This is a genomic window from Sphingomonas sp. 179-I 2A4 NHS, assembly GCF_045369135.1.
Classification (GTDB): Bacteria; Pseudomonadota; Alphaproteobacteria; order Sphingomonadales; family Sphingomonadaceae; genus Sphingomonas.
Genome location: NZ_JBIQFL010000004.1, coordinates 112370 through 166806, shown reverse-complemented (window position 1 = coordinate 166806; position 54437 = coordinate 112370). Strand labels below are relative to the sequence as shown.

The window sequence follows — 54437 nt, the reverse complement described above, 5'->3', positions numbered from 1 at the left end:
CGCCACCAGCGGGCCAGCATGAACCAATTCCCCCGGTTCCCCGTGTGCGGCGCGGCTGCCGTCTCCCCGTACCACTATCACCTCGGCATGCGGGACTGCGCGTCCGATCGACTCTGGATGCGAATCGGCCAGCGCGGGCGACAAATAGGTCGAGCGGAACGCCTCGGTCAGACCGTACATCGGGTAGAGATCCGCCGCCGGAAAACGTTCGCGAAGCAAACGGACCATCCGCACCGTCAGCGCACCGCCGGAGTTGGTCAGCCGACGCAGGCGCGCAGCCGTCTCCATCGGCCAATCCGCTTCGAGAAGTTGCACCCACAAGGGCGGTACACCAGCCAATGTCGTCGCGCCCACTCGGTCTACCGCCTTCACCACGTCCCGCGCGGTGAGATAGTCGAGCGGCGCCACCGCCGCGCCGGCGGCCCAAGTGGAAAATAGCTGGTTCTGGCCATAGTCGAAGCTCAACGGGAGCACGCCGAGCACCACGTCATCCGGTGCCAGCCCCAGGTAGTGCGCGACACTGTTTGCTCCGAGCCACAGATTGGCGTGGCTCAGCATCACCCCTTTCGGACGCCCAGTAGAACCAGAGGTGTAGAGGATGGCCGCGAGACTAGCTGGATCCGCATCAGAGGGAGGCAGCGGATCACCCTCGCCTGCTACATCGTGCACAGCCGCTTGGCCGATATCGCCCGGCTCAAGCGTGGCCGACCTCGCGGCCTGGGTCAGCAGCAATCGGGCACCGCTATCGTGAAGAATATGCGCGACCTGTGCGCGCTTCAGCAGCGGGTTGATCGGCACGTGCACCAGCCCGGCGCGCGGCGCGGCCAGCGGCATCAGGCACGCCTCGCGCGTCTTCGGCAGCCACGTCGCCACACGGTCGCCCGGCGCGAAACCCTGCGCCGCGAGCCAGCCCGCGAGCCGCGCCACCCTCGCCTCCACCTCCGCATAGCTCAGCGTGCCGGCGCGGTCGATGAGCGCCGGCGCATCGGACGCGCCGGCAAGCACGCGATCGATCGGCTTTGCATTTGTGTCGAGCGGGACCATCGGACACCCATAGCGCCGGGGCGTTGCGGATTTCATCCCCCCGGCTTAACGCACTGCAACATAACCGAGGGGACGAAGGTGATTCCGGAAGGAAAAACGGAAGTCGACGCGACGGTTCGCGCGGTATTGAAGGATGTGCTCGGCCTGTCCGACGAGCGCGTAGCGGCGTTCGATGACACGACCCCGCTGTTCGGCGCGCTGCCTGAGCTCGATTCGATGGCGGTTGCCGGCGTGCTGACCGAGATCGAGGATCGGCTGGGCATCGTCGTCGATGATGACGAGGTCGATGGCGACATGCTCGAGACGTTTGGCGCGCTCACCACTTTTGCCGCCGCCAAGGCACTGGTCTGATCCCTATGGCCGGCACGACCGGCCTTCACATCGACTCCTACGACCATGCCGGCGGGCGCGAAGCGGTGCTTCGGCTCGGACCGCGGCATGGCCCGACCATCGTGGCAGCGCTTCCGATGTTCGAGGAGGCGAACCGAACCCGCGCCGCCATGGTCGACGTGCTGCGCCGGCTTGCCGCCCGCGGCATCGGGAGTGCCCTGCCCGATCTGCCCGGGACCGGCGAAAGTCTGAAGCGGACGTCAGACGTTAGCCTGGTCGACTGGCGCGAAGCCTTCGCCGCAGCCTGCGCCGCCGTGCCACAACCGGTGCACGTGGTCGCTTGGCGCAGCGGTGCGCTGGTGGACAGCGCAGCCGATGTTGCCAGCCGCTGGTATCTCGCCCCACAGTCGGGCGCCGACCTGATGCGCGAACTCGCCCGCGTGCGGGGCCTGGGTGGCGGCGAGGATTATGCCGGCAATCTGTTGTCCGACGCGATGATCGAGGGGCTGGCCGCCGCGCAACCTACTTCCAGCGGTCTATTGCGGGTCGTGCGTCTTGAAAGCGATGCGAAGGCCACGGATCGAAAACTGGCCGCTGCGCCGCTGTGGAGAGCAAGCGAGCCGGACAGTGACCCCGTTTTTCAGCAGCAGGTCGCGGAGGATATCGCAGACTGGATCGCCGCTTGTGCGGGCGGGTCGGCGCAGCAATGAGCCGCCGGCACCTGACTTTCCCCTGCGCCGGGGAAAGCCTCGTCGGCACGCTCGACGATGCACGGGGAAAAACCGGTCTGCTGATCGTCACCGGCGGCAACGAAATCCGCTGCGGCGCGCATCGCGGCATGGCGATGCTGGCGGCGCGTTTGGCCGCGAGCGGCTTTCCCGTGTTCCGCTACGACCGTCGCGGCATCGGCGATTCGAGCGGCAGCAATACCGGGTACGCAGGCGCGCGGAATGATCTTCTGGCCGCAGCGCACGCTTTTCGCTCCGCAGCGCCTAACGTCACGCACCTGGCCGGCTTCGGCAATTGTGACGCGGCCACCACCCTTGCCTGGTGGGGACGCGAGGCGGGTTGCGAGGCGGTTGTCCTTGCCAATCCATGGGTTGTCGAACCGGCATCCGACCTGCCCCCGCCGGCGGCCGTCCGCGCACATTATGCCGCACAGCTGCGCAGCCCGGCCGCTTGGGCTCGAATCGCGCGAAGGGGCGTGTCGTTGCCGAAGCTGGCGCGCGGGCTGTTGAGCATCACCAAGCCTGCGGCGGAAACGGACCTCACCAGCAAAACGCTGGACGCGATCCGTGGCTGGGGCGACGACGCGATGATCGTGCTCGCTCGCGGTGATGCGACCGCAATCGCTTACGGCGACGCGGCGCGGCGGCACGGCATCGCGCCCCGCACCGTCATGATCGACACCGATTCGCACAGCTTCGCGCGCCGCGGGGATGACGCGGCGCTTGAAGCGGTGATTCGCCAGGTGATTACCGCGCGCGAATAAACGCGCGGATATCGTTCGACAGCTTCCGCAGATCCTCGTCGCGCACGTACATCATGTGTCCCGCGTGGTACCAATGCCAGGTGATGCGACCGTCATTCGGAATACCCGTGCGGTTCAGCGAATATTCCGCCCCGAAGAACGGCGTGGCGAAATCATAATAGCCCTGGCCGACGAACACGCGCAGGCCGCTGTTCTCGCGCAGCGCGCGGCCGATGTACGGCGCAACGTTGAGATACCCCTCACCGCCGCGCGGCCCGCCGATCTTCCAGTCCCAATCGCGCACGCCACCGATGGAGGTATACGTGATGTCGGGCGAATATTTCAGCACCTCGCGCGAGTGCTGGTTCATCGCCGCGGTATAGGCGCCGTCGATGGCGTAGAAGCTCGGATCATTGTCCGGCTCCTCCCCGGCGTCATCATAGTCCTTGCCAAGATAACGCGTGTCGAGCCGGCCGATCGTCTGCCCGCGATCGCGCAGCAGCTCCTTATAGAAGCGGCCCGGCGACAGGCGCAGGTCAGCGCGAGCGAGGTAATCCTGGGAGACACCGGTATAGCGCGACAACTGCGGCAGGACCTGCTGGCGTTCTTCGGCGGTCAGCGCATTTCCCTTGAGGAGCGCAGAGGCATAGGGGCCGATCGCAAAGGCCTTCGCCTCGGCAACGAACTCCTCGACGGTCGCCGGGCGGTTGGCGACCTTGTTGTGATACCATGCGGTTGCCGCCATCGACGGCAGGTTGGTCACATAGCCAAGCTCGTTCCCCGGCGTATCGGCCGCGACACTAAAGTCGAGGATCGAGGAGATGAGGATGATCCCGTTTACCGAGACGTCGGTGAAGCCGGCGCCCTCGAGTTCATTGATCACGGCTGCCGACCGGGTGGTGCCGTAGCTTTCGCCACCGATGAACTTCGGCGCATTCCAGCGGCCATTCGCGTTCAGCCACAGCCGGATGAAGTCGGCCATGGACTTGGCATCCTTGGTGACGCCCCAATAATCCTTGAGATCGGTCTTGCCGAGCGCGCGGCTGAACCCCGTTCCGACCGGATCGATGAAGACGATGTCGGTGACGTCCAGCAGCGAATCGGGATTGTCGACGATCGGATAGGGCGGCGCGCCATCGTCCTTCGCGTCCGAAGGAATCACCACCCGGCGCGGGCCGAAGGCCCCCATGTGCAGCCACAGCGAGCCGGAACCGGGGCCGCCGTTCCACAGGAACGTCACCGGCCGCTTCGGATCAACCGGGCCTTCCTTGATGTAGCTGTAGGAGGTGATCGCCGCGAGCGGCTTGCCGTCCTTGTCCTTGAGGTAGGTTTCGCCGGCAATCGCGCGATAGTTGATCCGCGTGCCGCCGAAGGTGCCGGAATGGCGGGTGACCGAGACGACAGGCGGCGGGATTGCCGGAGCCTCGGCCTTCTCGGCCTTCGCGTCAGGCTTGTCCTGCGCAGTGAGCGGCACGGCAAACAATGCGGCGCCCATCGCGAGCGCGATACGAAACTTCATGAAACCCCCTCTTCGTCGTGCCGGGTCTTTACCCGGCACCCCCGCTTCCCCTCCTGATGGGAAGAAGCGGGGCCGTGGGTCAAGCCCACAGGACGGAGAAAGAAGGTTATTCCGCAGCTTCGGCCAGCTTTTCGAAATCGGCCTCGGCCAGGAAGCGCTCCGCATCGAGCGCGGCCATGCAGCCGGTGCCCGCCGCCGTCACTGCCTGGCGGTACGTCTTGTCCATCACGTCGCCGCAGGCGAACACGCCCGGCACGCTGGTGCGCGTCGAGCCCTTCTCGACCTTGATGTAATGGTCCTCGTCAAGCTCGAGATGTCCGCGGAAGAGCTCGGTCGCCGGGTGATGGCCGATGGCGACGAACCCACCCTCCACGTCGAGGCGGGAATGCTCGCCCGTCACCGTGTCGACGAGATCGAGCGCGACCAGGCCGGCATTGCCGCCGCCGTCCACGAACTCGCGCACTTCCTTGTTCCACAACACCTTCACGTTGGGATGCGCGAACAGCCGTTCCTGCAGGATCTTCTCGGCGCGCAGCGAATCGCGGCGGTGGATCAGCGTCACGTCGTCGGAATGGTTGGTGAGGTAAAGCGCTTCCTCCACCGCGGTGTTGCCGCCGCCGATCACCGCCACCTTCTTGCCGCGATAGAAGAAGCCGTCGCAGGTGGCGCAGGCGCTGACACCCTTGCCCTTCATCGCATCCTCGCTGGCGAGGCCGAGCCACTTGGCCTGCGCGCCGGTGGCGATCACCAGCACCTCGCCCTCGTACACGTCGCCACTGTCGCCGATCAGGCGGAACGGACGGCGGGTCAGATCGACCTCGACGATCGTGTCCCACATCAGCGTGGTGCCGACATGTTCGGCCTGCTTCTGCATCTGCTCCATCAGCCACGGGCCCTGGATAACGTCCGCGAAGCCGGGGTAGTTCTCGACATCGGTCGTCGTCATCAGTTGGCCGCCGGGCTGGATGCCCTGGACGAGGATCGGCTTCATCCCGGCACGCGCGCCATAGATGGCGGCAGAAAGCCCGGCCGGACCGGAACCGAGGATGAGCATGCGAGTCGTATGGGTGGTCATGCCCGCGATGTAGGATGCGGCACCGGCCATGGGAACCTTGCATTGCGCCACGACACAAGTCCTGCTTTGCTCCCCCCATGACCGACTTTTCACAGTTCCTCAGCCCCGATCGCGGACAGCCCGCGCGCACCATCCATGTCGTTCACCCGGATCGCTTCGAGGTGTGGCTGGCGCAGCAGCCGGCGCGCACGCGCACGGCGGTCGCGGCCAACAAGGTGGTGGGCAAGGCGGGCAATCGCGCGATCCTGCCCGGCGACGCGGCGGACGATTGGGCGATGCTGCTGGTGTGCAACGAGGACGTGACCTCGCCATGGCGCATCGCCTCGCTGGGTGACGGGCTGCCCGAAGGAACGTACCGGCTGGCCGACGGCGAGCCGGGCGCAGCGATGCTCGGCTGGTGTCTCGCCCAGCACCGCTTCACGCGCTACCGCAAGGCGGAACCGCAGGCGCCGCGCGTGCTGCTGACCGGCGAGCCGGCGCGGATCGAGGAGACGGTGCGACTGGCGGAGGCGACCGCGCTGGTGCGCGATCTCGTCGACACCGGTGCCTCCGACCTGGGGCCGGCCGAACTCGAGGCGATCGTCGACACCCTGGCCAAGAAGCATGGCGCCACGACCAGCGTGACCCGCGGCGATGCGCTGGCCGAGGGTTACCCGATGATCCACGTGGTGGGCCAGGCAGCATCCAAGGATCGCGCGCCGCGGCTGATCGAGCTGGAATGGGGCGATCCTGCGCACCCGCGCGTGGCACTGGTCGGCAAGGGCGTCTGCTTCGATTCCGGCGGCCTCGACATCAAGACCTCGGCCGGGATGCGGCTGATGAAGAAGGACATGGGCGGCGCAGCGCACATGATCGCGCTGGCCGGGCTCGTCATGGCGGCGAAACTGAAGGTGCGGCTCCACCTGCTGGTGCCGGCGGTGGAGAATGCGGTCGCGGGCCACGCCTTCCGCCCGGGCGATGTTCTGCGCAGCCGGCTGGGGCTGACAGTGGAGAACACCAATACGGACGCCGAAGGGCGGCTGATCCTGGGCGACGCGCTTGCCAGGGCAGGCGAAGACGAGCCGGCGCTGATCCTCGATTTCGCGACCCTGACCGGCGCTGCGCGCGTCGCGCTCGGCCCCGATCTGCCGCCGGTGTTCGCCAATGACGAGGCGCTGGCCGCGGACTTCCTGGCCGCGGCAGAGGGGGCGCATGATCCGCTGTGGCGGCTGCCTTTGTGGGACGGCTATGACGACATGCTGAAATCCGACGTGGCGGACATGGTCAATGCGCCCGAGGGTGGTTTCGCCGGGGCGGTGACGGCCGCGCTGTTCCTGCGCCGGTTCGTGCCCAAACAGGTGCCGTGGGCGCATGTCGACACGTTCGCCTGGCGCCCCGCTTCGAAGCCGGGCCGGCCGAAGGGCGGCGACGCGCTTGGCCTGCGCGCCGCGTGGGGCCTGCTGAAGACCCGCTTCGGCTGAGGCACGACAGCGCAAATGTTGAGGAAGTTGAGGCGCGGGCGCGTTTTTCACGCCGGCCTCAACATTCGGATTTCGCCGGTGCGTGCACCGCTCAGCGCCCACTTCGAGCGCGGCGCGGCGCCGCGAATGTTGAGGAAGTTGAGGCTCTGGCGTGTTTTTCGCGTCGGCCTCAACATTGGGATCTGACGGGCGCTCGCTCATCCGCCATGTCATGCCACGCCGGGCGGGCTGTAGGACAGCGGAGCGGCACCACCGGCCACACTGATCCGGCGTTCTAAAGGTAGGTGACGGACCAGCGATCGAGCCGGATCTTCGCCGTACCCTTGGACGGTTCCACGCCCCAGGCGACGCCATTGTAGCATTCGCGGCAACCGGCTTTCCCGTCGCGGTTGCCCGCTTCAGGCAAGGCACCCCGATCAGCTTCGCCGGTTTTTTCCCTCGCGTGTGCCGTCAATCAGCACGAAGGCGACGCGCGCCATTTCGCCGGAGCGGTTTTCCCAGCCGTGGGCGGTGCCGCGCTGGATCAGGATGTCGCCGGTGCGCATCAGCGTCTCGTCGCGGTCCATCACCGCCCAGATCTCGCCCGCCAGCACGATCGCATAATCGATCGTGTCGGTGGTGTGCATGCTGGCGCTGCGGCTCGAACCGGCGTGATGATCGGCGTCGGGGTAAAGCTCCGCGAACACGCGCGCCGTGAGCGCGGCCTGCTCCTCGCGGCTGGCGACCATCGGCGGGAAGTCGATCACGCGGAGCACGCTGCCGCCCGGCGGCGGGAGAACGCCCTTGTGCGCGGTGATGTCGTCCGGCGCCTCCACGGGGCTTGGCGCTGACCCGGTGCGCCACAGGTTCGCGTTGCGATAGGGCGAGCCGGGCAGCATCAGCGTCGCCGGGCTCTCGCCAGCCTCGGCGATATAGGATTGCCCGGCGTCGTCGATCGCCGTCACGATTCGACGCACGGGTGGTAACGGTTCGGGCATCATCCTCTCCTGTTGGGCGCGGTCGCACGGTCGCGACAGGATCGTGCCGAACCGCACGTTGGGCAAGCGCACGCCGCTTATGATGCGTCACGCCTGTGCTGGGCGCCGGCCAGGCGCCCATGCTTAGGTTCAGGCGATGGCCGCGCGGATGATAGGCACGAACTTCGCCGCCGTCAGGCTCGCGCCACCGACGAGAGCGCCGTCTACCTCGGCCGCATGGAGCAAGCCGGGCGCGTTTTCCGCCGTTACCGAACCGCCATAAAGCAGGCGAATCGCCTGGCCGGTCTCCTCGCCCAGTGCCTTCACCAGCGCCGCCCGGATCGCCGCATGCATCGCCTCGACGTCGGCGACCGTCGCCACCTGGCCGGTGCCGATCGCCCACATTGGTTCGTACGCGATCGCCAGCCAGTCACCGCCGGCGCCGTCGGGCAGCGAGGCGAGCACCTGCGCGGTGACTACCGCTTCCGCTTCGCCGGCGCTGCGCTGTTCCAGCGTTTCGCCGACGCACAGGATCGCATCGAGGCCGTGGCGGCGGCAGGCCTCGGCCTTCGCCTTCACATCGGCATCGGTTTCGCCATGGCCCTGACGGCGTTCGGAGTGGCCGACGATGGAGAAGTTGGCGCCCGCTTCCTTCACCATCGGAACGGAGACGTCTCCGGTATGCGCGCCGCTGTCCTGGCCGTGCACGTCCTCGGCGCCAATCGGAAATTTCGCGCGGGCAGCGGCGGGGTGGATCAAGGTTGCGGGGACGGCGATGGCGACATCGACGGTGGCTTCCAGGCTGGCGCCGATCGCATCAAGTTCTGCCAAAGCTGCCAGGTTGCCGTTCATCTTCCAGTTTCCGGCTACGAACTTCCGCCGCATGATCCCTCCCAGATTGTTGCGGCCGTTGCGGTAACGAAGGCGCCCCCTTAAAGCGAGCGCCGTTCAACAGATTGGCGCTTCATGCTCGGTTTCTTCCGTCGGATCATCAATTCGCGCGTCGGCGTGATCGTTTCGGGCCTTGTCCTGGGCATCATCGCGCTGGCGTTCGCGCTCGGCGACATCACTGGCCTCAGGAGCACCGGCATCACCGGCAGCTCTGTCGCGAGCGTCGGCGGCGAGAAAGTGAGCGAGCAGGAACTCACCGAGCGTTCGCAAAGCGAGCTTCGCGCCGCGCAGCAGAACAACCCGGGCGTCGACATGGCGCAGTTCGTCAACGCCGGCGGCGTCGACAGCGTCCTGAACCGGATCGTCAACGGACTGGCGCTGGCCGAATATGGCAAGCAGCAGGGCATGGTGGTGAGCCGTGCGCTGGTGGGCAGCGAGCTGCGCAACATTCCGGCGCTGCAAGGGCCGACGGGCAAGTTCGACCAGGCGATCTACGAGCAGGTGCTGGCGCGCAACCGGCTGACCGATGCGCAGGTGCAGGGCGACATCGCGCGCGAGACGATGGTGCAGTTCCTCGTCCGCCCGCAGCTTGGCGCGAGCCAGGTTCCGGCGTCACTCGCCCTCCCCTATGCCTCGCTGCTGCTGGAGCGGCGCGCCGGCGATGTCGCGATGATCCCGTCGACCGGCGTCGGATCGGGCGCTGCGCCGACCGAGAAGGAACTGCAGGAATGGTACGGCCGCAACACGGCGCGCTATTCGGTGCCCGAGCGGCGCGTGATGCGCTACGCGATCGTCACGCCCGAGGCGGTGAAGGCGCGCGCGACGCCGACCGATGCGGACATCGCCAAGGCCTATAACGGCGACAAGGCACGCTGGGCAGCGCGGCAGACCCGCACCGTCTCGCTCGTCACCGTGCTCGACCAGAATGCGGCCAATGCGCTAGCGGCCAAAGTGCGCGGCGGCGCGTCCGTGGGCGACGCAGCACGTGCGGCGGGCCTCGAGGCACGCAAGCTGGAAGGGCAGGATAAGGGCGCACTGACGCAGGCGACCTCGACCGCGGTGGCGGACGCAGCATTCGCGGCAGCCACCGGCGGCGTGATCGGGCCGGTGCGCGGGCCGATCGGCTTCGTCGTCGGCAAGGTGGACGGCGTGGCGCAGGTGCCCGGCAAGTCGCTGGCCGAAGCGCGCGGCACGCTGGTCGAGGAACTGACCAAGTCGAAGACGGCGGAAGCGCTGAACGGCATCCGCGAGGCGCTGGAAGGCGCGATCGGCGACAATGCGAACTTCTCCGAACTGGTCGCGGACCAGAAGCTGAACGCGGCGACCACGCCGCCGCTGACGGCGGCCGGCACCGACCCCGCAAACCCCGCCTACAAGCCCGATCCGGCGCTGGCGCCGATCCTGTCGGCGGGCTTCCAATCCGAGGAAGGCGACGATCCGCAGGTGGTACAGACCGGCCCCGACGGCAGCTTCGCCCTCGTCGCGCTCGACCGCGTGGTCCGCGCCGCCCCCCGCCCCTTCGCACAGGTGCGCGACCAGGTGATCGTGGACGTCGCCGACGACCGCGCGCGCCGCGCCGCCCGCGCTGCGGCCACCAAGGTGCTGGCGGCGGTGAACGGCGGCAAGACTCTGCAGCAGGCGCTGTCCGAAGCGAAGGTGGTCGGCGGCGAGGTCGACCGGGTGGTGGCCGCACGCGCGCAGATCAATGCCGATCCGCGCGGGCCGAACCCGGTGCTGGCGCTGCTGTTCAGCATGAAGGGCGGCACCGCCAAGATGCTTGAATCGCCCGACGGCAAGGGCTGGCTGATCGTGAAGCTCAACCAGATCTCGCCGGGTGACGCCGCGAAGGTGCCGCCGGTCGTCGCCTCCACGCGGCAGGACCTGGGCCGCTTCGTCGGTGCCGAATATGCGCAGCAGTTCACCGAGGCGGTGAAGGCGAAGCTGAAGGTGACGCGCAATCCGGAAGCGATCGCCAAGGTGAAGGCGGCGCTGAACGGCCAGGGTGGCTCCAATCCGTAAGCCGGCCGAAGCCCTGGCGGCGGGGCAGCCGGCGCTCGTCTGGCGGCGCCGGATCGCCGACACCGAGACGCCGGTTGCCGCTGCGCTGAAGCTGATCGAGCCGGGGCGCGGCGACTTCCTGCTCGAATCGGTCGAAGGCGGCGCGGTGCGCGGGCGGCACAGCCTGATCGGCCTTGCCCCCGACTTGGTCTTTCGTGCCGAGGGCAATCAGGCGGCGATCAATCGCCACTGGCTGACGGATCGTTCGGCGTTCGAGCCCTGCACCGCGCCGACGCTCGACGCGCTGCGCGCGCTGGTCGCCTCGTGCCGGATGGAGGTGCCCGACGAGCTGCCGCGCGCGCTCGCCTGCCTCGTCGGCTATTTCGGCTATGAGACGATCGGGCTGGTCGAGAAGCTGCCGCCGCGCGAGGTGGACGCGCTTGGTCTTCCCGACATGATGTTCGTTCGGCCGACGGTGATCCTGGTGTTCGACCGGCTGGCCGACGCGCTGTTCCTCGTCGCGCCGGTGTGGCCGGACGAAGCACGCGATACCGCGGCGATCGTCGCAGAGGCGGAGGAGCGGCTGGATGCGGCCGAGGCGAGGCTCGCGGCCGGCACGCTGCCGCCGCGGGCGCAGGGCGAGCCGGGCGAGATCGCGCTGACGCCGACCTTGCCCGAGGGCCGCTATGCCGAGATGGTGCGCCGGGCGAAGGATTATATCGTCGCGGGCGACATCTTTCAGGTGGTGCTGGCGCAGCGCTTCACCGCGCCCTTCAGGCTGCCGCCGTTCGAGCTGTACCGCGCGCTGCGGCGGATCAACCCCTCGCCCTTCCTCTATCATCTGGACCTGCCGGGCTTCGCGCTGACGGGATCGAGCCCCGAGATCCTGGTGCGGGTGCGTGACGGCGAAGTCACGATCCGCCCGATCGCCGGCACGCGGCCGCGGGGCAAGACGGCAAGCGAGGATGAGGCGAACCGGGCCAGCCTGCTCGCCGATCCCAAGGAGCGCGCCGAGCATCTGATGCTGCTCGATCTGGGGCGCAACGACGTCGGCCGCGTCTCCGAAGCGGGATCGGTGAGCGTCACCGACAGCTACACGGTCGAATTCTACAGCCACGTCATGCACATCGTGTCGAATGTGGTGGGGCGGCTGGACTCGAAGCATGACGCGATCGACGCGCTGTTCGCCGGCTTCCCGGCAGGCACCGTCAGCGGCGCGCCCAAGGTGCGCGCGTGCCAGATCATCGCCGAGCTGGAGCAGGAGAAGCGCGGCGCGTACGCTGGCGGCGTCGGCTATTTCTCCCCCGACGGTTCGATGGATTCGTGCATCGTGCTGCGCACCGCGGTGGTGAAGGACGGGCAGATCCACGTCCAGGCCGGCGCTGGCATCGTCGCCGATAGCGACCCGGCGTACGAGCAACGCGAATGCGAGGCGAAGGCGGGCGCGTTGCTGGCGGCGGCGCGCGAGGCGATCGCACAGGCAAGCGCGGGCGGATTCGGGCAGTAATCTGCCACGTCTGACGGTCAGCTTCCGTTCGACAGCAATGGATCACCGAGTGCGTCGACCACGCCGCCGATAAGGTTCGCGTCCAGCAGCGATGGTCGCGTGCGGCGCGCTGCGGCGATTCGCGAGAGCCACGCCGCGTCTCGCGCGGCGGCGGCACGGGTGAGCGCGACCGCTTCATCCGGCTCGACGATCGCGAAGCGTAGCGGCGCGCCCGGCGGCAATTGGGCGATACGATCGATGTCCGGTTCGATTACCACCGCGATCCGGGGATAGCCGCCGGTCGTCTGGTGATCGGCCGTCAGCAGGCTGACCCGGCCTGCCCCGTCCACCTGTAGCGCGCCGCGCACCGCCGGTTCGCTCGGCATGTCGATCCGCGTCGGCGGCAACAGCGGACCATCCAGCACCATGCCCATGCGATCGAACCGCGCGCTCGCCGCAAAGGGCTGCGCCGCCAGTGTGGCCAGCACAGCGTCGTCGAAATAGCGCTGCTGCGGGCCGAGCAGGACACGTGCAATGGTGATAGGCTGGGCCTCCGGCGACGGAATCGCGGCGGCGGTAAGGTCGGCCGCCGCGTCGGCGATGGCCAGCACGTCGCCCTCAGCAATCCGGCCACCGCCGAGACCGGCGATCAGGTGCGTGGCGGCACTGCCGAGCCAGCGCGGCCGACCGATCCGGCCGGCGACGGCGAGATAACCCCAATTGCCCCCGTGCTGGCGGATCCGGCAGCGCATCCCAGGCTTGAGGGTCGCGACGCACCAGTCGCCGATCTCCGCTCCGTCGATCGCTGCCGATGCAGCGCCCGTCAGCGCGATCGAGACCGGCGCTTCCTCGCACACCATTGTGAGGCCGCCGAGCGACAGTTCGATAGCAGCTCCATCCGCCTCCGCCCCGATCGCGGCAAGCGCGCCAGCGAAGGCGCGGCGATCGACAGGGCCGGACGGCGGCACACCGAAGCGCCGCCAACCGGGGCGGCCGCGATCCTGCACGCTCGTGAGCGGCCCCGCCGCCTCCACGCGCAGCCGCCCAGCCGTCATGTCGCCGCGCTCCGGGTGAAGCGAACGCGGTCTCCAGGCTCGAAGCGGAACGGCTTGTCGGCCGTCGCATCGAGCACGCGTAGCGGCGTGCGGCCGATCACCCACCAGCCGGTGGGCATCGGCAAGGTGGTGATGAGGCATTGCGGCCCGGCGATCATGACGCTGCCGACCGGATGCCCGCGCACCGCCGCTTCCTTGCGCGGCAGGTGTAGCGGCCCCGGCACGCCGCCGAGATAAGCGTAGCCGGGCGCGAAGCCGTACATGAAGACGCGGTAGTCGCCGGCCAGATGCGCCGCGACTACGGCCTCTGGCGACATCCCCAGGCGATCGGCCACTTCGGCGAGATCCGGCCCGTCATCGCCGCCGTAGCGGACCGGCACCTCATGTGTCGCGGCATCGGCGAAGCCGGCGGGGGCGTCAGCCGCAAGCGGCGCGACATGGCGCTCGATGGCGGCGTGATCGGTCACCAGCGGATCGAACACGAGCAGCAGGCTGGTATAGGCCGGCACCGTCTCCGTCAGCCCGCGCGGCGGCGCTGCTGTAAGAGCGTGATCCAGCGCGACCACGCGGGCGAAGATCGCCTCGTCGATGCCGCCGCCGAAATCCACCAGCAGCGCCCCCGCGCCCGCGGGACGGAACACCGGACCCGTCATGCCGGATCTGGTACCGCTTGCGTAACCATCTGCTTGCCTCCACACCCGCAGCAGAACACTCCCCGGGAGAGAGACATAATGCGCACCATCGCCTTTGCGACCCTTCTGCTTGCCAGTGCAACCGCGATCGCCGCGACGCCTGCCGCCACCCCATCCGCCGAAATCAAGGCGGCGATTGCCGACGGGCAGCGCAGCGCCGCCAACCGCGCGCGTGACCAATATCGCCATCCCGCCGAAACGCTTGCCTTCTTCGGCGTGAAGCCGACCGACACGGTGGTGGAATTCAGCCCAGGCGGCGGCTGGTACACCGAGATCCTCGCGCCGCTGGTGAACGGCAAGGGCAGCTATGTCGCGCTGGTTCCGGCGCGCGGCGTCGAGGGCGCGCAGAAGATGCTGGCAGCGAAGCAGGCATGGTTCGGCACCACGAGTGTGGCGACGCTGGATCCCGCCGCTGGCACCAGCACGGTGCCCGCCGGCAGCGCCGACGTGGTGCTGACGTTCCGCAACGTCCACAACCTGCTGATGAACGACGATCCGAAGGCGGCGGCCGGCGCCTTTGCCGCCTTCTTCACCGCGCTGAAGCCGGGCGGCACGTTGGGCGTCGTCGATCACCGCCTGCCGGAGGACATGGACACCGCGCTCGAGAAGAAGAGCGGCTATATCAAGCGCTCGACGGTCGTCCGGCTGGCCGAGGCGGCGGGGTTCAAGCTGGCCGGGGAGAGCCAGGTGAATGCGAACCCGAAGGACACGCATGATCATCCGGGCGGCGTGTGGACGCTGCCGCCGACGCTGACGCTGAAGGATCAGGACCGCGCCAAGTACACCGCGATCGGCGAAAGCGATCGCTTCACCCTGAAGTTCGTGAAGCCGAACTGAGTCGATCGGCTCGCTGCGCGTCATCCGCCCAGGGCGGCCGGGTGACGCCGCGGCGGCGTCAGCCGAGCTTGTCGACCTTTTCCTGAAGCTTCGCGAGTTCCGCCTTCAGCGCGGCGATCTCGTCATCCTTGCTGGCGGCAGGAGCCGGCGACGCGGGCTGGTTCTGCGGCTTGAACGCGCTGGTCGCCGCCTCGAACATCGCCATGTTGCGCTTCGCCATCTCGGCGAACGGCGAGCCCGCGAAGGCACCTTCCACGGCGGATTTGAACTGCGCCTGATTGCGGCGGAAGCTCTCCATCGATTCCTCGAGGTACCCCGGCACCATCGCCTGCATCGAATCGCCGTACATCGCGATCAGCTGGCGGAGGAAATTCACCGGCAGCATCGGCGTTGCGCCGCGACCTTCCTCTTCCATGATGATCTGCGTCAGAACATTGTGCGTAATATCCTCATCGGTCTTCGCATCGACGACCTTGAACTCGCGGCCCTGGCGCGTCATCGCGGCAAGGTGATCGAGCGTGATGTAGGACGAGCTTTCAGTGTTGTAGAGCCGGCGATTCGCGTATTTCTTGATGACGACCAAGCCATCGGCGTCGTGCTGCTTCTTCATCGCGGGCCCCCGCTTTTATGATGGTTTCGAGGGCTACATCATCTCTTGCGGCGCCGCAACATGGCCCGCGCCCGCTGCCGCTCTTCTTGGAGATGCTGCGCAGCGAAACCGCAACATCAGCGGAGCGGCAGGCAAGGGCGCTGGCGGGGCTGCGCCGCTATCAGGAGGCGCCGCGGGTGCGCCGCACCATGGCGCCCGTGAAGCGGCGACAGGGCCGCGCGCGGCTGCGTGATTATGGCGGCAGCGGGCGGCCGGTGCTGATCGTGCCGTCGCTGATCAACCCGCCCTTCATCCTCGATCTGATGCCGGAACGCTCGCTGGTGCGCTGGCTCGCGACACAGGGATTTCGCGTGTGGCTGCTCGACTGGGGGGAGCCAGCGCCCGCCGATCGGGCGCAGAGCGTCACCGGTCATATCGAGCAATTGCTGCTGCCGTTGCTGCGGCGCTTCCACGTGCCGCCGATCCTCGTCGGCTACTGCCTGGGCGGGACGATGAGCCTTGCCGCGGCTGCGAGCGGCCTCACGGCCGGCGTCGCGACGATTGCTGCGCCGTGGCATTTCGATGGTTACGGCGACGCGGCCCGCGCACACATGGCGGCGTTATGGTCCGCCGCCGAGCCCGGCTGCGCGCAGCTGGGCCTCGTGCCCATCGAAGTGCTGCAGGCCGGGTTCTGGAAGCTGGATCCCGCGCGCACGATCGCCAAGTACGAAGCGTTTGCCGACATGTCCGGCGATGCCGCCGCGATGTTCGTCGCGATGGAGGACTGGGCCAACGCCGGGGCACCGCTCACCTATGCTGCGGGGGCGGAATTGTTCGAGCGGATGCTGGTTGCGGACCTGCCCGGGCGCGGCGCGTGGAAGGTGGCGGGTGTGACGGTCGACCCGCTTGCCCTGCCCTGTCCGGCGACCGAGTTCGTGTCGCTGGGCGACCGGATCGTGCCGGCCGCGACCGCCATCGGCCTGCCCGACCGGCGCGACCTCGGCGCGGGGCACGTCGGCATGGTGGTCGGCAGCCGCGCCCGCGCGCAGCTGTGGGAGCCGCTGCGCGACTGGCTAGGCGGGATCTAGACCCAGACCCGGGCGAACCGCCGGCCGAGGCCGGTGAGAAGCTCGTATTGCGATTCGCCCGATGCCGAGGCGGCGCTTGGCAGATCGGGATCGAACGCGAGCCAATCCCCTTCCGCGACATCCACGCCGGTCACGTCCACCGCGGTCAGATCCATCGACACGCGGCCGACCACCGGGAGCGCCCGATCGCCGACAAAGGCGGTGCCGCGGCTGGAGAAGGCCCGGCGATAGCCGTCGGCGTAGCCAAGATTGACGACTGCCACCTCCCGATCCTCGGGCGCGGTCCAGGTGGCATTGTACCCGACCTTGCTGCCAGCCGGCACGCGGCGGCGTTGCAGTACCTCGGCTTCGATCGTCACCACCGGGCGGATCACGCCGGCCAGCTCTGCCCGCGGCACGCCGCCGTAAAGCGCGAGGCCCGGGCGGGTCAGGTCGAAGGCATAGTCCGTGCCCAGCGCCACGCCGGCGGAGTTAGCGAGACTGAGCCGGCGGGCGTTCGCGCGGTCAGCGATGCCGGTGAAGACCGCGCGCTGCTCGGCGTTCATCGCCGAATCCTCGTCGGCGCACGCAAGGTGGCTGATCAGCGTCTCCACCGTCAGGCCGTCCAGCAGGCCGGCGGCAATGTCAGCCGGCGCCACGCCCAGCCGGTTCATCCCCGTATCCACCATCACGTCGCAGTCGCCGCCGCCTGCCTCTCGCCAGCGCTGCACCTGCTCGGGCGAGTTGAGCACCGGGCGCGCGACACCGGCCAGCGGCAGATCCGCGGCGCGCACGCCGTGGAGGACAGACAGCGAAACGCCGAGATCCCCCAGCGCCACTGCCTCGGCCCAACTGGCGACGAAGAAGTCGCGGCACCCTGCCCCTGCCAGCCGCTGCACCACCTCGCGCGCGCCGAGGCCGTACCCGTCCGCCTTCACCGCCGCGCCGCAGGCGGCGCTGCCGCTCAGCCGTGCCAGGGCGCGCCAGTTATCGGCAAGGGCGGAACCATCGAGACGCAAACGACTGGGAGCATTCATGCGCGCGGCGTTAGCGCCGCCAGCGCGATCATGCCACCGTGGCGCGCCCATCCGCATCGTCGCGCAGCCAGATCACGCACACGATCAGCGCGACGAGCGTGATGCCCCAAGTGTACCACAGGCCGGCGAACGGATTACCGGTGCGCGCCACGATATACTGGCTGATGAAGGGCAGGAATCCGCCGAAGTAACCGGTGCCGAGGTGATACGGGATCGAGAGCGAGGAATAGCGGATCTCGGGCGGGAACATCTCCGCCAGCGCCGCCGCCACCGGGCCATAGGTGATGCCGGATAGGCCAGTGATCGCCAGGATCGCGAGCAGGATCAGCGCGACGTTGCCCGCCCCCGGCACGACCTTCGTCAAGTCATAGCCGGCAGCGGTGAGCGCCCGGTCGATCGCTTCGGGCGAGCGATCCGCGATCGGCTGCGCGCCGATCGTCAGGCTCGTCTCGGGCGCCTGCGCTGTGGTGTACGGCACGCCCTTCTTGGACAGCACGTCGAGCAGCTGGCCGCACTCCGTCTTCTGTTTGGCGGCGAAGGGGCTGTAGGTGCAATCCGGCCCGGCGACGACCACCGGCGATACCTCGCCGGCTCGGGCCAGCCCCGGGTTGGCAGCTGCTGCGATCAGCCAGAAGATCGGGAACAGCAGGACGAGCGTCAGGGCGTAGCCGATCACGATCGGCTTCTTGCGCCCGATCCGATCCGACAGGCGGCCGAAATAGACGAACCAGAACAGCCCCATCAGCGCGCCCGCGCCGGACAGAAGCTGCGCCGTCGTCTCCTCCACCTGCATCGTCGTCTGCAGGAAGGAGAGGACGCTGAACATCGAGGTGTACCAGATCACCGTCAGACCGGCGGCGATGCCGATCATCGCTACGAACATGCGCTTCAGATTGCCGGGATAGGTGAAGCTGCGCTTGACCGGGTTCGCCACCGTCTCGCCTGCCGCGCGCATCTGCTTAAACACCGGGCTTTCGGACAGCTTCACGCGCATCCACAGCGAGATGACGAGCAGCACGATCGAGAACAGGAACGGCGTGCGCCAGCCCCAAGCGCCCCAGGCATCGGCGGGGATGATCGCCTTGAAGCCGAGCACCACCGCAAGGCTGAGGACGAAGCCGCCAGCGACGCCCGCCTGGATGAAGCTGGTGTAGAAGCCGCTTTTGCCCGGCGGCGAGTGCTCCGCCACATAGACCGCGGCGCCGCCATATTCGCCGCCCAGCGCCAGCCCCTGCGCGATGCGAAGCAGGATGACGATGATCGGCGCGGCCATGCCGATCGCCTCGTAAGAGGGAACGAGGCCGACGCCGGCAGTCGCCACGCCCATCAGCGCGATCGTGACGAGGAAGGTGTATTTGCGCCCCAGCCGATCGCCGAGGTAGCCGAACACGACGGCGCCGAGCGGGCGGAAGCCGAACCCGACCGCGAACCCCGCCCAGGCGAGCAACGCCTGCACCATCTCGTTCCCGGCGGGGAAGAAGGTGCGCCCGATCACGCCCGACGCAGCAAGCGTGCCGTAGATGAAGAAATCATACCATTCGAAGACAGTGCCGAGCGCCGAGGCGGAAATGACCAGCCGTACGTCGCTGGGCGCGGGTTCCTGCGAATCGTGTGTCGGCGCAATCGTCGCCATGTCGGCCCCTCCCCTTATGTTGCTCGTCTAGCGCAACGGGAGGGGCCGGCAAGCATCAGTCCTTGAGGCTGGCGGGGACGAGGCCGCCGTTCTTCTCCAGCTCTCGCATCACGGCCTTGTGCAGCCAGATGTTCATTTCCGCCGAACCGTCCTTGGCGCCGGTATAACCAAGCTCGGTCGCCAGCTCCTTGCGGTTGTCGAGGCTGGAATCGATGCCGAGCAGCTTCATCAGGTCGACGATCGAGGTGCGCCAGTTAAGCGCAGGGCCGCTATGCTTGGCGGCAAGATCGCTCAGCACCTTTTCGACGTCGACCGGCCCGGCGGCGGGTGCAGGCGTTGCCGCGGGCGGCGGCGTGGCGGGGGCTGAGGGCTGAGGTGTCGGCGTCGCTTGCGGGGCCGCTTGCGGCGCGGGAGCGGGCTTGCCGGAGAACTGGCCACCAAGGGGGCCGCGATCGCCGAAGATCGCCTTCTTGATCGAGCCGAAGATACTCATGTGCTCACTCCTGTCGTTTCACTGCGACAGGAACGCGGCGGGCGGGGGATGGTGCCTCGCCCGCAGCGCAGGATCACCCGATGGCAAGGATCTCGATCGCATCCTCGCGGCCGTTGAAGGCGACGAGGTCACCTTCGCAGGCGCCGATCATGGCGCGGGCGAGCGGCGCGGAGAATGCGATGAGCCCCGCCGCAGGATCAGCCTCGTCGTCGCCGACGATCCTCAGTTCCTGCTCCTTGCCGTTCAGGCGGAACCGCACACGGCTGCCGAAGGCGATCTCGTCCGCCGGCGGCGCAGGCGCGAGGATCGCGGTGGCCCGCCGCGTTTTCCAGTAGCGCAGCTGGCGCGCGATATCCTCGCGGCCAAGCTCGTCGGCGGCGGGAAGCGCCGCCTCCAGCGCCGCAATCCGCTCGTCGATCAGCGCGCGGCCCCGCTCGGTGACGAGATTGGGCCCAGACGGCAGTGGCAGCTCGAAGCGCGGTTCCTTGTGTTCTTCATCGCTCTCGCGGCGGAAGGCGACGCTCATGACTGGCCTTGGGACGTCTTGATGATCGCGGAGAAATCGAGGTTGCCGTGCTCGGCGGCGAATGCCTCGTACAACTCGGTCGCGCGGGCGCCGAGCGGCAGGTTCGCGCCCGCCTCGGCGGCAGCGGCCATGGCGAGGCGCAGGTCCTTCAGCATCAGCGCGGCAGCGAACCCGCCCTGATAATCGCGGTCGGCGGGGCTTTCCGGCCCGACGCCGGGCAGCGGGCAATAGCTGGTCATCGACCAGCTCTGGCCGGTCGCCTTGCTGGAGATGTCGTAGAACACCTGCGGATCGAGCCCGAGCTTCTCGGCAAGCGCGAAGCCTTCGCAGGTCGCGATCATCGTGCCGGCGAGGATCAGGTTGTTGCACATCTTCACCGCCTGGCCCGCGCCGCTGGCACCAGCGTGGATCACGGCCTTGCCCATGTCCTCGAGGAACGGCTGCGCCGCGGCGAAGCCGGCCTCCGAGCCGCCGACCATGAAGGTGAGCGTCCCGCCATTGGCGGCGGCAATCCCGCCCGATACCGGCGCGTCGACCGCTTCCAGACCGCGGCCCTGCGCATCACTGGCAAGCTGCCGCGCGGTGGCGACGTCGATCGTCGAGCAATCGATCAGGATCGCGCCGGGCGCGGCCTTGCCGAAGACGGCGTCGGCGTAAACCTGTGCGACATGCTTGCCGGCGGGAAGCATGGTGATGATCGCTTCCGCGCCCTCCACCGCTTCCGCCGCGCCCGCGACGGGCAGGCAGCCGGCCTTCTTCGCGCGATCGAGCGCCTCGGCGTTCAGGTCGAAGGCGCGTACGTCATGCCCCGCCTTGGCGAGGTTCGCGGCCATGCCCCCGCCCATGTTGCCCAGACCGATGAAAGCGACGCGTGCCATGCCAAACTCTCCTAATCTTCAACTTTCCCTCCCGTCCGCGGGAGGGATCGGGGGAGGCCGTGCCGGTCCGCGACAATGCCGCGGACGGGCTCTCCCCTAACTCCTCCCGCCAGCGGGAGGGGAACGTGACTCACCGGCCCTTCCAGACGCCTGGGCGCTTCTCGATGAAGGCGGCCATGCCCTCGGCCTTGTCCTCGGTCGCGGTCAGGATCTGGAACAGGCGACGCTCGGTCAGGATGCCCTGCGCGAGGTTCGTCTCGAACGCGGTGTTGACCATTTCCTTGTTCACCATCGCGGCCATCGGCGGCATCGAGGCAATGAGCGCGGCGGTCTTCAACGTTTCTTCAAGCAGCGAGGCGAGCGGCACGACCTTGGCGACGAGGCCCGAGTGCTCCGCTTCGGCCGCATCCATCATCCGGCCGGTGAGGCACATTTCCATCGCCTTGGCCTTGCCGATCGCGCGGGTCAGCCGCTGCGAGCCGCCCATGCCGGGTGCCACGCCAAGCTTGATCTCCGGCTGGCCGAACTTCGCGGTGTCGGCGGCGTAGATGAAGTCAGCCATCATCGCGAGCTCGCAGCCACCGCCCAGCGCGAAGCCGTTGACTGCCGCGATCCACGGCTTGCGCGTGGCGACGACGCCGGTCTGCCAGCCGGCAAAGAAGTCCTGCAGGAAGAAATCGGCCGCCGCCATGTCGGCCATCTGCTTGATGTCCGCGCCGGCAGCGAACGCCTTTTCGCCGGACCCGGTGAGGACGAGGCAACGCTGGCTTTCGTCCTTGTCATAGGCACCGAACGCCGCCGACAGGTCGGCGAGGACGTCGCTGTTCAGCGCATTCAGCGACTGCGGGCGATTGAGCGTGACGAGCGTGACGGCACCGCGCTGCTCAACGAGGATATTGGCATATTCGGTCATCGTTCTCTCCCCATCCCTCGCCGCGGCACTGCCGGCGGCGAGAGGTTCATTGGTCAGTCGTGCGGCGTCCATGCCTCGGCGTCGGGCAGCGGCGCGAAGATCTGGTCGATCACGTGATCGCTGACGCCCTCGGGCGTCGCCGGTTCCCATTTGGGCGCATTGTCCTTGTCGACGATCACCGCGCGGACGCCTTCGAGAAAGTCGTGGCGCTGCACAACGCGCGCGCCGACGGCATATTCCTGGCGCATCTCGTCCGCAAAGCTCGCCATCCCCTTACCATCCTTCAGCAGCTTGAGGCTGACCTTCATCGTCTGCGGCGACTTGGTCTTGAGCGTCGCGAGCGTTGCCGCCGCGAACTCACCGCCATCCGCCTCAAGCGCGGCGTAGATTTCCTCGAGCTTGTCAGAGGCGAACAGCCGGTCGATCTCCGCGCGGTTGCCGAGCAGCGCCGCCTGCCCCGGCTCAGTGGACAGCGTATCCAGCGTCGCGGCGATCGCAGTGGGATCGGCAGCGATGCGGCGCTTCGCCTCCTCGACCTGCTCGGCCGGCAGGTAATGCGTGGCGAGGCCGAGCGCGAACGTCTCGGCACCGTCAAGGCGGTGGCCGGTCAGCGCGAGATATTGCCCCATCCGCCCCGGCAGGCGGGAGAGGTACCAGCCGCCACCAACATCCGGGAACAGGCCGATCCCGGTTTCGGGCATGGCGAACTTCGTGTTCTCGGTCGCCACGCGATAGCGGCACGGCTGCGAGATGCCGACGCCGCCGCCCATGGTGATGCCGTCCATGAAGGCGACCGTGTCCTTGGCGTAGGTGAACAGCCGGTGGTTCATGCGGTATTCGGTGTGGAAGAACTGGCGCGCCTCCGCGCCGTCCTTGGCGCCGCTGTCGGCCAGCATGCGAATATCACCGCCGGCGCAGAAGCCACGCCCCTCGGCATGATCGATGATGATCGCCCGGACCGCATCGTCAGCGCGCCAAGCCTCCAGCGCGTCGAGCACGGCGACGCACATCGCAGTGGTCAGCGCGTGGATCGCCTTCGGGCGGTTCAGCCGGATGCGGCTGATCGGGCCGTCGACAAGGGTCAGAACGTCACTGGTCATCCGCAAAATTCCCGAAACTTGTGCGCGTGAGAGAGAAGATAAGGACGTTCGTTTCGTTCGCGTTCCTATCTTCTCTCACACGAACCGCATGTTGGACAGTTACTGGCGCGTCAGTTCGCGGCCGACGATCATCCGCATCACCTGGTTGGTGCCTTCGAGGATCGAATGGACGCGCAGGTCGCGCCAGAAGCGCTCGATCGGGTAATCCATGAGGTAACCGTAGCCGCCGTGCAGCTGCAGCGCGCGATCGACCACCGAGGATCCGGTGTCGGTCGCCAGCCGCTTCGCCATCGCGGCGAAGCGCGTCTTGTCCGGTGCATTCGCGGTCACCTTGGCCGCGGCAACATAGAGCAGGTAGCGCGCGGCCTGAAGCTCGGTGTCCATGTCGGCGAGCGTGAACTGGGTGTTCTGGAAATCGGCGATGCGCTGGCCGAACTGCTGGCGATCCCTGGTGTAGGCGATCGCCTCGTCGAGGCAGCGCTGTGCCCCGCCGAGCGAGCAGGCGCCGATGTTCAGGCGGCCGCCGTCGAGGCCCATCATGGCGAAGCGGAAGCCCTCGCCTTCCTGCCCGACGCGGTTGGCCACCGGCACCTTCACGTTATCGAAAAGCACCTGCCGCGTGGGCTGCGCATGCCAACCCAGCTTTCGCTCGTTCGCGCCGAAGGAGACGCCCGGCATGTCCTTGTCGATGACGAGGCAGGAGATGCCCTTGGGCCCCTCCGCGCCCGTGCGCACCATGGTGACATAGACTTCATTCTCGCCCGCGCCGGAGATGAACTGCTTCGATCCGTTGACGATATAATGATCGCCCTCGAGCCGCGCGCTGGTCTTCAGCGCTGCCGCGTCGGACCCGGAGCCCGGCTCCGTCAGGCAATAGCTGGCCATCTTGTCCATGGTGACGAGGCTGGGGAGATAGCGGCCCTTCAGATCGTCCGAGCCGAAGCGGTCGATCATCCACGACGCCATGTTGTGGATCGAGATGAAGGCGCTGGTGGCGGGGCAGCCATAGGCCATCGCCTCCATGATCAGCGCTGCTTCCAGCCGGCCGAGATTGATCCCGCCGCTTTCCTCACTGACGTAGATCGCGGCGAAGCCTAGTTCCGCCGCAGCCTTGATCGTCTCGCGGGGGAAGATGTGCTTCTCGTCCCACTCTGCCGCGAACGGCGTGATCCGGTCCGCCGTGAAGCGCCGGGCGAGCTCCTGGATCTCGCGCTGGTCATCAGTGAGGTCGAATTGGTCAGTCATTCTATGGGCCCTAACGGAAGACGACGGTGCGCGCACCATTGGCCAGAACGCGCCGCTCGGCGATCCAGCGCACGGCGCGGGCAAGAACCTGCGCCTCGATATCGCGGCCGATCGCGATCAGCTCGTTCACCGTCGCGCGATGGTCGACGCGCTCGGCGGCCTGTTCGATGATCGGCCCCTCATCGAGGTCGGTGGTGACGAAATGGGCGGTGGCGCCGATCAGCTTCACGCCGCGAGCATGCGCCTGGTGATAGGGTTTCGCGCCCTTGAAGCTCGGCAGGAAGCTGTGATGGATGTTGACGCAGCGGCCCTCGACCGCGGCGACCAGCTCGGGCGAGAGAACCTGCATGTAGCGGGCGAGAACCAGCAGGTCCGCGCCGCTATCCTCCATCACGCGCAGCAGCGCCGCTTCCTGCTCGGCGCGATTGGCGGCCGATACCGGCAGATGATGGAACGGCACGTTATGCCATTCGGCAAGGCCGCGCAGCACCTCGTGATTGGAGACGACGGCGACCGGATCGATCGGCAGCGCGCCGATCGACCAGCGGTGGAGCAGATCGTTCAGGCAATGCGACGTGGTGGAACAGGCGATCACCACCTTGGGGCGATGATCCGCGGGCACCAACGTCCAGTCGAAGCCGAACTGATCGGCGACGTCGCTGAGGCGATCGCGCATGTCGGGCCCGGTGAACACCAGCCGCATGAAGAAGCGGTCAGTGTCGAGATCGGCATATTGCTGGCTGTCGAGGATGAAGCCGCCGGCCTCCGCCAGACGCCCGGTCACCGCGGCGACGATGCCGCGGCGGTCGTGGCAGGAGAAGGTGAGAATCCAGCTCGGCTCGGCGGCGGCCGTTTCGGGAAGGGCGGATGGGATCATGGAAGTGTCAGGCATTGCAGCGCGTGTAGCGAAGCCTTTCGCCATCGACCACGCGGACGAGCACGCGGCCGCCCTCCTCCAGCACCAGGCCGGTTTCCTCGCGCCACTCCTGCCCCTCGCCGGTGAAGGCCAGGGTGGCGCGAAACTCGGCCGGAGACACGCCCTCCAGCCGCGCGATTGTGGCGCGCGATTCGTAGAAGGTCAGGCGATCGGGGGCGACCGTCATCAGGCCCTTGTTGTCGCCCTTTCTTGAGGTGCAGTCCGCTGGCACGAGGCCCCAGCGCCCGACGAAGGCTGGCGGCAGGCGCACTTCTGCGATCGCCGCCGGTGCCGGCGCCGCAAGGGGCTGCCCCCCTGCGCCGCCCATCACTGCTGCGGTGCTCGGGCTGCTGGGCAAGGCACGGCCGATGACCGCCACCTCCTCCGACTCCTCGGGCACGCGGCACGCCGTCACCCCGACGAGCGCGGCGACAACCGTCAGCTTTCGAACCATGCGATCGATCAGCCCATCGTCGGGATGACGAACGCGTCCTGGTTCCGGCTGGGCCCGCCATCCTCGCTGCCGCGCGGCAGATCGCCGCCCGACAAGCCGCTGCCGTCCGGCCAGCGCTGCGTGATCGTCTTCACCTTCGTCCAGAACTTCACGCCTTCCATGCCGTGCTGGTTGGTGTCGCCGAACGCCGAGCGCTTCCAGCCGCCGAAGGTGTGATAGGCGACCGGCACCGGGATCGGCACGTTGATGCCCACCATGCCGACGTTGACGCGCGCGGCGAATTCACGCGCGGCATGGCCGTTGCGGGTGAAGATCGCGACGCCATTGCCGTATTGATGCTCGCTCGGCAGGCGAAGCGCGGTCTCGAAATCGGGCGCGCGGACGATCTGCAGCACCGGGCCGAAAATCTCTTCCTTGTAGCTCTGCATGTCGGGCGTGACATGGTCGAACAGCGATGGGCCGATGAAGAAGCCCTCCTCATGCCCCTGTAGCTTGAAGCCGCGGCCATCGACAACCAGTTCCGCGCCCTCGTCGACGCCGGTCTGGATCCAGTTCTCGACGCGCTGCTTGTGCGCGGCGTTCACGACCGGGCCGTAATGCGCCTCCGCATCGGTGGAGACGCCGACGCGCAACGCCTCGATCGCCGGCAGCAGCTTCTCGCGCAGCGCCACCGCGGTCTTCTCCCCGACCGGCACGACGACGGGAAGCGCCATGCAACGCTCGCCAGCGGAACCGAAAGCGGCGCCCGACAGATCCGCCACCACCTGATCGAGATCGGCGTCCGGCATGACGATGCCGTGGTTCTTCGCACCGCCCATCGCCTGGACACGCTTTCCGGCCGCGACGCCGCGATTGTAGACGTAATGCGCGATGTCACTGCTGCCGACGAAGCTGACCGCAGCGATCGCCGGGTGATCCAGGATCGCGTCGACCATTTCCTTGTCGCCATGGACGACCTGGAAGATCCCCTCGGGCATCCCCGCCTCGCGCATCAGCTCGGCGAGGCGCACCGGCACCGACGGATCACGCTCCGACGGCTTCAGGATGAAGGCGTTGCCGCAGGCCGTCGCCACCGCGCCCATCCACAAGGGGATCATCGCGGGGAAGTTGAACGGGGTGATGCCAGCACCGATGCCAACCGGCTGGCGCATCGAATAGACGTCAATGCCGGGGCCGGCGCCCTGGGTATATTCGCCCTTCAGCACGTGCGGGATGCCGCAGGCGAATTCGACGACCTCGAGCCCGCGCTGAATATCACCCTTGGAATCGGCGATGACCTTGCCGTGTTCGGACGAGAGGAGATGCGCGAGCTCATCCATGTTCGCTTCGACCAGCGCCTTGAACGCGAACATCACGCGGGCGCGGCGCTGCGGATTGGTCGCCGCCCAGGCCGGCTGTGCCGCCTGCGCCGCTGCCACTGCGCGATCGAGATCGGCCTGGGTGCCGAGCGTGACGCGTGCCTGGACCCGCCCGGTGTTGGGATCGAACACGTCCGCGGTGCGCGCCCCGGCACCGCCAGTTCCGACGATATGATGATCGATCACGCGCATGTTCACTCTCCGGATTAGTTGCGCGGCTTGTACGCTCATGGTGTTTCTGCACACAAGGGCGCGAATTCGCAGCGTGGAGGTGCAATTTTGCACGCGCCGCGCATTCGTGCGAGGACCGCCGCATCATGCAGAACTGGGACGACCTGCGCATCTTCCTGGCCGTCGCCCATGCCGGCCGGGTGGCGGCGGCCGCGCGCGCACTCGGCATCGACACCACCACCGTCGGCCGGCGGCTGCAGCGGCTGGAAGCGGCGATCGGCCAGCCCCTGTTCGAATCCGTCGCTGGCGAGCGGCGGCTGAGCGATGCGGGGCAGAAATTGCTCGATCACGCCGAGACGATCCATGCGGCCATCCTTTCCGCCTCGGAAGGCGAGCGCGGCGGCGGGGTCGCCGGGCATGTGCGGCTCAGCGTGGCGGAGGGGCTGGCAACGCACGTGCTGGCGCCGCGGCTAAGCGACTTCCAGGCCGCCCACCCGCTGATCCGGCTGGACCTCATCACCGCCTCGGGCTTCCTCGATCCGTCGAAGCGCGAGGCTGACATTGCGGTGATGCTAGCCCGTCCGCGCAACCGGCAGCTGATCGCCACCCGCCTCACCGATTATCGCCTGCGGCTCTATGCCGCGCCTGCGCATCTGGCGCAGCACGGCACGCCGGCAACCGCGGAGGCCCTGAAGCAGCACGTGCTGATCGGCTACGTGCCGGAGCATATCCACGCGCCGGAGCTCGATTATCTGTCCGAGGTGCATGACGGGCTGGTCGCTCGGCTGCGATCGACCAGCATCAACGTGCAGCATGCGATGGTCCGCTCCGGCGCGGGGATCGGCATCCTTCCCGATTTCGTCGCGACGAAGGACCCGGCACTGGTGCCGGTGCTGCCCGAAATGGTGCTGACGCGTGCCTTCTGGCTCGTCACCCATGCCGACGGCCATGCCGCGCCGCGGGTGCAGGCGGTGACCCGCTGGCTGCGCGACGCAACGGCCTCCAATGTGTGACCGTTGCCCATGGATGGGCGCACGACCATGATGACGCGCCGAGGAAGGTGACCGATGACCGACAGGCGAGAGCCGCCGCTGGAAGACCTGCCGCCCGGGGTGCCCGATCCCGATGGTCCGCCGCAGTTCGTCGATGCGCCCGAGCGTGATCCCGGCCGCGGACACCTGATCTTCGTCGCCCTCGCGCTGGCGCTGATGGTGGTCGCCTGGTGGGGGCTATAGCGCGGATGGCTACAGGCAGGGCGCGCTAGGCCGGCACGCGATCGCGCACCACTTGCGGCAGGATCGCGTCGAGCAGCAGCATGCCCTGTTCCGTGACGCACAGCCGGTCGCCGTCACGCTGGATGAAGCCGGCAAGCCGCGCGACGGCGCCCTCGTCGATCACCTCGTCGATCCGCGCGCCGGCGAGCTTGGCAACGCGAGCAAGATCGACGCCCTCGCGCAGTCGCAGCCCCATCAGCAATGCCTCAGACGCCTGGGTTGCTGGCGCCAGCGGCTCTTCCAGCTCCAGCCCGTGGCCGTTGCGATCGACCGCGGCGAGCCAGTTCTCCGGCTTCTTGCGCCGCACCGTCGCAAGGCCGCCGCGCCGCCCGTGGGCGCCGGGGCCGACGCCGGCATATTCCCAATAGCGCCAGTAGGCGAGGTTGTGCCGGCTCTCCGCGCCGGGCCGTGCATGGTTGCTGATCTCATAGGCCGGGATGCCGGCCGCCGCGGTCATCGCGCGGGTCGCCTCGAACAGGTCGGCGGCCGCGTCTCCATCGGGGATGGTGAGGCGCCCGGCTGCGGCCTCGGTATGGAAGCGCGTGCCGGGCTCGATCGTCAGCTGGTAAAGCGAGAGATGCTCGGTGCCGAAGCCGATCGCGCGGGCAAGCTCCGCCTCCCAGGCTGGCAGCGTCTGGCCCGGGCGTGCATAGATGATGTCGAAGCTGACGCGCGGGAATACCGCCTGCGCCACGTCCAGCGCGGCCAGCCCCTCGCGCACGTCATGCGCGCGGCCGAGAAAGGCGAGCGCTTCATCCTCCAGTGCCTGGAGGCCGAGCGACACGCGATTGACGCCGGCCGCCGCAAGATCGGCGAAATTGGCGGCCTCCACCGACGAGGGGTTCGCTTCCAGCGTGATCTCGATCCCCGGCTCGAACCCCCAATGCTGTTCCGCCGCCTCGAGCAGCGCCGCGACGGTTGCGGGCGGCATCAGCGAGGGGGTGCCACCGCCGAAGAAGATCGAGCCGAGCCGCTTGCCCGGCAGCATCCGCGCCTCATGCGCCAGATCGGCCAGCAGCGAATCGCGCCAGCGTTGCTGGTCCACCCCGTCGCGCACGTGGCTGTTGAAGTCACAATAAGGGCATTTGGAGACGCAGAACGGCCAGTGGATGTACAGCGCCAGAGGATTGTCGGAGACCATGGTGGCGCCGATATGGTCGCAATGACGCTCCGACGCCACCTCGCCGCCGCGCTTGCCCTCCTGATCGCCGCTTGCACCCCCGGGACGGGCGATGCGCCCCAGCGGGTGGTGGAACGCCGCACGTCGGAGGCGCCGGCACCGCGCGGGGCGGAGCTGCTGCGCACCACCATGCTGGCCGGGCACAACAAGGCCCGCGCCGAAGCCAGTCTGCCGCCGCTGGTGTGGGATGAGCGGCTGGTCGCCTCCGCCCGCGCCTATGCGCAGGAGATGGCCCGCACCCGCCGCTTCGCCCACGCCGCCCAGCCGCATGGCCCGACGCGCGAAGGCGAGAACCTGTGGACGGGCACGCGCGACGCGTACCGCTACCGCGAGATGATCGGGCACTGGCTGGCCGAGAAGCGCGATTTCGTGAACAATGTGACGCCCACCTTCAGCCGCACCGGCCGCTGGCAGGACGTCGCGCATTACACCCAGATCATGTGGCGCGACACCCAACGCCTCGGCTGCGCCACCGCCTCCAATGCTGGCGAAGACTATCTGGTGTGCCGCTACAGCCCGGCGGGGAATGTGGTGGGCGAGCGGGCGTATTGAGGGAGTTCTCCGTCGGCGTGGAGCGGACGTTCAACTGACGCCCGGTTATCGTCGTCAGAGGGGCTGACGACCATAACGGAAAGAGCTCATTCCAAGTCGGCTGCTGCTCCACCTGTCATTGGAGCAGGCTTCGGACCAGAAGGCGCTGGCTCAGGTTCAAGGCCGCCTTCGTCACGATATCCATGCCGTCTTGGTAACGGCATACCCAGACGGTTGTGCAACTCTATTAGGAGCGCTTTCTCTTCCGCAGTAGGAGGAGGCGGGCCGACAAGATCTTTTACTGGCATCGCGGGCCTCGCTCACTAGCTAGAATGTAGCCGTAGCACACATGGCTGCCGGCGGCCCAACGTCTGCTTTTCGCAATTCGGGACCGAACGCCGCCATTCCCCTCCCCTCCCATCTCTAGACGTCGCGCGCTCACCCTCAGGGGTTTTTAGCCGGCCATGCGCTGCGATCAGAAGATAGCCGCGACCAGCTGGCGGAAAGCGTCGGCGCGGTGGCTGATGGTGTGCTTTACGGCCTGATCCATCTCGCCGAACGTCTCGTCGCGGCCGTTGGGCAGGAACATCGGATCATAGCCGAAGCCCTTGTCGCCGCGCGGCGGCCAGACGAGCGTGCCGTCGACCCGGCCCTCGAACCATTCGACATGGCCGTCCGGCCAGGCGAGCGCCAGCGCGCAGACGAAATGCGCGTCGCGCGACGCGCCCTCGATCGCGGCGACCTTCGCGTGGACGCGGCGCATCGCCTCGCCGAAATCCTTGCCCTCGCCGGCCCAGCGCGCGGAGAAGATGCCGGGATCGCCATCCAGCGCATCGACGCACAGGCCGCTGTCGTCGGCGAGCGCAGGGAAACCGGAGAGGTCCGCCGCCGCGCGCGCCTTCAGTTCGGCATTGGCAACGAAGGTGGTGCCGGTCTCTTCCGGCTCCGGCAAACCGAGGTCCTTGGCGGAGACGACATCCAGCCCGTGGCCGGCAAGCAGCTCGGCGATTTCGCGCACCTTGCCCGGATTGTGGCTGGCGATCACCAGCTTGCCGGGCAGGAGCCTGCGCAGCGCCTGGGGGGTGTCGCCCTCGCCGCTCACTGACCGACGGCCTTGGCTTGCGCCGCGAAGATTTCCGCGCAGCCGATCCGCGCCAGGCGCAGCAGGCGAAGCAGCGATTCCTCGTCATAGGTCGCGTTCTCGGCGGTCGCCTGCGCTTCGGCGATGTTGCCGTTTTCCAGCAGCACGAAATTGCCGTCCGCGTCGGCGTTCGAATCCTCGATATAGTCGAGGTCGAGCACCGGCTGGCCCTGGTAGATGCCGCAGCTGACCGCGGCGACCTTCTGGCTGATCGGATCCTTCTCGATCTTGCCGTCGGCGATGAGGCTGTTCACTGCCAGGCGAAGCGCGACCCACGCGCCCGAGATCGCAGCCGTGCGCGTGCCGCCATCGGCCTGGATCACGTCGCAATCGAGCGTGATCTGCCGCTCGCCAAGCGCGGTCATGTCCGTCACGGCGCGCAGGCTGCGGCCGATCAGGCGCTGGATCTCCTGGGTGCGGCCCGACTGCTTGCCCTTTGCCGCCTCGCGGCTGCCGCGGGTGTGCGTCGCGCGGGGCAGCATGCCGTATTCCGCCGTCACCCAGCCCTGGCCCTTGCCGCGCAGGAACGGCGGCACGCGTTCCTCGACGCTGGCGGTGACGAGCACGCGGGTGTCGCCGAAGCCGATCAGCACCGATCCTTCCGCATGGCGGGTGAAATGGGGCTCGATGGTGATGGTGCGCATCTGATCTGGCGCACGGCCGCTGGGACGCATGATTGGGCAACTCCGCAAGGCCGTTCGGGTTGCGCCCTGATCCAGCCGCCCCGATGATCGGGATGCGGCCGGGCGACAGATCGCAGGCGAACGGCGGTGATTTGCGCGGCGCGTAGCCGCTCAAAGATTGCCGCGCCAGTATCAACACCCTAGATTTTGTGCGTGACTGCCTCGCCCCCCATCACCGAGCTTTCCGACCGGGCGCGCGACATCTTCCGCCGCGTGGTCGACGGCTATCTCGCCAACGGCCAACCCGTGGGATCGAAGACGCTGGCGCAGGCCGGCCTGAACCTCTCGCCCGCCTCGATCCGCAGCGTGCTGGCGCAGCTGGAGGACGTCGGCCTCCTCGCCTCCCCGCATACCTCCGCTGGCCGCATGCCGACCGAGCTTGGCCTGCGGCTTTTCGTCGACGGCATGATGCAGGCGCTGGAGCCGTCGGCCGAGGAACGCGCGACGATCGAATCGCGCGCTGGCCGCGGCGGCCCGGTCGAGGAAGCGCTGGCGGCGACCACCGCGGCGCTATCCGGGCTTTCCGCATGCGCCGGCCTCGTCATGGTGCCAAAGCGCGAGCAGGTGCTGCGCTCGATCGGCTTCGTGCCGCTATCGCATGCCCAGGCGCTGGCGGTGCTGGTCAGCGAGGACGGCGCGGTGGAGAATCGCGTGATCGACCTGCCGCCCGGCGTCGGCGCTTCGGCGCTGATCGAGGCGGGCAATTTCATGTCCGCGACGCTTTCCGGCCTGACGCTGACGGCGGCGCGCGCGCGGATCGAGCGTGAGCTGGCGCAGGATCGCGCCGCGGTCGACGCGGCGGCGCGCGCGCTGATCGAGCGCGGCCTTGCCGTATGGAGCGAGGATGGCGACCGGCGCCCGGTGCTGATCGTGCGTGGCCAGGGGCGGTTGCTCGACGACGCCGCCACGGCCGATCTCGATCGCATCCGCGAGTTGCTCGACGACCTGGACGGCAAGCAGGAGATCGCCGCGCTGCTCGATTCGGCCCGCGCGGGAGACGCCACACGCATCTTCATTGGCGCGGAGAACAAGCTTTTCGCCCTCTCCGGCTCGTCGGTGATCGCCAAGCCCTTTCATGGCAGCGATGGCCGGGTGGTCGGCGTGGTGGGCGTGATCGGCCCCACGCGGTTGAACTACGCGCGCGTCGTGCCCATGGTGGATTTCACGGCCGCAACGCTCGCCCGGCTGATGGGTTGAGCCGCCAGTAAGACAGGGAAACGATGACTGATACCGAAGCGAACACCCCCGGAACCGACAACGGCGAGGATCTGCGCGAGGAAACCGCCGCTACCGCGCCCGAGGTTGCCGAGCATGATCGCGTGGCCGAGCTGGAAAACCAGCTTGCCGAGGCGAAGCAGCAGACCTTGTATGCGCAGGCCGAGATCCAGAACGTGCGCCGCCGCGCCGAAAAGGACGCCGCGGATGCGCGCGCTTATGCCGCCACTTCGTTCGCGCGTGACGTGCTGAGCGTGAACGACAATCTGGAGCGCGCGCTCGCCGCCATCCCCGCCGAGCTGCGCGAGGACGAGAAGCTGAAGGGCCTCGTCACCGGGCTGGAGGCGACCGGGCGCGAACTGGTCAACGTATTCCAGCGCAACGGCCTGACCCGCATCGAGGCGATGGGCCAGCCGCTCGACCCCAATCGTCACCAGGCGATGCTGGAAGTCCCGTCCGATGCGGAGCCGGGCACGATCGTGCAGGAAATGCAGTCCGGCTGGATGATCCGCGATCGCCTGCTGCGCCCAGCATTGGTGGGCGTGGCGAAGAAGCCTGACTGATCGAGATGTGCTCTCCCCACGCCTGCCGGGCTGGGGAGAGGTTTCAGCCGGCCCGCGCGAACCAGATGGTATGCGTGGGCCCCTTGCCGTTTTCCCGCGCGCGCACCTTCACTTCGTCCACCGCGAAGCCGGCGAGCTTCAGCCGCCGCGTGAAGGCCGCATCCGCCCCTGCCGACCAGACCGCGAGCACCCCGCCGGGGCGAAGCGCCGCACAGGCCCGGTCCAGACCGCGCGCCGAATAGAGGCCGTCATTCGCCTCCCGCGTTAGGCCATCGGGGCCATTGTCCACATCGAGCAGGATCGCGTCGTAGGCGCCCCGCCCTTCGGCGATCACCGCGCCGACATCCGCGATCCGCAAGTCGACACGGGGATCGTCGAGGCAGCCGGCGGCGAGTTCCTGCATCGGCCCGCGTGCCCATTCGATCACGCCCGGCACCAGCTCCGCCACCGTCACGCGCGCGTCGGGCCCAAGCTTCGCCAGCACGGCGCGGAGTGTGAACCCCATGCCATAGCCGCCGATCAGGAGATGCGGCGCGGGCGCGCGAAGCCGCTCGAGCGTCATCGTACCGAGCGCCACTTCCGAGCCGCTCATCCGGCTGCTCATCAGTTCGTTGCGATCGAGCATGATGATGAAGTCGCGGCCGTGGCGGACGAGGCGGAGCGGCGGGCCGCCCGGCACCTCGGCCACGCCCACCACTTCGCGTGGGATCACTTCTTGCGGGCCTTGCGCGCCGCATAGCGCGCATCGCGCGCGGCCTTCAGTGCCGCCGCATCGAGCAGCGGTTTCTTGGGCTTGGCCGCCTCGGCCTTCGCGGCCTCTTCCGCCGCCTTCGCCGCGGCACGGGCCGCCTTGGCTTCCTCGATCTCGCGCTGGCGCGCCGCGCGGCGTTCTGCTGCAGCGGCCTCCCGTGCTGCCTGCGCCGCCTGACGCGCGGCGATCATGGCCGGATCGGGCTCCGGCTTGTTGCGCAACTTCTCGATCGCGGCCTGCTTGGCCGCACGCGCCGCCTCGGCGCGATCATTGAACGTCGGTGTCTTGTAGCCTGCCATGAGAATCCATTTGATGACGGTGGCCGGAGTGACCACCCTGAGCCGACGTGTAGCACAAAGCGCGCCGTTGCGCTGCAACGAACCCGTGCGCGCCGAAAAGGCGCCGCCTGCACCGGTTCGCAATGTCTCAGCGTATCGTCGCGGACGTCAGTTCCAGCGCGTTCGCCATGGCCGCGCCGGACGCGGTGTTGTCGTAGATCGTCCAGCACTCGGCGCCGGCCGCGCGGCACACCGCCACCCGGCGCGCATGGGCGGCAATCGCGGCGTCGTCATAGGAGGAGCGGTAGATCACCGGCGATCCATGCAGCCGATAATAGGCGAGGCCGGCCCAGCCGCCCGGCTCGGCCGCCTCCGGCAGACGTGCGGGATCCGCGGCCACGCGCGCCACGCCTGCCGCGGCGAGCAGGCGATCCATGTCAGGCCCGAACCAGCTCGCATGGCGCGGCTCCAGCACGATCGACGGGCCGAGCAGCGCCGTGACCTCCGCGAAGAAGGCGCGCACGTCTCCTTCATCCGGTGCAGCCAGGCTCGGCGGCAGTTGAACGAGCGTCGGCCCGCGTCTGTCGCCCAGTCCCGCCACCTCGTCGGCAAAGCGCGCCAGCAGGTCTTGGCAATCGACCAGCCGGCGATCGTGCGTGATCGTCCGGGGCATCTTCACCGCGAAGCGAAAGCCCGGCGGCACGCTCGCCGCCCACCGTTCATAGGTCGATCGGCGGTGCGGGCGATGGAAGCTGCTGTTGATCTCCGCCGCGGAGAGATGCGCCGCATAGCGGTGGAGGTGCGAGCCTTCGCCTGGCAGCTGATCGGCGCAATCGCGCGGGATCGACCATCCCGCGGTCCCGATCCTGGCCAGCGGCGGAGTCACGATAGCTGGTCAGCCCCGCGCATCGCTTCCGGGATCAGCGCCTCGAGCTCGGCGATACTGCTCGCCGCATCGCGATGATGGACGAAGATCCCGCCGGCGCCGGTCCACAGATCGCGGTACTTCAGCGTGTCATCGACCAGTATGTCACCGTCGCGGGCGTGGCGGCGCTTGTCCGCGGCGAGGCAGGTGATGATGCGCGTGCTGGGGAAGTGCTCGGCGGCCCAGCGCACCTTCTGCGGGGCCGCCCAATTGCCGCGCGGCAGCCCGGTGAGGATGATCGGATCGAGGTGACGCACCGCATCGAAGAGCATCATCGCGTCGGGCATCAGCGGCAGCGAGCCGTAGAAGTCGGGATGCGCGGCCAGCCGTTTCCAGAAGGCAGGCGGGCCGTGTCGCTTCTCGAACTGGCGCGGTGGCATCCCGAGCAGCGCGGTCGCGGCGCGATCGAAATCGGCCAGCACGCCATCACAATCGAGGTAGAGCTGCATCTCCGTCAGAACCTGGCCGGCCGCAGGCGGATCGGGATCGGCACCGCCAGCGCACGCCAGCCCAGCCGGCGGATCACGTCATTACTCTCGACCGGCCGTCGCCCACCGGCGCGATCGAGCGACCAGGTGATGTGATAGGTGCTGCCGTCGCTGCGATCCGTGGTGCCGCCGATCCGCACCACCAGTGCCTCCACGCCGGCGCCGTCGTCGATCTCGCCAACCACCTCGCCCTGCGTCTCGCGCGGCAGCGGCGTCCCTTCGTCGGTGCCGGTGCGCAGCGTCACGTGATCGGCCACCACGTCGCGGAAACGCGGCACGAAGCGCGCCAGCAGCGCGGCGCGATCCTGTTCGTCGAGTTTCCAGCCCGTCACCCAGCGTCTGCCCATGGCCCTTCAACCCGTCGCCCGGCGGATCTTTCCATCCGCGGCGCTATCTGGGCTTACGCCTCGTGCACGATCGGCAGATCGTCCATCCGCCCCGCCCAGCCATGGCGGCGTTCCTCGTAGACGGAAACGCGGGGCGGCGGGAACGTGGGATCGGCGAACGCCCCTACCGCCACATAGACGAGCTCCGGCGCGCCGTCCGGCTGCCAGTACACCGTGGCGCTGCACCGCGGACAGGAATGGAAGGTGGAGCTGCTCCCGCTGTCGCCCTGCCGCGTCCAGCTGGTGGAGACGCCGGCGACCTCCACCTGCTTCGCCGCAAAGCGTGCCTGCATGCCGAAGATGCTGCCGGTACGCCGCTGGCAATCGAGGCAGTGGCAGATCGAGATCCGCCCCGGCTCGCCCTCGCACGTGACGCGAAGCTGTCCGCAGCTGCAGGAGGCGGTCCGCCGAGTCATCACTCGACTTTACGCCTCCTGCACCGCGCTGGGTAGCGGCGCGATCAGACCTGCGCCTGGCCGCCGTCGACGAAGATCTCGCTCCCTGTCATGTAGCTGCTGTCGCCCGACGCGAGGAAAGCTGCCGCCGCCGCGGTCTCGCTCGGATCGCCCAGACGGCCGAGCGGCGTGGTCTTGCCCAGCCCTTCCATGCCTTCCGCGCCAACCACTTCGAGGGCGAGTTCGGTACGCGTCGGCCCCGGCGACAGCACGTTCACGCGGATGCCGGTGCCGGCCAGATCCTGCGCCCAGCTGCGGGCGAAATTGCGCACCGCGGCCTTGCTCGCGCTGTAGATGCTGAAGCTAGCGCCGCCCTTCTCGCCGACGGTCGATCCGGTCAGGATGATCGAGCCGCCCGGCCCCATCAGCGGCAGCCCCTTCTGCACGGTGAACAGCGTGCCCTTCACGTTGATGTCGAACGTGCGATCATATTGCTCGGCCGTGATCTCGCCCAGCGGCACCAGATCGCCGGTGCCGGCATTGGCAAAGAGGATGTCGAGGCTGCCCCGCTCCTCGCGCACGGCGGTGAACAGCCGGTCGAGATCATCCGGATCGGCAACCGACCCCGCGACGGCGCGCGCATTGGGCCCGAGCTTCTCGGCCGCCGCATCCAGCAGGTCCTTGCGCCGTCCGAAGATGAAGACGAACGCGCCCTCCTCGATGAAGCGCTGCGCGCTCGCGAAGCCGATGCCCGTGCCGCCGCCGGTGATCACTGCGGTCTTGCCATTCAATCTGGTCATTTATGCCTCCTTCAACAGGTGGCGGGAAGCTGGCGCCGCACCTACCTATCGACAAGTATGCACCTTTTGGTAAGTAACCAAGAAATGAAGACGGGTGAAGTAATGACCGAGCCAACCGACTATCAGGCCTGCACCTTCAGTTGCGGCCTGGACGCGACCCTTCGGGTGATCGCGGGCAAGTGGAAGCCGCTGATCCTCTATTTTCTGCTGCAGGGCCCCAACCGCTACGGCGAGCTGAAACGCGCCGTGAAGGGCGTCAGCGACAAGGTGCTGATCCAGCAGCTGAAGGAGCTGGAGGCGGACGGCGTCCTCCTGCGCACCGATTACAAGGAAGTGCCGCCCCGCGTGGATTATGCGCTGACGCCGCTTGGCCGCAGCCTGGCGCAGGCGCTGGAGCCGCTGTGCGCCTGGGGCACGCAGAACATGGCCGAAGTCACCCGCGTGATGGCGGAGCGGGACGGGTGGCAGCGGCGCCAGTCTGCCTGACGCCCCGCCCCCACGTCACAGCAATTTGTCGAGCGTGATGGGCAGGTCGCGCACCCGCTTGCCCGTCGCGTTGAACACCGCATTGGCGACCGCCGCGGCGACGCCGGTGATGCCGATCTCCCCGATCCCGCGCGCACCCAGCGGCGATCGCGGATCGGGGATGCCGGTCCACATCACCTCGATATCGGGCACGTCGAGGTGTGCGGGCACGTGATAATCGGCGAGCGTCGGGTTCATGATCCGGCCGCTGCGCTCATCGAGCCACGTCTCCTCGGTCAGCGCCAGGCCAAGCCCCATGATCATGCCGCCGCGAAACTGGCTGGCCGCGGTGCGCGGGTTGAGGATCGTGCCGCAGTCGAACGAGCCGAGCAGGCGATCGACCCTGATCTCCCCCGTCACGTCGCTGACGCGCAACTCACAGAACATCGCCGCGGTGCTGTGCATGGCGAACTTCATCATCTCCAGCGGCGGGGTGCCCGACGCAGTGACGCTCACCTCGTCGCGATTGGCGCGGGCGAGGATCGAGCGGAAGGTTTCGTGCCGGCTGGGGTCGGCAGCGCTCGCCATCCCCTCCTGCCCAAGCCGGATCTCGCCGGGCCGAAGCCCCGCGAGCGGGCTGTCGTTGCCGGCGAGGCGCAGCAGTTCGGCGGGTAGCTTCTCCGACGCGGCCAGCAAAGCGCCGGCGATCGAGACGCTCTGGCCCGAGCCGCCCGCCATTGGCGCTGGGGGCAGGTCGGAATCGCCGGTTTCGACCACGACGGCGTCGAGGGGGATGCCCAACCGATCGGCGACCTGCTGCGCGAGCACCGTCGAGGTGCCCATGCCCATTTCCTGCGCCGAGCAGGCGAGCGTCGCGGTGCCGTCGCGCCGGATCGTCAGGCGCACCGCGGCGCCGGGCATGCGGACATAAGGGAAGCTGCCGCTGCCGCAGCCCATGCCGATGCGCCATTCCCCGTCGCGCCGGGCGCCCGGCGTGGCGGAGCGCCGTTCCCACCCGAAGCGCGCCGCGCCGTCAGCCCAGGACTTGGCGGGGGCATGTTGCGAGAAAGGTGCGCCGGTGATCGGGTGCTTGTCCGGCAGGTTGCGCAGGCGAAGCTCGATCGGGTCGATCCCCAGATCATGCGCCAGTTCGTCGACCGCGCTTTCCAGCGCAAAGGTGCCGATCGCCTCGCCCGGCGCGCGCATGAAGGTGTTGGGCACCACCGCCATGTCGAGGTGCCGCTGCAGGATCTCGAAGCTCTTGGCGCGATAGGCCGATCGCGTGCCGAGCGTATAGGCTTCCGGGCAGGCGCCATAGGGCGGCATCACCGAATAGCCGTTGTGGATCAGCGCGGTGAACCGGCCCTCTTGGTCGGCACCGATCGCCACGCGCTGCTCGGTCGCGCTTCGCCCGCCGACGATGCGATAGACGCCCTCGCGGCTGAGCTGCAGCCGCAGCGGGCGGCCGACCATGCGCGCCGCGGCCACGGCAACCACCTGATGATCCCAGAAGCCCTTGCCGCCGAAGCCGCCGCCGACGAAGGGCGAGAGCACGCGCACATCCTCGCGCTTCAGCCCGAACAGCTTGGCGAGCGTCGCGGCTTCCGCGGCGATCATCTGCGTCGTGTCGTGCACGGTCAGCGTCTCGCCCTCCCACGCGACGGTCAGCGCGTGGAGCTCGATCGCATTATGGTTCTGCCATTGCGTGCGATAGAGATTGTCGACCTTGTGCGGCGATTGGGTGAGTTCCCGCTCCGCCTTGCCGAGCGACAGGTGATTGCGCTCCATCAGTAGCGACGGGATGATGCGCGCGCCGGACTTCGCTTCCTCGAAGCGGGTCTCGGCGGGCTCGGCAGCATAGTCGATCGCGATCAGCGATGCGGCATGATCGGCCTGCTCCTGCGTCTCCGCGACGACGGCGGCGACGACCTGGCCGTTGTAATGCACGTGATCGTCCTGAAGGATCGGCAGGCTGCTGTTGCCCACCGCGGTCGGATCGGTGATCGCGATCAGCGAGGGGCCGGACATGCGCGGCATATTATGGTGGGTGAGGACCAGCAGCACGCCCCCCGCGCTTTCAGCCTTTGCCGTGTCGAGCCGCGTGATACGCCCGCGCGTGATCGTGCCGTGGACGAGCGCGGCGTAGCAGAGGTTGTCCAACGGCACTTCGGCGGAGAAGCGCGCCTGCCCCCGCACCTTCACGTCACCGTCCAGCCGCGCGGCCTGGCGGCCTACTTCGCCGCGACGACCGATCAGCGGATCGGGTGTGCCACCGGGCAGCCATTGTGCGGGCACCCAGCCGAGTGCGCTGCGCACCGTGCCTACGAGGACATTCTGTACCCTGCTCATGCCTGATCCTCGCAAAGCCCGGAAAGAACCGCGGCGAGCGTGCGCTTCGCTAGCGTCACCTTGAACATATTGCCCGGCTGCGGCTCGGCCGCGGCGAGTTCCGCTTCGGCCGCCGCAATGAACGCCGCTTCGGTTGGCGCCTCGCCCTGCAGCGCGGCCTCCGCGCGCCACGCCCGCCACGGCCGGTGCGCGACGCCGCCCAGCGCGATCCGCGCCTCCGCTATCCGCCCGTCCTCGATCACCAGCCCCGCGGCGACCGAGACCAGCGCAAAGGCGTAGGAGGCCCGATCGCGCACCTTGCGATAGTCGGATCGCGTCGCGAGGCGCGATGGCGGCAGCTCGATCGCGACGATCACTTCGTTCGACGCCAGTTCGGTCTCGATATCGGGCCGGTCACCCGGCGGGCGGTGGAAGTCGGTCAGCGGCAGCGCGCGCGCACCGTCCGCGCCGGCGACATGCGCCCGCGCGTCGAGCGCGGCGAGCGCCACCGCCATGTCCGACGGGTGCGTCGCGATGCACGCGGGCGAGGCCCCGAGGATCGCATGATAGCGGGTGAAGCCGCCGATCGCGTCGCACCCGCTGCCGGGCGCGCGCTTGTTGCAGCGCGATCCCGCCGCATCGGCAAAATAGACGCAGCGCGTCCGCTGCAACAGGTTGCCGCCCGCGGTCGCCATGTTGCGGATCTGCGCCGACGCGCCGGCCAGGATCGCGCGCGAGAGCATCGGATAGCGGCTGCGGATCAGCGGGTGGGGCGGCGATCGCGCTGTTGCGCGCGCCGGCGCCGATCACGATGCTGCCGTCGGCCGCTTCCTCGATCGCGCCGGGGAGGCCAGTCACGTCGACCAGCGTATCCGGCCGCTCGACGCCCTTGCGCATCAAATCGACCAGGTTGGTCCCACCGCCCAGCAGCCGATGCCCGGCGGTGCCCGCCAGCCGGATCGCATCGCTTGCGCTTTCGGCGCGCCGATACTGCACCGGGGTCATGCCGCCTGCTCCTCGGCCACCGCCATGATCGCGTCGATGATGCCGTTATGCGCGCCGCAACGGCACAGGTTGCCGCTCATCCGCTCGCGCACTTCCTCGCGCGTCAGCCGCGCCGGCGCGGCGAGGTCGCGCGTCACATAGCTCGGCATGCCGGCGGCAACTTCCTCCAGCATCGCGCTTGCCGCGCAGATCTGGCCCGGCGTGCAATAGCCGCACTGGAAGCCGTCATGCTCGAGGAACGCCTGCTGCAGCGGGTGGAGCCCGTCCGCGCCGAGCCCCTCGATCGTCGTGACGGCGCGGCCATCCGCCTGCACCGCCAGTGTCAGGCATGAGAGCACCCGCTGGCCGTCGATCAGCACCGTGCAGGCGCCGCATGCGCCCTGGTTGCAGCCCACCTTGGTGCCGGTGAGGTGCAACCGCTCGCGCATGAGATCGAGCAGGGAGACACGCGCATCCGCCGGCGGATCGACCGGGGTGCCGTTGATCGTGATTGCCATGAACCTCTCCTGGCGACGCGAATGGCGCGCCGTCAGAAAGGTATCACGAACTTCGTACTATTCAAGCGTCGTCGTTTGCGACCTTGGCCATCATCGCGATCATCTGCCGCCGCTCCTCCGCGTCGAGCGGCGCGAGCATGCGGCGATGAAGCTCGCCATACATCGCCTGAAGCGCGGCGACCCTGCCCTCCCCGGCGGGGGTCAGGTGAAGCGCCACCGCGCGCCGGTCCGCCTCCGGCCGCTGCCGGCGCAGAAGCTCGCGCTTCACCAGCCGGTCGGTGGCGGAGGAAACGGTGGTGTTCGCCACCCCCAGGTACCGCGCGATGTCGGTCGGCCCGCAGCCGTCGTTCTTCGCGATATAGGACAGGATCTGCTTGTCGAGTTCATTCAGCGGCTTTTCCGGCCCGAGCGCTTCCGCCAGCTTGTAGCGGCGCGCGAACAGGTCGAACGCAGCGCCAAGCGCGGCTAGTTCCTCGTCGGTCGGCATCGTCATGGCGACCGCTTAAACGCACCAGATGCGATTTTGCGAGTCGCATCGCAGCAGATCGCATCATGCCGCGCCGATCCGCTGCATTCGGCTCAGCCGCCGGGCGCTGCGACCCCCGTCTGTTGCCATCCGCCACCAAGCGCGCGGAAGACGTCGATCTGCGCGCGCGCGATCTGCGCATCCGCCAGTGCGAGCGCGGCTTCCGCATCGGCAAAGGTGCGTTCGGTATCGAGCTGCGACAGGCTGTCGATCTGCCCCTCGCGCCGCTGCGCGCGGGTGATCCGCGCCGCCCGCTCCGCCGCCTCGCGCGCTTGGCCCAGCGCCGCGCGCCGCTCGATCGCCTGCTTGTAATTGGAGAGCGCCGTCTCCGTTTCTTCCAGAGCGGTCAGCACCGTTCCGTCGAACGTGGCGAGCGCGGCCTGCGTATCCGCTTCCGCCCCGGCGATGCGGGCGCGGGCGCGGCCCTGATTGAGGTTCCAGTTCAGCAGCGGCCCGATCAGCCAGTTGAGCGGCCCGCCGCCGAACAGATTGCCAAGCCCCGTGCTGGTCTGCCCAATCGATCCGCCCAGCGTGATGCGCGGATAGAGATCGGCGGTCGCCACACCGATGCGCGCGGTGGCCGCGGCGAGCCGTCGCTCGGCCGCGCGCACATCGGGCCGGCGGGCGAGCAGCCCCGCCCCGTCGCCGACCGGGATTGGCTGGTCGAGCCGAAGCATCCGGTCGCGCTGCGCCGCGATCGGCGGCAGCTCCTGCGGCGTGCGCCCGGTCAGCGTTGCCAGCCGGAACAGCGCCGCCTGCCGCTCGGCCGCGATCGTCGGCACGTCGGCGCGCCGCTGGTCGCGCAGCGCGGCAATGCGCGTCGCGTCGAGCGGCGTCGTCATGCCCACCTCGACGCGCCGCTCGGTGACGCGCAGAGACTGGTCGAGCAAGGCGACGATTCGCTCCGCCACGGCCAGCCGCTCGGCCGCCGATGCCGCATCGGCATAGGCGCGCGTCGTCTCCGCGACGACGGATACGCGCACCGCGTCGGCATCCGCCTCGGCCGCGCCGACGTCGCCGCGCGCCGCCTCCACGTTGCGGCTGACGCGGCCGAACAGGTCCACCTCATAGGAGATGTCGAGCCCGCCATCGATCAGCCAGCTTTCGCTGCCGATCCCGGGCGCGCGCTGCACCTGGGAGAAGCGATTGTAGGTGGCGCCGGCGCCGACATTGGCCTGCGGCAGGCGATCGTTACGGACCTCGCGCAGCGCTGCGCGTGCCCGGGCGAGCCGCGCGACCGCGACACGAACGTCAGTGTTCGCCGCCAGCGCGTCGGTAATCAGCCCGTCGAGCACCGGATCCTGGTGCAGCCGCCACCAATCCTCGGCCGGCGCGGCGGTCGAGACCGCCGGGCTGGTCGATACGAATGGCGCGGCCGCCGTGGCCGGCGTGGCGGGCCGGGCATAATCCGGCCCCGTCCCGCAGGCCGCCAGCGTCAGCGCGGACGCGGCCACCATCAACTTGGTGAAGTGCATGAGCATCGTTTCGCTCCTCATTCGGCCGGCTGCAGCGCGGGGTCGGTATCGGCGGCGGGGCGGCGACGGCCGCGCCCGATCCGCTCCGCCAGCCCGCGGCAGACGACGTAGAAGGTGGGGGTGAAGATCAGGCCGAAGCCGGTGACGCCGATCATCCCGAAGAACACCGCCGTGCCCAGCGCCTGGCGAAGCTCCGCCCCGGCGCCAGTGGCGATCAGCAGCGGCACCGCGCCCAGGATGAAGGCGAAGCTCGTCATCAGGATCGGGCGAAGCCGGTCCTGCGCCGCGCGCACCGCCGCCTCGATCGGCGACAGGCCTTCCTGCTCCTCCGCCTGCTTGGCGAACTCGACCACCAGGATCGCGTTCTTTGCGGCAAGCGCGATCAGCACCACCAGCCCGATCTGCGTCAGCACGTTATTGTCCATGCCGCGCAGGTTCACGCCGATCATCGCCGCCAGCAGGCACATCGGCACGATCAGGATGATCGACAGCGGCAGGAACAGGCTCTCATATTGCGCCGCCAGCACCAGGAAGACGAACACCACCGCCAGCGCGAAGACGATCCCCGCCGTGCTGCCCGCCGCCTTTTCCTGGAAGGCGATGCCGGTCCATTCGCTGCCATAGCCCTTGGGCAGCGTCTCGGCGGCGAGCTTCTCCATCGCCACCAGCGACGCGCCGGAGGAATAGCCGGGCGCGGTGTCGCCATCCACTTCGACCGCCGGGAAGAGGTTGTAGCGCGTGACGCGATACGGCCCCGTCTTGTCCTCGAAATTGGCCACCGATCCGATCGGCACCATGCTGCCGGCGTCCGAGCGCGTCTTGAGATTGGCGATATCCGCCGGGGTCGAGCGGAACGGTGCGTCGGCCTGTGCCGTCACGCGATAGGTGCGGCCGAGCAGGTTGAAGTCGTTGACGAAAGCACTGCCGAGATAGACCTGAAGCGCCTCGAACACGCGTTCCGGCGGCACGCCCAGCATGTCGGCCTTGGCGCGATCGATATCGGCAAAGATGCGCGGCGTGGCGGTGTCGAAGAAGGTGAAGACCTGCGCCAGCCCTTGCGTCTCGTTCGCCTTGGCGATCAGCTTCTGCGTTTCCTCGCCCAGCTTCTGATAGCCCGCGCCCTCACGGTCCTGCACGATCATGCGATAGCCGCCGGCCGAACCGATGCCCTGGATGAGCGGCGGGGGGATGACGAGGATCCGCGCCTCGTCGATATCCGCGGTCGCCTTGCGCGCCTCGTCCATCAGCCCGGCGAAGGTGACGCCTAGCTCGGCACGCTCCTCGAAGGACTTCAAGGGCACGTAGGCCGCGGCCGTGTTGGGCGCGAGCGTCTGCGACGGGCCGTCGAAGCCCGCGAGCATGACGACGCCCTTAACGCCGGCGAGCGGCAGGATGCGCTTCGCCACCTTCTGCACCACCGCGTCGGTGCGTTCGACCGAGGCGCCGGCGGGCAACTGAACGACGGTGAGGAAATAGCCCTGGTCCTGCGCCGGGATGAAGCCGGTCGGCGTCGCCCAGAACACCGCGCCGGTGGCGGCGATGAGACCGGCATAGGTCAGCATCATCCGCTTGGGCCGGCGCACCAGCCGGTCGGTGAGCCGCGCGTAGCGATCGCTCATCCGTTCGAACCCGCGGTTGAACCAGTCGCCGGCGCGGGCGAGCGCGCGCGTTACGCGGTTGCCGTGCCCTTCCGCCTCATGCCCCTTGAGCAGGATCGCCGCGAGCGCGGGCGAGAGCGTCAGCGACACGATCAGCGAGATGATCGTCGCGGTCGCAATGGTGACGGCGAACTGCTGGTAGAAGGCGCCCGACATGCCGGTCAGGAACAGCGTCGGCACGAACACCGCGCACAGGACCAGCACGATCGCGACCAGCGCGCCGGACACTTCATCCATCGACGTGCGCGCCGCCTCCAAAGGCGTCAGGCCATTGGCAAGGTTGCGCTCGACATTCTCCACCACGACGATCGCGTCATCGACGACGATGCCGATCGCCAGCACCAGGCCGAACAGCGACAGCGTGTTGAGCGAATAGCCGAACGCCGCCAGCACCGCGAACGTGCCGACCAGCGACACCGGAATCGCCACGATCGGGATGATCGCCGCGCGCCATTTCTGGAGGAACACCAGGATGACGAGGACGACGAGGATCATCGCCTCGAACAAGGTATCGATCACCGCGTCCACCGATTGCGCGATGAATTCGGTCGGGTTGTAGATCACGCGATATTCCAGCCCCTTGGGGAAGGACTTGGCCATCGCCTCCATCTCGGCGGTCACCTTCTCGGCGGCGGCGAGTGCGTTGGTGCCCGGGCGCTGGAACACCGCCGCGATGACGGTGGGCTGGCCCGAGAGATAGGTGTTCGAATTATAGTCCTGCGCGCCAAGCTCCACCCGGGCGACATCGCGCACGCGCACCTGATGGCCATCGGCATCGGTGCGCACGATCACGTCGGCGAATTGCGCCGGATCGACGAGCCGCCCTTGCGTCTCGACGCTGAGCTGGAAGGCATTGCCCTGTGCGTAAGGCGGCTGGCCGAGCGTGCCGGCGGCGACCTGCACGTTCTGCGCGCGCAGCGCCGAGACGATGTCGCCGGCAGTGAGGTTCAGGGCAGCGGCACGGCCAGGATCGATCCACACCCGCATGGCGTAATCGCGGCTGCCGAACAGGCGCACGTCCCCGACGCCGTCGATCCGCGCCAGCCGGTCCCGCACCTGCGTCAGCGCGTAATTGGAGATGTACCCGCGATCGAGCGATCCGTCGGGGGAGATGAGGTTCACCACCATCAGGAAGTCGGGCGAGGTCTTGCGGGTGACGACGCCCAGCCGCTGCACCTCCTCCGGCAGCCGCGGCACGGCGACCGCGACGCGGTTCTGCACCAGCACCTGCGCCGCATCGAGGTCGGTGCCGATCTTGAAGGTGACGGTGATGGTCACGACGCCGTCGCCCGTCGACTGGCTCGACTGGTACAGCATGTTGTCGACGCCGTTGATTTCCTGCTCGATCGGTGCGGCGACCGTCTCCGCGACGGTCTCCGCCGAGGCGCCGGGATAGGTCGCCGTCACCGTCACGGTGGGCGGGACGATGTCGGGATATTGCGCGACTGGCAGTTGCCAATAAGCGATCGCGCCGATGATGGTGATGATCACCGCGATGACGCCCGCGAAGATCGGGCGGGTGATGAAGAAGCGCGACAGGCGCATGGCAGGCTCCCCGGAAACGAGGATGGAAGGGATCGGCCCTTGGGGGGCCGAGCTAGATCATTGGTCCGTTCGTCCCGAGCATCGCCGAGGGACGTGCCTCATGCGGCACGCCGGGTGTCTCGACGTTGCTCGATACGAACGGTCGGGTTCGGCTCTACCGCGCCGCGAACGTCGCCTGGCCGGCCAGTGCATTTGCGCCGATGCTGCCGGCGGACGCCGCCTCGCGCGTCGGTGCGATCCGGCCGGCGCGCACCTGAACCTTGGTGCCCGGCATCGCCATCTGCGTGCCGCTGATGACGACGCGATCAGTGGCGGCGATGCCGCTGCGCACGACGCGCAGGCCATCCACCACCGGCCCGAGCTGCACCGCCTTTGCGGCGACCGTGCCGTCACGCCCCACCGTCAGCAGCGTCTTGCGCGCCTGGTCGGTCTGCACCGCGGCGTCCGGCACCAGCAGCGCCTTGGCCGCCCCGCCGCTCGCCAGCCGCATGTTGCCGAACATGCCCGGCGTCAGGAAGAAGTCCGGGTTGTTCAGCACGGCGCGTCCGCGGATCGTGCCCGATCGCGGATCGAGCCCATTGTCGGTGAAGTCGAGCCGCCCGGACCAGCGGAAATCGCCTTCGTCCTGCAGCTTGATCTCCACGTCCGAGGGCGGCGTGCCGGCGGCCTGCGCGCGCTTGGTCTTGAGGAACAACGCCTCGGAACCGTCAAAGGTGAAGTAGATCGGGTCGAGCGCGTTGATCGTGGTCAGCAGCGTGCCGTTGGTATCCCCGCCCGCCACGAGGTTGCCCGGATCGATCTTCCGGTCCGACACCCGGCCACTGATCGGTGCGCGCACCTGCGTGAATTCGACCTCCAGCGCCCGGGCACGCACACGCGCCTCGGCACCGGCCAGCGCCGCATTGGCGGCGCGCAGGCGGGCGGTCAGCTGGTCGATGTCGCTCTTCGATACCGCCTCGTCCGCCACCAGCCGCTGCGCGCGATCGAGGTTGGCGCGCGCCAGTTCAACGTCGCTGCGCGCGCTGATCAGCCCGGCGCGCGCCTCGGCCAGCGCGGCGGTGAACGGCCGCTGATCGAGCGTGAAGAGCAATTGCCCTTTCCGCACGATTGCGCCGTCGGTGAAGTGGACCGCGGTGATCGCGCCGGAAACACGCGGGCGCACCTCCACCGACTTGCTGGCCTCGAACCGGCCGACATAGCTGTCCCATTCGTTGATCGGGCGGACGAGCGGACTCGCGACCGTCACGGTCGGTGGCGGCGGCGCGGCCTGCACCGGCGCCTCGCGATTGAGCGCGGCGCCGGCGATCGCCGCCACCAGCACGGGGGCCGCGACCATCGCGCCAAGCCGCCAGCGCGGCCGTTCACGCTCGCGCGCCGGCGTCAGATGTTCGGTGTTGATCTTGCTGTGCATGTTCATGCGTATCGGCCCTTGTTCAGGCTTGCGGCACCGATGCTGGCGAGCAGGGTGCGATATTGGCCGGTGGTGAAGCCAGCGGCAGTGAAGGCCTCCACCTCCGCATCGTTCAGCGCCTTGGCGCCGCGATGCCAGGCGAGCACCGCGACGCGCCGCAGCGCCTCCAGGCGCGGATCGGCGAGGCGCGGGTTCTGTTCGCGGCCGAACAGGCTGCCGAGCGCCACCGACAGGCGCGAGGGTTCGCGCAGCGACGATGGCCGGTCGCGCCGGGCAAGCGCCACGACGGACCATTCGAGGGCGGTAAGCCGGTTCGCCCGGTCGGCGCCCGAATGCGGCGCGGCGACGGCCGTCTTGCCGCTATTGGCAACTGATCCGTGACGGTCGAAAGCCATGAACGCCATGAGAATTCCCCTTGAATAGGCGTGCGCCGGCGCCCGGCCGATGCGATCGGCCGACGGGCGCACAGGGGACCGCGATCGCGCCGACTGGAGGGTCGACGATCCGCTGATCCGGAAAGTGATAAAGAGTGAGTGGGAGAAGCAGGCGCCTACTAACGCGCGCCGGCCAATCCGGTCAGACAATCAGCCATGGAAGCGGCCTTTCGCTTGGATGCCACGGTGACATCCTTTCGATACCGACTGGTATAGAAATCCCGCTGCACCGCGTCAACAGCTTTTTGTACCAGACGGTATTTTTTACCGCAAGAGGGCTCGCACAGGTGCGATTTGCACCTTTTCTCCCCCGACGTGGCGTGTTTCTTCCCTCTCACGGCAATGGTATGATGCGGGCCGTCAGGAGGATCGCCCGATGATCGTGACGTCGCGACGCTTCAATGCCCCCGCCTCGTGGCGGATCGCTCTCTGGGGAACGCTTGCCGCCCTCCTCGTCCTGCCGCTGGTCGCGATGCAGCTGACGCCCGAAGTGCGCTGGACGCCCTTCGATTTCGCCGCCGCCGCCGTGCTGCTTGGCGGGCTTGGCCTGGCAATCGAGGCGGCGCTGCGCATCACCGCCCGCTCATCCCTGCGCGCCACCGTCATCGCCTTGGCAGTCGCCGGCACCCTGCTGCTCTGGGCGCAAGGCGCCGTCGGCCTGTTCTGACGCTCCGGCCTCAGCTGGCGCTGACTGGCATCTGGATGAGGTTCAGGAAGGTCATGACGATCGCACCTTCCTGATTCGTCACCGTCATCCGCATCGTCAGCACGCCGCGATCGGGCTTGCTGCGCGAGGCCGAGATATCGACCACCTCGCGCGTGATCGACAGCACGTCTCCCGGCCGCACCGGATGGCGCCACTGCAGATCGTCGACCTTCAACCCCAGCATCGGCGTGTCGCCGAACGGCGCCTTGTCGACGAAGTCGCGCATCACGCGCGATGCGACATGCCAGCCGCTCGCGATCAGCCCACCGAACCGGCCCGCGGCTGCGGCTTCCTTGTCGACATGCATCGGCTGGGGATCGAACTCCTCGGCGAAGCGGATGATGTCCGCCTCGCCCATGGTGATCGGGCCGCCCGACCAGCATTGGCCGATCTCAAGGTCGTTCAGGTAAAGCGACGGTCGCACGATCTTCCTCTTTCACGGCCAGCCATCGTCCGCCGCACCGCGAATCCGTGACGATCGCGGGTGCCTGCCGATGGCCTGTGATATGGTCCCCAAGGCAAAGGCACACGGCCCGGAAATGACTTAGCCCCAAGCCACCTTCCGGCAGCTCGGGGCTAAGTTTGAAACCTTGGCGCGCCCGGAACGATTCGAACGTCCGACCCTCAGATTCGTAGTCTGATGCTCTATCCAGCTGAGCTACGGGCGCTTGGGAGTGGCGCTGATAGAAGGGACTTTCTGATTGCGCAAGAGCGTTGCGCAGGACTTTTTCGCTTCGTAGACGATTTTTCATGTTGCACCGCTCCATGCTCGCTCCGCCGCTGCTCGCTCTCATGCTGGCGGCCTGCTCCAGCACGGAAGGATACCCGTCGCTGCTGCCTCGTCCGGCGGAATCGCAGAGCCTGGAGGAGCCGGCACCGGCGCCGGAAGCTCCGGTCGCGCCTGATCCAGCGCTCGATGCGCGAATCGCTACCGCCCTGCAGACGCTGGATCAGCGCATCGCTGCCTTTGACGAAGCTGCAACGCGTGCCGCGCGGCCGATCACTGCGGCCGCCGGTGCGCCGGCGGGCAGCGATCGCTGGCTCGACGCGCAGGTCGCGCTGGCCGAGCTCGATGCCGCGCGTTCCTCGACGCAGGACATTTCCGGGGAGCTTCAGGATATCGCGGCGGAACGCGCGCTCGCGCTTGAGACCGACTATCCCGCGCTCGACGCGGCGGTCGAGCGCGCGCGCGCCGCCGTCGTTGCCCAGCTCGATCGGATCACGCAGTTGCAGCAGGGCCTCGCCCCCGCCTGAGGCAGGGTCATCGCCCGGCCGATCAGGCGCCGGGCTTGATCGGCCGCAGCGCGCCGCCGCTCAGATACATGGCGGTGATGGTGATCTCCGTCACGCCCGGCCCGACGTTGATCGCGGTCGTCTTGGGCGAAGGCTTCCGGCCGAACACGAAATCGAGCAGCGTCACCTTCGGATCGCCCGAGGCGCCGCCGCCGTCCGATCGATCCGTATCGCCATTGCCGTTGATGTCGTGGCGCATGTCGACCGCATACGTGCCGGGCGCGGACACCGGCAGGCAGATACGCACCGGTCCGCTCGGCGGGGTCGGCAATTCGACGCGGGTGAGCCAGCTCTTCTTGTCGAACCAGGTTTTTGACGGGCCACCAAAGGTGCGCACGCGCACCGTGCCCGCGCGATTCTTCAGCCCCACGATGTTGACCAGGATCGCCGGCCCATTGCCGGATGTGCAGCGGGCGGCGTGCGGGCCGAGCACGGGCCCGCCGCCCTGCACCGCCGCCGCTGGCGGGGCGGCAAGCGCCGCCGAAGCCACGAACAACGCGAGGAAAGCCGATTTCTTCATAAGCCCCATGTGGCGATGGCAGATGGCACAATCGAGGCAAATTGCCGGCGAACCGGGCAGGATTCGTCCCAAAGCGTATCAAGATGGCGGCCGAAGGGCTCCCCTCGCCAGCGATTCTGGTGCGTTTCTCCGCCGCATCCGCTTCAAACCCCGGCAGAAGTTCATTACGCAGGTGCAATGCGCCTCCTGCCCCTGATCGCCGCCGGCACCGCCTTGACGCTTGCCGCTTCCGCCACCGCCCAGACGACCCAGCCGGTCGCAACCCCGGCGAGCCCGGCGCCCGCCGCGACCAAGTGGCCGACGAAGGAAGGCGACGTCACCCTCCCCGCCTTCCGCTTCAAGACCGGCGAGGTGATGGACGTGCGGATGCATTATACGACGCTCGGCACGCCGCATCGCGGGGCCGACGGGCGGATCGACAATGCCGTGATGGTGCTCCACGGCACCGGCGGCACGGGCAAGCAGTTCCTCCAGCCGCAATTCGCCGACGAGCTTTACGGCCCCGGCCAGCCGTTCGACATCAGCAAGACCTTCGTCATCCTCCCCGACAATATCGGCCACGGCCAATCCTCGAAGCCGTCCGACGGGAAGCGAATGGCGTTCCCCAAGTACGATTATGACGACATGGTCGCCGCGCAAAAGGCGATGCTGGAGAAGATCGGCGTCACGAAGCTGAACGTGATCCTCGGCACTTCGATGGGCTGCATGCACGCCTTCGTCTGGGGCGAGACATACCCAGGCTTTGCCGAGCGGCTCGCCCCCTTCGCCTGCCTCCCCGTCCCCATCGCCGGCCTCAACCGCATGTGGCGCAAGCTGTCGATCGACGCGATTCAGGCCGATCCAGCGTGGAACGGCGGCAATTATACCGCCCAACCCGAACAGGGCCTGCGCACCGCCGCCAGCCTGTCGATCATCGCGGGCAGCAATCCGCTTGCGCTGCAGCAGCAATATGCGACCCGCGACGCCGCCGAGGCGTTCCTCGCGCAGGCCTTCGCCCGCAATTCCGCCGGTCGCGACGCCAACGACTATATCTATCAACTCGATGCGTCGCGGAATTACGATCCCTCGCCCGCACTGGAAAAGATCACCGTGCCGGTCCTGTGGATCAACTCGAGCGACGATTTCATCAACCCGTCAGGCTACGGCATCGCCGAGCCCGCGGCGGAGCGCATGCCGCGCGCCACTTTCCGCCTGATCCAGGCCACGCCCGAGACGAAGGGCCACGGCACCCACACCTGGGCCAAGTTCTGGAAGGTCGACCTGACGAAGCTCCTCGCCACCAACTAGGCGCGCGCGCCGGGGCACGCCGCGCGGCCCCGGCATCAGCCGATCAGGCTCAATTGTCCTGATCGTCTTCCTGCGCCGCGGTCGAGGGCGCGGCCTGCGCCGCCTCGCGCTGCGCCTGGCGCCGCTCCGCCGCCCAGGCCTGGCCTGCCGCGATGCTGCACCCGGTCTGCCCGCCCGTGCCGATCGGCGAGCAGGTGTTGGGTAGCCCGCCGGCCACCCGCCCGACACGGTCCGCCGCCGCCGCTCGGTTGATCCAGCTCTGGTTTTGCGCCGGCACTTCGGGAGGCTGGCGCAGTTCCTTGGGCACGCGATACGCCTCGTTCGGATTGATCCGGCTGCACACCACGATCTCGTCCGCGGCCGCCGTCGGGCACGCCTCATTACCCTGCAGCGTCACCTGCCGGATGCGCTGCGGCGGCTGGCCGGACTGCGCCTGCGGCTGCTCGGCGGACGCGGAATCGACCGGCGCCCGCGCCTGATTGCCTGCCGGATCCTGCGCCGCCGCGACTTGCGGTAGCAGCGCCAGTGCAGCGGCAGTGGTGAGGGACGTGAGCGAGCGGAACATCGGCGGCAACCTCCTGGCAATCACACAACGATCGCCACACCGGCTTTTATCCCGGCTGAACGATATGTCATCGCCTACGCGATTCCGCCGCGCCGCAACAAGCGTTGCGGCACCGCGCGGTTCGGCTATGGCTGGCGGCGACATGATCCTGGTCATCGACAATTACGACAGCTTCACCTGGAACCTGGTCCATTACCTGATGGAACTGGGGGCCGAGGTGCGGGTCGAACGCAACGACGCGCTGACGGCCGCAGAAGCGCTCGCCTCCAACGCCACCGGCTTCCTGGTGTCGCCCGGCCCCTGCACCCCGAACGAGGCGGGCGTCAGTCTCGATCTCGTCGCGGCGTGCGCGGAAAGCCGCCGCCCGCTGCTCGGCGTGTGCCTTGGCCATCAGGCGATCGGCCAGCATTTCGGCGGCCGGGTCGTGCGCGGCGGGCTGATGCACGGCAAGACCAGCGCGATCGAGCATGATTCGACCGGCGTCTTTGCCGGCATCCCCTCGCCCTTCACCGCGACGCGCTATCATTCGCTGGTGGTGGAGGGCGTGCCCGACGTGCTCGTCCCCAATGCCCATGCCGCGGACGGATCGGTGATGGGGCTGCGCCACCGCGAGCTGCCGATCCACGGCGTCCAGTTTCATCCCGAAAGCATCGCGACCGAGCACGGCCACGACCTCCTGGCGAACTTCCTCGCGTTAACCGGCGCGCGGCCGACGACGAGGGCCGCGGCATGACGACCATCACGCTCCTGCCTGATCCGGCATCGCCCTTGTCGCGCGAGACGGCCGCACAGGCCTTCGCCGATATCCTCGACGGCCACGCCAGCGAGGACGCCATCGCCCGCTTCCTGCTCGATCTGTCCGATCGCGGCGAAACCTCGATCGAGATCGCCGAGGCGGCCCGCGCGCTGCGTGAGCGG

The 54437-nt window shown here is 68.3% G+C and carries 58 protein-coding genes, 1 tRNA gene and 1 pseudogene (2 of these 60 running past the window's edge); 19 read left to right on the top strand and 41 right to left on the bottom strand.

Going from position 1 to position 54437, the window contains the following annotated elements; all coding sequences use genetic code 11:
- Nucleotides 1-1044 carry the 5' portion of an acyl-CoA ligase (AMP-forming), exosortase A system-associated gene (locus ACH0CP_RS09455; RefSeq protein WP_294442442.1) on the bottom strand. It extends 471 nt beyond the left edge of the window, so 1044 of the gene's 1515 nt are visible here — the first part of the coding sequence; its start codon is at nt 1042-1044; its stop codon lies off the left edge, out of view.
- Between the two features lie 78 nt (nt 1045-1122).
- Between ACH0CP_RS09455 and ACH0CP_RS09450 the strand changes: the two genes are divergently transcribed.
- Genes ACH0CP_RS09450 through ACH0CP_RS09440 form a run of 3 tightly spaced genes read left to right on the top strand, consistent with a single transcriptional unit; the run spans nt 1123 to nt 2866 of the window.
- Nucleotides 1123-1395 carry an acyl carrier protein gene (locus ACH0CP_RS09450; protein ID WP_294442443.1) on the top strand — a complete coding sequence of 91 codons (273 nt, stop codon included), beginning with the start codon at nt 1123-1125 and terminating at the stop codon, nt 1393-1395.
- A gap of 5 nt (nt 1396-1400) precedes the next feature.
- Nucleotides 1401-2084, top strand: a complete 684-nt coding sequence (locus ACH0CP_RS09445; protein ID WP_294442444.1) for a hypothetical protein — start codon at nt 1401-1403, stop codon at nt 2082-2084.
- On the top strand, nt 2081-2866 hold the full coding sequence (locus tag ACH0CP_RS09440; protein WP_294442445.1) for a hydrolase 1, exosortase A system-associated: 786 nt from the start codon (nt 2081-2083) through the stop codon (nt 2864-2866). Before ACH0CP_RS09445 ends, ACH0CP_RS09440 begins: the two co-directional genes overlap by 4 nt.
- Here the strand turns inward: ACH0CP_RS09440 and ACH0CP_RS09435 are convergent.
- Both ACH0CP_RS09435 and trxB read right to left on the bottom strand, forming a co-directional pair.
- On the bottom strand, nt 2850-4364 hold the full coding sequence (locus ACH0CP_RS09435) for a S10 family peptidase (protein ID WP_406888505.1): 1515 nt from the start codon (nt 4362-4364) through the stop codon (nt 2850-2852). The genes ACH0CP_RS09440 and ACH0CP_RS09435 overlap by 17 nt on opposite strands.
- Before the next feature lie 106 nt (nt 4365-4470).
- On the bottom strand, nt 4471-5439 hold the full coding sequence (gene trxB / locus ACH0CP_RS09430) for a thioredoxin-disulfide reductase (RefSeq protein WP_294442504.1): 969 nt from the start codon (nt 5437-5439) through the stop codon (nt 4471-4473).
- A gap of 77 nt (nt 5440-5516) precedes the next feature.
- Between trxB and ACH0CP_RS09425 the strand changes: the two genes are divergently transcribed.
- Complete coding sequence (locus ACH0CP_RS09425) at nt 5517-6899, top strand: M17 family metallopeptidase (protein ID WP_294442447.1); 1383 nt, start codon at nt 5517-5519, stop codon at nt 6897-6899.
- A gap of 416 nt (nt 6900-7315) precedes the next feature.
- On the opposite strand, the gene ACH0CP_RS09420 is transcribed toward ACH0CP_RS09425, so the two are convergent.
- Together ACH0CP_RS09420 and tpiA are read right to left on the bottom strand one after the other, a co-directional pair.
- Nucleotides 7316-7876 (bottom strand): cupin domain-containing protein, encoded by a 561-nt coding sequence (locus ACH0CP_RS09420; protein WP_294442449.1) that lies wholly within the window; start codon nt 7874-7876, stop codon nt 7316-7318.
- A gap of 129 nt (nt 7877-8005) precedes the next feature.
- On the bottom strand, nt 8006-8743 hold the full coding sequence (gene tpiA, locus ACH0CP_RS09415; RefSeq protein WP_406888536.1) for a triose-phosphate isomerase: 738 nt from the start codon (nt 8741-8743) through the stop codon (nt 8006-8008).
- Between the two features lie 78 nt (nt 8744-8821).
- Here tpiA and ACH0CP_RS09410 point away from each other — a divergent pair, with 78 nt between their 5' ends.
- Both ACH0CP_RS09410 and trpE read left to right on the top strand, forming a co-directional pair.
- Nucleotides 8822-10765, top strand: a complete 1944-nt coding sequence (locus ACH0CP_RS09410; RefSeq protein WP_294442450.1) for a peptidylprolyl isomerase — start codon at nt 8822-8824, stop codon at nt 10763-10765.
- A complete protein-coding gene (gene trpE / locus ACH0CP_RS09405; protein ID WP_294442451.1) occupies nt 10749-12251 on the top strand; it encodes an anthranilate synthase component I in 1503 nt (500 codons plus the stop codon). Before ACH0CP_RS09410 ends, trpE begins: the two co-directional genes overlap by 17 nt.
- A gap of 17 nt (nt 12252-12268) precedes the next feature.
- On the opposite strand, the gene ACH0CP_RS09400 is transcribed toward trpE, so the two are convergent.
- Together ACH0CP_RS09400 and ACH0CP_RS09395 are read right to left on the bottom strand one after the other, a co-directional pair.
- On the bottom strand, nt 12269-13285 hold the full coding sequence (locus ACH0CP_RS09400) for a biotin-dependent carboxyltransferase family protein (protein WP_294442452.1): 1017 nt from the start codon (nt 13283-13285) through the stop codon (nt 12269-12271).
- On the bottom strand, nt 13282-13938 hold the full coding sequence (locus tag ACH0CP_RS09395; RefSeq protein ID WP_294442453.1) for an allophanate hydrolase subunit 1: 657 nt from the start codon (nt 13936-13938) through the stop codon (nt 13282-13284). Before ACH0CP_RS09395 ends, ACH0CP_RS09400 begins: the two co-directional genes overlap by 4 nt.
- A 78-nt stretch (nt 13939-14016) precedes the next feature.
- On the opposite strand from ACH0CP_RS09395, the gene ACH0CP_RS09390 reads away from it, so the two are divergent.
- Nucleotides 14017-14814, top strand: a complete 798-nt coding sequence (locus ACH0CP_RS09390; RefSeq protein WP_294442454.1) for a class I SAM-dependent methyltransferase — start codon at nt 14017-14019, stop codon at nt 14812-14814.
- Between the two features lie 58 nt (nt 14815-14872).
- Here ACH0CP_RS09390 and phaR read toward each other — a convergent pair whose 3' ends face one another.
- The gene (phaR, locus tag ACH0CP_RS09385) at nt 14873-15424 is read right to left on the bottom strand and encodes a polyhydroxyalkanoate synthesis repressor PhaR (RefSeq protein WP_294442455.1); all 552 of its coding nucleotides are present in this window, start codon (nt 15422-15424) and stop codon (nt 14873-14875) included.
- Between the two features lie 17 nt (nt 15425-15441).
- On the opposite strand from phaR, the gene ACH0CP_RS09380 reads away from it, so the two are divergent.
- Complete coding sequence (locus ACH0CP_RS09380; RefSeq protein WP_406875653.1) at nt 15442-16491, top strand: alpha/beta hydrolase; 1050 nt, start codon at nt 15442-15444, stop codon at nt 16489-16491.
- On the opposite strand, the gene alr is transcribed toward ACH0CP_RS09380, so the two are convergent.
- The 11 genes from alr to ACH0CP_RS09325 all read right to left on the bottom strand — a co-directional run bounded on the left by alr (nt 16488) and on the right by ACH0CP_RS09325 (nt 27215).
- Nucleotides 16488-17507 (bottom strand): alanine racemase, encoded by a 1020-nt coding sequence (gene alr / locus ACH0CP_RS09375; RefSeq protein WP_294442457.1) that lies wholly within the window; start codon nt 17505-17507, stop codon nt 16488-16490. The genes ACH0CP_RS09380 and alr overlap by 4 nt on opposite strands.
- Before the next feature lie 28 nt (nt 17508-17535).
- Nucleotides 17536-19140 carry an MFS transporter gene (locus tag ACH0CP_RS09370; RefSeq protein WP_406875655.1) on the bottom strand — a complete coding sequence of 535 codons (1605 nt, stop codon included), beginning with the start codon at nt 19138-19140 and terminating at the stop codon, nt 17536-17538.
- Between the two features lie 55 nt (nt 19141-19195).
- Nucleotides 19196-19633: a DUF3597 domain-containing protein gene (locus ACH0CP_RS09365; protein WP_294442459.1), complete on the bottom strand. Its 438-nt coding sequence runs from the start codon at nt 19631-19633 to the stop codon at nt 19196-19198.
- 73 nt (nt 19634-19706) lie between these two features.
- A complete protein-coding gene (locus ACH0CP_RS09360; RefSeq protein ID WP_294442460.1) occupies nt 19707-20159 on the bottom strand; it encodes a GreA/GreB family elongation factor in 453 nt (150 codons plus the stop codon).
- On the bottom strand, nt 20156-21037 hold the full coding sequence (mmsB, locus tag ACH0CP_RS09355; RefSeq protein ID WP_294442461.1) for a 3-hydroxyisobutyrate dehydrogenase: 882 nt from the start codon (nt 21035-21037) through the stop codon (nt 20156-20158). The genes ACH0CP_RS09360 and mmsB overlap by 4 nt, the downstream gene beginning before the upstream one ends.
- Nucleotides 21038-21167: 130 nt before the next feature.
- On the bottom strand, nt 21168-21950 hold the full coding sequence (locus ACH0CP_RS09350) for an enoyl-CoA hydratase-related protein (RefSeq protein ID WP_294442462.1): 783 nt from the start codon (nt 21948-21950) through the stop codon (nt 21168-21170).
- A 53-nt stretch (nt 21951-22003) separates the two neighbouring features.
- On the bottom strand, nt 22004-23050 hold the full coding sequence (locus ACH0CP_RS09345) for an enoyl-CoA hydratase/isomerase family protein (protein WP_294442463.1): 1047 nt from the start codon (nt 23048-23050) through the stop codon (nt 22004-22006).
- 99 nt (nt 23051-23149) lie between these two features.
- Entirely contained in the window at nt 23150-24295 is a 1146-nt protein-coding gene (locus ACH0CP_RS09340) for an acyl-CoA dehydrogenase family protein (RefSeq protein WP_294442464.1), read from the bottom strand.
- 10 nt (nt 24296-24305) lie between these two features.
- Nucleotides 24306-25172, bottom strand: a complete 867-nt coding sequence (gene purU / locus ACH0CP_RS09335; protein WP_294442506.1) for a formyltetrahydrofolate deformylase — start codon at nt 25170-25172, stop codon at nt 24306-24308.
- 7 nt (nt 25173-25179) lie between these two features.
- Complete coding sequence (locus ACH0CP_RS09330) at nt 25180-25665, bottom strand: hypothetical protein (protein ID WP_294442465.1); 486 nt, start codon at nt 25663-25665, stop codon at nt 25180-25182.
- Nucleotides 25666-25673: 8 nt separating this feature from the next.
- Nucleotides 25674-27215 (bottom strand): CoA-acylating methylmalonate-semialdehyde dehydrogenase, encoded by a 1542-nt coding sequence (locus ACH0CP_RS09325; RefSeq protein ID WP_294442466.1) that lies wholly within the window; start codon nt 27213-27215, stop codon nt 25674-25676.
- Nucleotides 27216-27340: 125 nt separating this feature from the next.
- Here ACH0CP_RS09325 and ACH0CP_RS09320 point away from each other — a divergent pair, with 125 nt between their 5' ends.
- Complete coding sequence (locus ACH0CP_RS09320; protein WP_294442467.1) at nt 27341-28207, top strand: LysR family transcriptional regulator; 867 nt, start codon at nt 27341-27343, stop codon at nt 28205-28207.
- A gap of 54 nt (nt 28208-28261) precedes the next feature.
- Nucleotides 28262-28429 carry a hypothetical protein gene (locus ACH0CP_RS09315; RefSeq protein ID WP_294442468.1) on the top strand — a complete coding sequence of 56 codons (168 nt, stop codon included), beginning with the start codon at nt 28262-28264 and terminating at the stop codon, nt 28427-28429.
- 25 nt (nt 28430-28454) lie between these two features.
- On the opposite strand, the gene hemW is transcribed toward ACH0CP_RS09315, so the two are convergent.
- Nucleotides 28455-29609 (bottom strand): radical SAM family heme chaperone HemW, encoded by a 1155-nt coding sequence (gene hemW, locus ACH0CP_RS09310; protein ID WP_294442507.1) that lies wholly within the window; start codon nt 29607-29609, stop codon nt 28455-28457.
- 21 nt (nt 29610-29630) lie between these two features.
- Between hemW and ACH0CP_RS09305 the strand changes: the two genes are divergently transcribed.
- A complete protein-coding gene (locus ACH0CP_RS09305; RefSeq protein WP_365927622.1) occupies nt 29631-30200 on the top strand; it encodes a CAP domain-containing protein in 570 nt (189 codons plus the stop codon).
- Nucleotides 30201-30654: 454 nt separating this feature from the next.
- Here ACH0CP_RS09305 and rdgB read toward each other — a convergent pair whose 3' ends face one another.
- On the bottom strand, nt 30655-31281 hold the full coding sequence (gene rdgB / locus ACH0CP_RS09300) for an RdgB/HAM1 family non-canonical purine NTP pyrophosphatase (RefSeq protein ID WP_294442471.1): 627 nt from the start codon (nt 31279-31281) through the stop codon (nt 30655-30657).
- Nucleotides 31278-31994: a ribonuclease PH gene (gene rph / locus ACH0CP_RS09295; protein WP_294442472.1), complete on the bottom strand. Its 717-nt coding sequence runs from the start codon at nt 31992-31994 to the stop codon at nt 31278-31280. The genes rdgB and rph overlap by 4 nt, the downstream gene beginning before the upstream one ends.
- A 162-nt stretch (nt 31995-32156) precedes the next feature.
- Between rph and hrcA the strand changes: the two genes are divergently transcribed.
- Nucleotides 32157-33200: a heat-inducible transcriptional repressor HrcA gene (hrcA, locus tag ACH0CP_RS09290; RefSeq protein ID WP_294442473.1), complete on the top strand. Its 1044-nt coding sequence runs from the start codon at nt 32157-32159 to the stop codon at nt 33198-33200.
- A gap of 23 nt (nt 33201-33223) precedes the next feature.
- Nucleotides 33224-33781 (top strand): nucleotide exchange factor GrpE, encoded by a 558-nt coding sequence (gene grpE / locus ACH0CP_RS09285; protein ID WP_294442474.1) that lies wholly within the window; start codon nt 33224-33226, stop codon nt 33779-33781.
- A 43-nt stretch (nt 33782-33824) separates the two neighbouring features.
- Here grpE and ACH0CP_RS09280 read toward each other — a convergent pair whose 3' ends face one another.
- From ACH0CP_RS09280 to ACH0CP_RS09250, 7 genes are all read right to left on the bottom strand, one after another.
- The gene (locus ACH0CP_RS09280; protein WP_294442475.1) at nt 33825-34493 is read right to left on the bottom strand and encodes a spermidine synthase; all 669 of its coding nucleotides are present in this window, start codon (nt 34491-34493) and stop codon (nt 33825-33827) included.
- The gene (locus ACH0CP_RS09275) at nt 34490-34831 is read right to left on the bottom strand and encodes a DUF6481 family protein (protein ID WP_294442476.1); all 342 of its coding nucleotides are present in this window, start codon (nt 34829-34831) and stop codon (nt 34490-34492) included. Before ACH0CP_RS09275 ends, ACH0CP_RS09280 begins: the two co-directional genes overlap by 4 nt.
- A gap of 127 nt (nt 34832-34958) precedes the next feature.
- Nucleotides 34959-35696 (bottom strand): DUF72 domain-containing protein, encoded by a 738-nt coding sequence (locus ACH0CP_RS09270; protein ID WP_294442477.1) that lies wholly within the window; start codon nt 35694-35696, stop codon nt 34959-34961.
- Entirely contained in the window at nt 35693-36184 is a 492-nt protein-coding gene (locus tag ACH0CP_RS09265) for a hypothetical protein (RefSeq protein ID WP_294442478.1), read from the bottom strand. Before ACH0CP_RS09265 ends, ACH0CP_RS09270 begins: the two co-directional genes overlap by 4 nt.
- Nucleotides 36185-36189: 5 nt before the next feature.
- Nucleotides 36190-36570: a hypothetical protein gene (locus ACH0CP_RS09260; RefSeq protein ID WP_294442479.1), complete on the bottom strand. Its 381-nt coding sequence runs from the start codon at nt 36568-36570 to the stop codon at nt 36190-36192.
- 53 nt (nt 36571-36623) lie between these two features.
- The gene (locus tag ACH0CP_RS09255) at nt 36624-37025 is read right to left on the bottom strand and encodes a GFA family protein (RefSeq protein WP_294442480.1); all 402 of its coding nucleotides are present in this window, start codon (nt 37023-37025) and stop codon (nt 36624-36626) included.
- A gap of 44 nt (nt 37026-37069) precedes the next feature.
- Nucleotides 37070-37804: an SDR family NAD(P)-dependent oxidoreductase gene (locus tag ACH0CP_RS09250; RefSeq protein WP_294442481.1), complete on the bottom strand. Its 735-nt coding sequence runs from the start codon at nt 37802-37804 to the stop codon at nt 37070-37072.
- Between the two features lie 102 nt (nt 37805-37906).
- Here ACH0CP_RS09250 and ACH0CP_RS09245 point away from each other — a divergent pair, with 102 nt between their 5' ends.
- A complete protein-coding gene (locus ACH0CP_RS09245) occupies nt 37907-38290 on the top strand; it encodes a helix-turn-helix domain-containing protein (protein WP_294442482.1) in 384 nt (127 codons plus the stop codon).
- 15 nt (nt 38291-38305) lie between these two features.
- Here ACH0CP_RS09245 and ACH0CP_RS09240 read toward each other — a convergent pair whose 3' ends face one another.
- From ACH0CP_RS09240 to ACH0CP_RS09205, 8 genes and pseudogenes are all read right to left on the bottom strand, one after another.
- Entirely contained in the window at nt 38306-40618 is a 2313-nt protein-coding gene (locus ACH0CP_RS09240) for a xanthine dehydrogenase family protein molybdopterin-binding subunit (RefSeq protein WP_294442483.1), read from the bottom strand.
- Nucleotides 40615-41602: pseudogene (locus ACH0CP_RS09235) on the bottom strand (FAD binding domain-containing protein). The gene ACH0CP_RS09240 and the pseudogene ACH0CP_RS09235 overlap by 4 nt, the downstream one beginning before the upstream one ends.
- Nucleotides 41599-42099, bottom strand: a complete 501-nt coding sequence (locus tag ACH0CP_RS09230) for a 2Fe-2S iron-sulfur cluster-binding protein (RefSeq protein ID WP_294442485.1) — start codon at nt 42097-42099, stop codon at nt 41599-41601. Before ACH0CP_RS09230 ends, ACH0CP_RS09235 begins: the two are co-directional and overlap by 4 nt.
- 61 nt (nt 42100-42160) lie before the next feature.
- Nucleotides 42161-42592: a MarR family winged helix-turn-helix transcriptional regulator gene (locus ACH0CP_RS09225; RefSeq protein ID WP_294442486.1), complete on the bottom strand. Its 432-nt coding sequence runs from the start codon at nt 42590-42592 to the stop codon at nt 42161-42163.
- 86 nt (nt 42593-42678) lie between these two features.
- A complete protein-coding gene (locus tag ACH0CP_RS09220) occupies nt 42679-44106 on the bottom strand; it encodes an efflux transporter outer membrane subunit (RefSeq protein WP_406875656.1) in 1428 nt (475 codons plus the stop codon).
- An 11-nt stretch (nt 44107-44117) separates the two neighbouring features.
- A complete protein-coding gene (locus ACH0CP_RS09215; protein ID WP_406875658.1) occupies nt 44118-47303 on the bottom strand; it encodes an efflux RND transporter permease subunit in 3186 nt (1061 codons plus the stop codon).
- Between the two features lie 154 nt (nt 47304-47457).
- Complete coding sequence (locus ACH0CP_RS09210) at nt 47458-48720, bottom strand: efflux RND transporter periplasmic adaptor subunit (RefSeq protein WP_294442488.1); 1263 nt, start codon at nt 48718-48720, stop codon at nt 47458-47460.
- Entirely contained in the window at nt 48717-49118 is a 402-nt protein-coding gene (locus ACH0CP_RS09205) for a hypothetical protein (protein WP_294442489.1), read from the bottom strand. The genes ACH0CP_RS09210 and ACH0CP_RS09205 overlap by 4 nt, the downstream gene beginning before the upstream one ends.
- Before the next feature lie 406 nt (nt 49119-49524).
- Here ACH0CP_RS09205 and ACH0CP_RS09200 point away from each other — a divergent pair, with 406 nt between their 5' ends.
- Nucleotides 49525-49815, top strand: coding sequence for a hypothetical protein (locus ACH0CP_RS09200; RefSeq protein WP_294442490.1), 291 nt, complete (start codon nt 49525-49527; stop codon nt 49813-49815).
- Nucleotides 49816-49825: 10 nt separating this feature from the next.
- Here the strand turns inward: ACH0CP_RS09200 and ACH0CP_RS09195 are convergent, their stop codons facing one another.
- Both ACH0CP_RS09195 and ACH0CP_RS09190 read right to left on the bottom strand, forming a co-directional pair.
- Nucleotides 49826-50278: a MaoC family dehydratase gene (locus ACH0CP_RS09195; protein WP_294442491.1), complete on the bottom strand. Its 453-nt coding sequence runs from the start codon at nt 50276-50278 to the stop codon at nt 49826-49828.
- 167 nt (nt 50279-50445) lie between these two features.
- Nucleotides 50446-50522 (bottom strand) — tRNA-Arg (locus tag ACH0CP_RS09190).
- An 82-nt stretch (nt 50523-50604) separates the two neighbouring features.
- On the opposite strand from ACH0CP_RS09190, the gene ACH0CP_RS09185 reads away from it, so the two are divergent.
- Nucleotides 50605-51108 carry a hypothetical protein gene (locus ACH0CP_RS09185; protein WP_294442492.1) on the top strand — a complete coding sequence of 168 codons (504 nt, stop codon included), beginning with the start codon at nt 50605-50607 and terminating at the stop codon, nt 51106-51108.
- 22 nt (nt 51109-51130) lie between these two features.
- Here ACH0CP_RS09185 and ACH0CP_RS09180 read toward each other — a convergent pair whose 3' ends face one another.
- Nucleotides 51131-51667, bottom strand: a complete 537-nt coding sequence (locus tag ACH0CP_RS09180; protein ID WP_294442493.1) for a DUF2141 domain-containing protein — start codon at nt 51665-51667, stop codon at nt 51131-51133.
- A gap of 177 nt (nt 51668-51844) precedes the next feature.
- On the opposite strand from ACH0CP_RS09180, the gene ACH0CP_RS09175 reads away from it, so the two are divergent.
- A complete protein-coding gene (locus ACH0CP_RS09175; protein ID WP_294442495.1) occupies nt 51845-52954 on the top strand; it encodes an alpha/beta fold hydrolase in 1110 nt (369 codons plus the stop codon).
- 49 nt (nt 52955-53003) lie between these two features.
- Here ACH0CP_RS09175 and ACH0CP_RS09170 read toward each other — a convergent pair whose 3' ends face one another.
- Nucleotides 53004-53519, bottom strand: a complete 516-nt coding sequence (locus ACH0CP_RS09170; protein WP_294442496.1) for a hypothetical protein — start codon at nt 53517-53519, stop codon at nt 53004-53006.
- A gap of 142 nt (nt 53520-53661) precedes the next feature.
- Here ACH0CP_RS09170 and ACH0CP_RS09165 point away from each other — a divergent pair, with 142 nt between their 5' ends.
- Both ACH0CP_RS09165 and trpD read left to right on the top strand, forming a co-directional pair.
- The gene (locus ACH0CP_RS09165) at nt 53662-54252 is read left to right on the top strand and encodes an aminodeoxychorismate/anthranilate synthase component II (RefSeq protein WP_294442497.1); all 591 of its coding nucleotides are present in this window, start codon (nt 53662-53664) and stop codon (nt 54250-54252) included.
- A protein-coding gene (trpD, locus tag ACH0CP_RS09160; RefSeq protein WP_294442498.1) for an anthranilate phosphoribosyltransferase crosses the window boundary here: on the top strand, nt 54249-54437 show its 5' portion. Its footprint extends 801 nt past the window's final position; only the first 189 of its 990 coding nucleotides appear in the window; it begins with the start codon at nt 54249-54251; the stop codon falls past the right edge of the window. Before ACH0CP_RS09165 ends, trpD begins: the two co-directional genes overlap by 4 nt.

Bases quoted from the DNA above. Each gene is read 5' to 3' on its own strand.
- ACH0CP_RS09445 (WP_294442444.1), top strand. From the start codon at position 1,401: ATGGCCGGCACGACCGGCCTTCACATCGACTCCTACGACCATGCCGGC.
- ACH0CP_RS09440 (WP_294442445.1), top strand. From the start codon at position 2,081: ATGAGCCGCCGGCACCTGACTTTCCCCTGCGCCGGGGAAAGCCTCGTC.
- ACH0CP_RS09435 (WP_406888505.1), bottom strand. From the start codon at position 4,364: ATGAAGTTTCGTATCGCGCTCGCGATGGGCGCCGCATTGTTTGCCGTG.
- trxB (WP_294442504.1), bottom strand. From the start codon at position 5,439: ATGACCACCCATACGACTCGCATGCTCATCCTCGGTTCCGGTCCGGCC.
- ACH0CP_RS09425 (WP_294442447.1), top strand. From the start codon at position 5,517: ATGACCGACTTTTCACAGTTCCTCAGCCCCGATCGCGGACAGCCCGCG.
- ACH0CP_RS09420 (WP_294442449.1), bottom strand. From the start codon at position 7,876: ATGCCCGAACCGTTACCACCCGTGCGTCGAATCGTGACGGCGATCGAC.
- ACH0CP_RS09410 (WP_294442450.1), top strand. From the start codon at position 8,822: ATGCTCGGTTTCTTCCGTCGGATCATCAATTCGCGCGTCGGCGTGATC.
- ACH0CP_RS09400 (WP_294442452.1), bottom strand. From the start codon at position 13,285: ATGACGGCTGGGCGGCTGCGCGTGGAGGCGGCGGGGCCGCTCACGAGC.
- ACH0CP_RS09395 (WP_294442453.1), bottom strand. From the start codon at position 13,938: ATGACGGGTCCGGTGTTCCGTCCCGCGGGCGCGGGGGCGCTGCTGGTG.
- ACH0CP_RS09390 (WP_294442454.1), top strand. From the start codon at position 14,017: ATGCGCACCATCGCCTTTGCGACCCTTCTGCTTGCCAGTGCAACCGCG.
- phaR (WP_294442455.1), bottom strand. From the start codon at position 15,424: ATGAAGAAGCAGCACGACGCCGATGGCTTGGTCGTCATCAAGAAATAC.
- ACH0CP_RS09380 (WP_406875653.1), top strand. From the start codon at position 15,442: ATGATGGTTTCGAGGGCTACATCATCTCTTGCGGCGCCGCAACATGGC.
- alr (WP_294442457.1), bottom strand. From the start codon at position 17,507: ATGAATGCTCCCAGTCGTTTGCGTCTCGATGGTTCCGCCCTTGCCGAT.
- ACH0CP_RS09370 (WP_406875655.1), bottom strand. From the start codon at position 19,140: ATGGCGACGATTGCGCCGACACACGATTCGCAGGAACCCGCGCCCAGC.
- ACH0CP_RS09365 (WP_294442459.1), bottom strand. From the start codon at position 19,633: ATGAGTATCTTCGGCTCGATCAAGAAGGCGATCTTCGGCGATCGCGGC.
- ACH0CP_RS09360 (WP_294442460.1), bottom strand. From the start codon at position 20,159: ATGAGCGTCGCCTTCCGCCGCGAGAGCGATGAAGAACACAAGGAACCG.
- mmsB (WP_294442461.1), bottom strand. From the start codon at position 21,037: ATGGCACGCGTCGCTTTCATCGGTCTGGGCAACATGGGCGGGGGCATG.
- ACH0CP_RS09350 (WP_294442462.1), bottom strand. From the start codon at position 21,950: ATGACCGAATATGCCAATATCCTCGTTGAGCAGCGCGGTGCCGTCACG.
- ACH0CP_RS09345 (WP_294442463.1), bottom strand. From the start codon at position 23,050: ATGACCAGTGACGTTCTGACCCTTGTCGACGGCCCGATCAGCCGCATC.
- ACH0CP_RS09340 (WP_294442464.1), bottom strand. From the start codon at position 24,295: ATGACTGACCAATTCGACCTCACTGATGACCAGCGCGAGATCCAGGAG.
- purU (WP_294442506.1), bottom strand. From the start codon at position 25,172: ATGATCCCATCCGCCCTTCCCGAAACGGCCGCCGCCGAGCCGAGCTGG.
- ACH0CP_RS09330 (WP_294442465.1), bottom strand. From the start codon at position 25,665: ATGGTTCGAAAGCTGACGGTTGTCGCCGCGCTCGTCGGGGTGACGGCG.
- ACH0CP_RS09325 (WP_294442466.1), bottom strand. From the start codon at position 27,215: ATGCGCGTGATCGATCATCATATCGTCGGAACTGGCGGTGCCGGGGCG.
- ACH0CP_RS09320 (WP_294442467.1), top strand. From the start codon at position 27,341: ATGCAGAACTGGGACGACCTGCGCATCTTCCTGGCCGTCGCCCATGCC.
- ACH0CP_RS09315 (WP_294442468.1), top strand. From the start codon at position 28,262: ATGACCGACAGGCGAGAGCCGCCGCTGGAAGACCTGCCGCCCGGGGTG.
- hemW (WP_294442507.1), bottom strand. From the start codon at position 29,609: ATGGTCTCCGACAATCCTCTGGCGCTGTACATCCACTGGCCGTTCTGC.
- ACH0CP_RS09305 (WP_365927622.1), top strand. From the start codon at position 29,631: ATGACGCTCCGACGCCACCTCGCCGCCGCGCTTGCCCTCCTGATCGCC.
- rph (WP_294442472.1), bottom strand. From the start codon at position 31,994: ATGCGTCCCAGCGGCCGTGCGCCAGATCAGATGCGCACCATCACCATC.
- grpE (WP_294442474.1), top strand. From the start codon at position 33,224: ATGACTGATACCGAAGCGAACACCCCCGGAACCGACAACGGCGAGGAT.
- ACH0CP_RS09275 (WP_294442476.1), bottom strand. From the start codon at position 34,831: ATGGCAGGCTACAAGACACCGACGTTCAATGATCGCGCCGAGGCGGCG.
- ACH0CP_RS09265 (WP_294442478.1), bottom strand. From the start codon at position 36,184: ATGCAGCTCTACCTCGATTGTGATGGCGTGCTGGCCGATTTCGATCGC.
- ACH0CP_RS09260 (WP_294442479.1), bottom strand. From the start codon at position 36,570: ATGGGCAGACGCTGGGTGACGGGCTGGAAACTCGACGAACAGGATCGC.
- ACH0CP_RS09255 (WP_294442480.1), bottom strand. From the start codon at position 37,025: ATGACTCGGCGGACCGCCTCCTGCAGCTGCGGACAGCTTCGCGTCACG.
- ACH0CP_RS09250 (WP_294442481.1), bottom strand. From the start codon at position 37,804: ATGACCAGATTGAATGGCAAGACCGCAGTGATCACCGGCGGCGGCACG.
- ACH0CP_RS09245 (WP_294442482.1), top strand. From the start codon at position 37,907: ATGACCGAGCCAACCGACTATCAGGCCTGCACCTTCAGTTGCGGCCTG.
- ACH0CP_RS09240 (WP_294442483.1), bottom strand. From the start codon at position 40,618: ATGAGCAGGGTACAGAATGTCCTCGTAGGCACGGTGCGCAGCGCACTC.
- ACH0CP_RS09230 (WP_294442485.1), bottom strand. From the start codon at position 42,099: ATGGCAATCACGATCAACGGCACCCCGGTCGATCCGCCGGCGGATGCG.
- ACH0CP_RS09225 (WP_294442486.1), bottom strand. From the start codon at position 42,592: ATGACGATGCCGACCGACGAGGAACTAGCCGCGCTTGGCGCTGCGTTC.
- ACH0CP_RS09220 (WP_406875656.1), bottom strand. From the start codon at position 44,106: ATGCTCATGCACTTCACCAAGTTGATGGTGGCCGCGTCCGCGCTGACG.
- ACH0CP_RS09215 (WP_406875658.1), bottom strand. From the start codon at position 47,303: ATGCGCCTGTCGCGCTTCTTCATCACCCGCCCGATCTTCGCGGGCGTC.
- ACH0CP_RS09210 (WP_294442488.1), bottom strand. From the start codon at position 48,720: ATGAACATGCACAGCAAGATCAACACCGAACATCTGACGCCGGCGCGC.
- ACH0CP_RS09205 (WP_294442489.1), bottom strand. From the start codon at position 49,118: ATGGCGTTCATGGCTTTCGACCGTCACGGATCAGTTGCCAATAGCGGC.
- ACH0CP_RS09200 (WP_294442490.1), top strand. From the start codon at position 49,525: ATGATCGTGACGTCGCGACGCTTCAATGCCCCCGCCTCGTGGCGGATC.
- ACH0CP_RS09185 (WP_294442492.1), top strand. From the start codon at position 50,605: ATGTTGCACCGCTCCATGCTCGCTCCGCCGCTGCTCGCTCTCATGCTG.
- ACH0CP_RS09180 (WP_294442493.1), bottom strand. From the start codon at position 51,667: ATGAAGAAATCGGCTTTCCTCGCGTTGTTCGTGGCTTCGGCGGCGCTT.
- ACH0CP_RS09175 (WP_294442495.1), top strand. From the start codon at position 51,845: ATGCGCCTCCTGCCCCTGATCGCCGCCGGCACCGCCTTGACGCTTGCC.
- ACH0CP_RS09170 (WP_294442496.1), bottom strand. From the start codon at position 53,519: ATGTTCCGCTCGCTCACGTCCCTCACCACTGCCGCTGCACTGGCGCTG.
- ACH0CP_RS09165 (WP_294442497.1), top strand. From the start codon at position 53,662: ATGATCCTGGTCATCGACAATTACGACAGCTTCACCTGGAACCTGGTC.